At 71.2% G+C, this 57,671-nt stretch carries 49 protein-coding genes and 1 pseudogene (2 of these 50 running past the window's edge); 38 read left to right on the top strand and 12 right to left on the bottom strand.

Annotated features, from left to right (window positions below; genetic code table 11):
* The 4 genes from eboE to ACIRVH_RS10410 form a co-directional block, all read left to right on the top strand.
* A protein-coding gene (gene eboE, locus ACIRVH_RS10395; RefSeq protein WP_403950513.1) for a metabolite traffic protein EboE crosses the window boundary here: on the top strand, positions 1-863 show its 3' portion. Its footprint begins 295 nt before the window's first position; 863 of the gene's 1,158 nt are visible here — the last part of the coding sequence; its start codon lies off the left edge, out of view; its stop codon occupies positions 861-863.
* On the top strand, positions 860-2,248 hold the full coding sequence (locus ACIRVH_RS10400; RefSeq protein WP_403950516.1) for an alkaline phosphatase family protein: 1,389 nt from the start codon (positions 860-862) through the stop codon (positions 2,246-2,248). The genes eboE and ACIRVH_RS10400 overlap by 4 nt, the downstream gene beginning before the upstream one ends.
* A gap of 30 nt (positions 2,249-2,278) precedes the next feature.
* Complete coding sequence (locus ACIRVH_RS10405; RefSeq protein ID WP_403950518.1) at positions 2,279-3,100, top strand: 4'-phosphopantetheinyl transferase family protein; 822 nt, start codon at positions 2,279-2,281, stop codon at positions 3,098-3,100.
* A 146-nt stretch (positions 3,101-3,246) separates the two neighbouring features.
* The gene (locus ACIRVH_RS10410) at positions 3,247-4,050 is read left to right on the top strand and encodes a hypothetical protein (protein WP_403950520.1); all 804 of its coding nucleotides are present in this window, start codon (positions 3,247-3,249) and stop codon (positions 4,048-4,050) included.
* On the opposite strand, the gene ACIRVH_RS10415 is transcribed toward ACIRVH_RS10410, so the two are convergent.
* On the bottom strand, positions 4,003-4,542 hold the full coding sequence (locus ACIRVH_RS10415; protein WP_403950521.1) for a GNAT family N-acetyltransferase: 540 nt from the start codon (positions 4,540-4,542) through the stop codon (positions 4,003-4,005). The genes ACIRVH_RS10410 and ACIRVH_RS10415 overlap by 48 nt on opposite strands.
* Positions 4,539-4,898: pseudogene (locus tag ACIRVH_RS10420) on the bottom strand (XRE family transcriptional regulator); the annotation flags it as partial. The pseudogene ACIRVH_RS10420 and the gene ACIRVH_RS10415, both read right to left, overlap by 4 nt.
* A 176-nt stretch (positions 4,899-5,074) precedes the next feature.
* Here ACIRVH_RS10420 and ACIRVH_RS10425 point away from each other — a divergent pair.
* The gene (locus ACIRVH_RS10425; RefSeq protein WP_145884418.1) at positions 5,075-5,854 is read left to right on the top strand and encodes an ABC transporter ATP-binding protein; all 780 of its coding nucleotides are present in this window, start codon (positions 5,075-5,077) and stop codon (positions 5,852-5,854) included.
* On the top strand, positions 5,854-8,415 hold the full coding sequence (locus ACIRVH_RS10430) for an FtsX-like permease family protein (RefSeq protein WP_403950523.1): 2,562 nt from the start codon (positions 5,854-5,856) through the stop codon (positions 8,413-8,415). The genes ACIRVH_RS10425 and ACIRVH_RS10430 overlap by 1 nt, the downstream gene beginning before the upstream one ends.
* A gap of 67 nt (positions 8,416-8,482) precedes the next feature.
* Here ACIRVH_RS10430 and ACIRVH_RS10435 read toward each other — a convergent pair whose 3' ends face one another.
* On the bottom strand, positions 8,483-9,439 hold the full coding sequence (locus ACIRVH_RS10435; RefSeq protein WP_403950983.1) for a TauD/TfdA family dioxygenase: 957 nt from the start codon (positions 9,437-9,439) through the stop codon (positions 8,483-8,485).
* A gap of 236 nt (positions 9,440-9,675) precedes the next feature.
* Here ACIRVH_RS10435 and ACIRVH_RS10440 point away from each other — a divergent pair, with 236 nt between their 5' ends.
* Together ACIRVH_RS10440 and ACIRVH_RS10445 are read left to right on the top strand one after the other, a co-directional pair.
* Entirely contained in the window at positions 9,676-10,440 is a 765-nt protein-coding gene (locus ACIRVH_RS10440) for a 4'-phosphopantetheinyl transferase family protein (protein WP_403950526.1), read from the top strand.
* 59 nt (positions 10,441-10,499) lie between these two features.
* Positions 10,500-10,988, top strand: coding sequence for a hypothetical protein (locus ACIRVH_RS10445; RefSeq protein WP_403950529.1), 489 nt, complete (start codon positions 10,500-10,502; stop codon positions 10,986-10,988).
* A 661-nt stretch (positions 10,989-11,649) separates the two neighbouring features.
* Here the strand turns inward: ACIRVH_RS10445 and ACIRVH_RS10450 are convergent.
* The gene (locus ACIRVH_RS10450; protein ID WP_403950532.1) at positions 11,650-13,449 is read right to left on the bottom strand and encodes a BTAD domain-containing putative transcriptional regulator; all 1,800 of its coding nucleotides are present in this window, start codon (positions 13,447-13,449) and stop codon (positions 11,650-11,652) included.
* A gap of 190 nt (positions 13,450-13,639) precedes the next feature.
* Here ACIRVH_RS10450 and ACIRVH_RS10455 point away from each other — a divergent pair, with 190 nt between their 5' ends.
* Entirely contained in the window at positions 13,640-14,200 is a 561-nt protein-coding gene (locus tag ACIRVH_RS10455) for a YbaK/EbsC family protein (RefSeq protein WP_403950535.1), read from the top strand.
* On the opposite strand, the gene ACIRVH_RS10460 is transcribed toward ACIRVH_RS10455, so the two are convergent.
* Positions 14,197-15,417, bottom strand: coding sequence for a serpin family protein (locus tag ACIRVH_RS10460; protein WP_403950538.1), 1,221 nt, complete (start codon positions 15,415-15,417; stop codon positions 14,197-14,199). The genes ACIRVH_RS10455 and ACIRVH_RS10460 overlap by 4 nt on opposite strands.
* A 112-nt stretch (positions 15,418-15,529) precedes the next feature.
* Between ACIRVH_RS10460 and ACIRVH_RS10465 the strand changes: the two genes are divergently transcribed.
* The 6 genes from ACIRVH_RS10465 to ACIRVH_RS10490 all read left to right on the top strand — a co-directional run bounded on the left by ACIRVH_RS10465 (position 15,530) and on the right by ACIRVH_RS10490 (position 22,249).
* The gene (locus ACIRVH_RS10465; protein WP_403950541.1) at positions 15,530-16,753 is read left to right on the top strand and encodes a DUF4190 domain-containing protein; all 1,224 of its coding nucleotides are present in this window, start codon (positions 15,530-15,532) and stop codon (positions 16,751-16,753) included.
* A gap of 179 nt (positions 16,754-16,932) precedes the next feature.
* The gene (locus ACIRVH_RS10470; RefSeq protein WP_403950543.1) at positions 16,933-17,685 is read left to right on the top strand and encodes a GntR family transcriptional regulator; all 753 of its coding nucleotides are present in this window, start codon (positions 16,933-16,935) and stop codon (positions 17,683-17,685) included.
* Between the two features lie 408 nt (positions 17,686-18,093).
* Complete coding sequence (locus ACIRVH_RS10475) at positions 18,094-18,285, top strand: SPOR domain-containing protein (protein ID WP_020942024.1); 192 nt, start codon at positions 18,094-18,096, stop codon at positions 18,283-18,285.
* Positions 18,286-18,335: 50 nt separating this feature from the next.
* Positions 18,336-18,785 (top strand): (deoxy)nucleoside triphosphate pyrophosphohydrolase, encoded by a 450-nt coding sequence (locus ACIRVH_RS10480; protein WP_403950546.1) that lies wholly within the window; start codon positions 18,336-18,338, stop codon positions 18,783-18,785.
* Positions 18,786-18,927: 142 nt separating this feature from the next.
* Positions 18,928-19,359, top strand: coding sequence for an ATP-binding protein (locus ACIRVH_RS10485; protein WP_403950548.1), 432 nt, complete (start codon positions 18,928-18,930; stop codon positions 19,357-19,359).
* Positions 19,360-19,609: 250 nt separating this feature from the next.
* Positions 19,610-22,249, top strand: coding sequence for a SpoIIE family protein phosphatase (locus ACIRVH_RS10490; protein WP_403950551.1), 2,640 nt, complete (start codon positions 19,610-19,612; stop codon positions 22,247-22,249).
* A gap of 87 nt (positions 22,250-22,336) precedes the next feature.
* Here ACIRVH_RS10490 and ACIRVH_RS10495 read toward each other — a convergent pair whose 3' ends face one another.
* Positions 22,337-23,887: a hypothetical protein gene (locus ACIRVH_RS10495; protein WP_403950554.1), complete on the bottom strand. Its 1,551-nt coding sequence runs from the start codon at positions 23,885-23,887 to the stop codon at positions 22,337-22,339.
* 81 nt (positions 23,888-23,968) lie between these two features.
* On the opposite strand from ACIRVH_RS10495, the gene ACIRVH_RS10500 reads away from it, so the two are divergent.
* A complete protein-coding gene (locus ACIRVH_RS10500) occupies positions 23,969-25,054 on the top strand; it encodes a hypothetical protein (RefSeq protein WP_403950557.1) in 1,086 nt (361 codons plus the stop codon).
* A gap of 37 nt (positions 25,055-25,091) precedes the next feature.
* Positions 25,092-25,400 (top strand): hypothetical protein, encoded by a 309-nt coding sequence (locus ACIRVH_RS10505; RefSeq protein WP_403950560.1) that lies wholly within the window; start codon positions 25,092-25,094, stop codon positions 25,398-25,400.
* Here the strand turns inward: ACIRVH_RS10505 and ACIRVH_RS10510 are convergent.
* Genes ACIRVH_RS10510 through ACIRVH_RS10525 form a run of 4 tightly spaced genes read right to left on the bottom strand, consistent with a single transcriptional unit; the run spans position 25,381 to position 29,225 of the window.
* Positions 25,381-26,151 carry a succinate dehydrogenase/fumarate reductase iron-sulfur subunit gene (locus tag ACIRVH_RS10510; protein ID WP_403950562.1) on the bottom strand — a complete coding sequence of 257 codons (771 nt, stop codon included), beginning with the start codon at positions 26,149-26,151 and terminating at the stop codon, positions 25,381-25,383. The genes ACIRVH_RS10505 and ACIRVH_RS10510 overlap by 20 nt on opposite strands.
* A complete protein-coding gene (locus tag ACIRVH_RS10515; protein ID WP_403950564.1) occupies positions 26,148-28,076 on the bottom strand; it encodes a fumarate reductase/succinate dehydrogenase flavoprotein subunit in 1,929 nt (642 codons plus the stop codon). Before ACIRVH_RS10515 ends, ACIRVH_RS10510 begins: the two co-directional genes overlap by 4 nt.
* Positions 28,077-28,090: 14 nt before the next feature.
* Positions 28,091-28,912 carry a hypothetical protein gene (locus ACIRVH_RS10520; RefSeq protein WP_403950567.1) on the bottom strand — a complete coding sequence of 274 codons (822 nt, stop codon included), beginning with the start codon at positions 28,910-28,912 and terminating at the stop codon, positions 28,091-28,093.
* A gap of 22 nt (positions 28,913-28,934) precedes the next feature.
* Positions 28,935-29,225 (bottom strand): hypothetical protein, encoded by a 291-nt coding sequence (locus ACIRVH_RS10525; protein ID WP_403950568.1) that lies wholly within the window; start codon positions 29,223-29,225, stop codon positions 28,935-28,937.
* 287 nt (positions 29,226-29,512) lie between these two features.
* On the opposite strand from ACIRVH_RS10525, the gene ACIRVH_RS10530 reads away from it, so the two are divergent.
* The 7 genes from ACIRVH_RS10530 (at position 29,513) to ACIRVH_RS10560 (ending at position 40,350) form a co-directional block, all read left to right on the top strand.
* Positions 29,513-31,717: an ABC transporter family substrate-binding protein gene (locus tag ACIRVH_RS10530; RefSeq protein WP_403950571.1), complete on the top strand. Its 2,205-nt coding sequence runs from the start codon at positions 29,513-29,515 to the stop codon at positions 31,715-31,717.
* Positions 31,718-31,858: 141 nt separating this feature from the next.
* A complete protein-coding gene (typA, locus tag ACIRVH_RS10535; RefSeq protein ID WP_403950574.1) occupies positions 31,859-33,766 on the top strand; it encodes a translational GTPase TypA in 1,908 nt (635 codons plus the stop codon).
* A 361-nt stretch (positions 33,767-34,127) separates the two neighbouring features.
* A complete protein-coding gene (locus ACIRVH_RS10540; protein WP_403950576.1) occupies positions 34,128-35,174 on the top strand; it encodes an ABC transporter permease in 1,047 nt (348 codons plus the stop codon).
* Positions 35,175-35,276: 102 nt separating this feature from the next.
* A complete protein-coding gene (locus ACIRVH_RS10545) occupies positions 35,277-37,073 on the top strand; it encodes an ABC transporter substrate-binding protein (RefSeq protein ID WP_403950579.1) in 1,797 nt (598 codons plus the stop codon).
* 99 nt (positions 37,074-37,172) lie between these two features.
* Positions 37,173-38,150, top strand: coding sequence for an ABC transporter permease (locus tag ACIRVH_RS10550; protein WP_403950581.1), 978 nt, complete (start codon positions 37,173-37,175; stop codon positions 38,148-38,150).
* 15 nt (positions 38,151-38,165) lie between these two features.
* Entirely contained in the window at positions 38,166-39,227 is a 1,062-nt protein-coding gene (locus ACIRVH_RS10555; RefSeq protein ID WP_403950584.1) for an ABC transporter ATP-binding protein, read from the top strand.
* 13 nt (positions 39,228-39,240) lie between these two features.
* Positions 39,241-40,350: an ABC transporter ATP-binding protein gene (locus ACIRVH_RS10560; RefSeq protein WP_403950587.1), complete on the top strand. Its 1,110-nt coding sequence runs from the start codon at positions 39,241-39,243 to the stop codon at positions 40,348-40,350.
* Here ACIRVH_RS10560 and ACIRVH_RS10565 read toward each other — a convergent pair.
* The gene (locus tag ACIRVH_RS10565) at positions 40,281-41,090 is read right to left on the bottom strand and encodes a class I SAM-dependent methyltransferase (protein ID WP_403950590.1); all 810 of its coding nucleotides are present in this window, start codon (positions 41,088-41,090) and stop codon (positions 40,281-40,283) included. The two genes, ACIRVH_RS10560 and ACIRVH_RS10565, sit on opposite strands and share 70 nt — an antisense overlap.
* 206 nt (positions 41,091-41,296) lie before the next feature.
* On the opposite strand from ACIRVH_RS10565, the gene ACIRVH_RS10570 reads away from it, so the two are divergent.
* From ACIRVH_RS10570 to ACIRVH_RS10595, 6 genes are read left to right on the top strand one after another with little or no spacing between them, the layout of a single operon-like run.
* Positions 41,297-42,925 (top strand): ABC transporter substrate-binding protein, encoded by a 1,629-nt coding sequence (locus tag ACIRVH_RS10570; RefSeq protein WP_403950592.1) that lies wholly within the window; start codon positions 41,297-41,299, stop codon positions 42,923-42,925.
* 6 nt (positions 42,926-42,931) lie between these two features.
* Positions 42,932-43,855 carry an ABC transporter permease gene (locus ACIRVH_RS10575; protein WP_403950595.1) on the top strand — a complete coding sequence of 308 codons (924 nt, stop codon included), beginning with the start codon at positions 42,932-42,934 and terminating at the stop codon, positions 43,853-43,855.
* Positions 43,848-44,828, top strand: coding sequence for an ABC transporter permease (locus ACIRVH_RS10580; RefSeq protein ID WP_403950597.1), 981 nt, complete (start codon positions 43,848-43,850; stop codon positions 44,826-44,828). The genes ACIRVH_RS10575 and ACIRVH_RS10580 overlap by 8 nt, the downstream gene beginning before the upstream one ends.
* A 6-nt stretch (positions 44,829-44,834) precedes the next feature.
* On the top strand, positions 44,835-45,008 hold the full coding sequence (locus tag ACIRVH_RS10585) for a hypothetical protein (protein ID WP_403950600.1): 174 nt from the start codon (positions 44,835-44,837) through the stop codon (positions 45,006-45,008).
* A 6-nt stretch (positions 45,009-45,014) separates the two neighbouring features.
* Entirely contained in the window at positions 45,015-45,989 is a 975-nt protein-coding gene (locus tag ACIRVH_RS10590; protein WP_403950602.1) for an ABC transporter ATP-binding protein, read from the top strand.
* Complete coding sequence (locus ACIRVH_RS10595) at positions 45,982-47,040, top strand: ABC transporter ATP-binding protein (protein ID WP_403950604.1); 1,059 nt, start codon at positions 45,982-45,984, stop codon at positions 47,038-47,040. Before ACIRVH_RS10590 ends, ACIRVH_RS10595 begins: the two co-directional genes overlap by 8 nt.
* A 110-nt stretch (positions 47,041-47,150) precedes the next feature.
* Here the strand turns inward: ACIRVH_RS10595 and ACIRVH_RS10600 are convergent, their stop codons facing one another.
* Entirely contained in the window at positions 47,151-49,280 is a 2,130-nt protein-coding gene (locus ACIRVH_RS10600; protein WP_403950606.1) for an alpha/beta fold hydrolase, read from the bottom strand.
* 201 nt (positions 49,281-49,481) lie between these two features.
* Between ACIRVH_RS10600 and ACIRVH_RS10605 the strand changes: the two genes are divergently transcribed.
* From ACIRVH_RS10605 to ACIRVH_RS10640, 8 genes are all read left to right on the top strand, one after another.
* On the top strand, positions 49,482-49,676 hold the full coding sequence (locus tag ACIRVH_RS10605; protein ID WP_392065801.1) for a hypothetical protein: 195 nt from the start codon (positions 49,482-49,484) through the stop codon (positions 49,674-49,676).
* 117 nt (positions 49,677-49,793) lie between these two features.
* Positions 49,794-51,152: an MFS transporter gene (locus ACIRVH_RS10610; RefSeq protein WP_403950609.1), complete on the top strand. Its 1,359-nt coding sequence runs from the start codon at positions 49,794-49,796 to the stop codon at positions 51,150-51,152.
* 60 nt (positions 51,153-51,212) lie between these two features.
* Positions 51,213-52,112, top strand: a complete 900-nt coding sequence (gene mshB / locus ACIRVH_RS10615; protein WP_403950612.1) for an N-acetyl-1-D-myo-inositol-2-amino-2-deoxy-alpha-D-glucopyranoside deacetylase — start codon at positions 51,213-51,215, stop codon at positions 52,110-52,112.
* On the top strand, positions 52,109-52,525 hold the full coding sequence (locus ACIRVH_RS10620; RefSeq protein WP_403950614.1) for a DUF6113 family protein: 417 nt from the start codon (positions 52,109-52,111) through the stop codon (positions 52,523-52,525). The genes mshB and ACIRVH_RS10620 overlap by 4 nt, the downstream gene beginning before the upstream one ends.
* Before the next feature lie 155 nt (positions 52,526-52,680).
* On the top strand, positions 52,681-55,086 hold the full coding sequence (locus ACIRVH_RS10625) for a hypothetical protein (RefSeq protein ID WP_403950616.1): 2,406 nt from the start codon (positions 52,681-52,683) through the stop codon (positions 55,084-55,086).
* A gap of 131 nt (positions 55,087-55,217) precedes the next feature.
* Entirely contained in the window at positions 55,218-56,147 is a 930-nt protein-coding gene (locus ACIRVH_RS10630) for an ABC transporter ATP-binding protein (RefSeq protein WP_403950618.1), read from the top strand.
* Positions 56,144-56,884 (top strand): ABC transporter permease, encoded by a 741-nt coding sequence (locus ACIRVH_RS10635; protein WP_403950623.1) that lies wholly within the window; start codon positions 56,144-56,146, stop codon positions 56,882-56,884. The genes ACIRVH_RS10630 and ACIRVH_RS10635 overlap by 4 nt, the downstream gene beginning before the upstream one ends.
* Positions 56,885-56,889: 5 nt before the next feature.
* Positions 56,890-57,671, top strand: partial view of a sensor histidine kinase gene (locus ACIRVH_RS10640; RefSeq protein ID WP_403950985.1) — the 5' portion only. It continues 388 nt past the right edge of the window; the window shows 782 of its 1,170 coding nt (coding positions 1-782); it begins with the start codon at positions 56,890-56,892; its stop codon lies beyond the right edge, outside the window.

A 57,671-nucleotide genomic window follows, 5' to 3' on the forward strand; every position in this document is an offset into this window, starting at 1 on the left:
TGAAACGGGCCGTGTACTACCCGGACTGGTCGGAACCGGCCCGCCTGGAGTACACGCTGGACCTCGCCCGGGTGCTGGCCGGGCTGCTGCCGGAGGGGGCCCGCGGGTCCATCTCCACTCTGCCGCTGGCCTGGCGCACCGTGTGGACGTCGGCCCAGCGCGCCATGGCCACCCGTCAGCTCGACGTGCTCGCCGAGGGGCTGAAGCAGATCGCCGCCGACACCGGACGTACGATCCGGGTCGGTATCGAGCCGGAGCCCGGCTGTGTCGTGGAGCGCACCGAGCAGGCCGTCGACGCGCTGGCCGGCACCGACTCCGAGTGGATCGGTGTGTGCCTGGACGCCTGCCACCTGGCGGTCGCCCACGAGGACCCGGCCGAGTCGCTGGCCCTGCTGCGCGAGGCGGGCATCCCTGTCGTCAAGCTCCAGGCGGCCACCGCGCTGGAGGTCGCCGACCCCGCGGACCCGGCCGTACGGGAGCTGCTCACCGACTTCGCCGAGCCCCGCTTCCTGCACCAGACCCGGGAGCCGTCCGGCGGCGGCCGGCTGCTGGGCACCGACGACCTCGGCCCCGCGCTCTCCGGCGCGCTGCCCGGCAGCCGGCCCTGGCGCATCCACTACCACGTGCCCCTGCACGAGGACCCGCTTCCGCCGCTGGCGAGCACCCGGCCCGTGCTGCGCGAGACCCTGCGGGCGCTGCTGGCGGGGGAGCGGGCGGTCACCGACCACATCGAGATCGAGACGTACACCTGGTCCGTGCTCCCCGGCCACGGCGACGAGACCCTCGCCCTGGGACTTGCCGCCGAACTGACGTGGCTGCGGAACGAGTTGACGGACCTCGGGCTGCGGCAGGAGACGTCATGAGCGGCGGTCGTACGACGGCGGCGACGGCCGTGCTGTGCACGGTCGGCCTCACCCCGCGGCTGCTGGAGCACATGCCGCACGTGAAGGCGGTCGGCGAGCAGGGCTTCACCGCCCGACTGGACACGGTGTTCCCGGCCGTCACGGCCACCGTGCAGGCCACCCTGACCACCGGGCTGCTGCCGCGCGAGCACGGGGCCGTGGCCAACGGCTGGTACCACCGCGACCACGGCGAGATCATGATGTGGCGCCAGCACAACGCCCTGGTGCGGGGCGAGAAGGTGTGGCAGGCGGCCCGCCGCCGCGACCCGGACCACTCGACCGCCTACCTGTGCTGGTGGTGGGCGATGGGCGCCGACGTGGACACGATCCTCACGCCGCGCCCGGTCTACCACCACGACGGCCGCAAGTCCCCCGACTGCTACACCGTGCCCGCCGGACTGCGCGACGAACTCACCACTGCACAGGGCGAGTTCCCGCTGTTCCAGTACTGGGGCCCGACGGCGTCGATCGCCTCCACCCGGTGGATCGCCGGCGCCGCCCGCTACGTCGTCGACCGCCGCCGCCCCGACCTGACCTTCGTCTACGTGCCGCACCTCGACTACGACCTGCAGCGCTACGGACCCGACAGCCCGCAGGCGGTTCGCGCGGCGCGGGAGACGGACGCGGCGCTCGCGCCGCTGCTCGCGGACCTGCGCGACCGGGGCACGACGGTGGTGGCGCTCAGCGAGTACGGCATCACACCGGTGAGCCGGCCCGTCGACGTCAACCGCGCACTGCGCCACGCCGGACTGCTGGAGGTGTACACCCAGCGCGGCATGGAGTACCTCGACCCGTACACCTCCCGGGCGTTCGCCGTCGCCGACCACCAGGCCGCGCACGTGTACGTCGCCGACCCCGTCGACATCCCGCGGGTGCGGGACGTCCTGAAGGCGGTGGACGGCGTCGACGAGATCTGGGACCGCACCGAACAGGCGGCGTACGGCATCGACCATCCCGACGCCGGCGAACTGGTCCTCGTGTCGGAACCGGACGCCTGGTTCACCTACTACTACTGGCTCGACGACGACCGCGCACCCGACTTCGCGCGCGGCGTCGAGATCCACCGCAAGCCGGGCTACGACCCCGCCGAGCTGTTCTTCGACCCGTCGATCCCGGCGGTGAAGGCCAAGGCGGCGTGGACCGTGCTGCGCAAGAAGGCCGGGATGCGCGCACCGCTGACCGTGGTGCCGCTCGACCCCGGTCTGGTCAGGGGCAGCCACGGACGGCTGCCGTCACAGGACCGGGACGGGCCGCTGCTGCTGTGCTCGGACCCGGCTCAGGAACGGGACCGCTACCACGCCACCGAGGTCAAGGAGCTGCTCCTGCGCCTCAACGGACTGGCCTGAGACCGGCCGTGACGAGAGAGAGGAGGACGGATGACCACGCGACCGGCCACGGCCGCCGCGCACATCGACCACGCGGCGGACGTCGGCGAGGTGTACGTACCCGAGACGGCACGCGCGGTGGTGGCGCGGCTGCGGGAGAGCGGAGCGGCCCACGTGTGGTGGTGGCCGCTCGGCGAGGCGACCGATCCGGCGGACTTCGTGCTGCTGGACGAGCAGGAACGGGCCCGCATGCGGCGCTTCCACGCGCCACGGGACGCGGCGGCGTTCACGACGACCCGCGCGGGGGCGCGGCGCGCGGTGGCCGGGCTGCTGGGCGTACCGGCCCACACTGTGCGCTTCGGCCGACGCATCTGCCCGGGCTGCGGCGACGCGGACCACGGTCCGCCCGCCGTGGTCCGGCCCCCGGTCCCGCTGGCGATCAGTCTCTCCCGCACCGACGGGTGCGGGGTGCTGGCGGTCCGGGCGGGCGACTGGGTGGGCGTGGACGTGGAGGCGTACCGCCCGATGGAGTCGGAGGCCCTGGCCCAGCTCGTCCTGACCCCGGACGAGACCGACCGGATCCTCTCGCTCCCCGAGGGCCCCGGCCGTACGTCCCTGTTCCACCGCGCCTGGACCCGTAAGGAGGCGGTGGTGAAGGCGGTGGGCCTCGGTCTGCTGGGCATGCCCCTGAACACCCTGGACGTGGCGCCGGGGCAGGAGGGCCCGCTGACGGTGACCCACATCCACGAGGGCCGTACGACCACCTGGCACGTGGAGGACCTGAACCTGAACGGCCCGTGGTCGGCCTCCCTGGCCCGCCCCTCGTCGGCCGGCCCGCCGGGCCCGGTCCACCTCCACCCACCGGCCGTCTGACGGCCCTCTCCAGACCTCGGAGCCGATCCCCCCTCGGCGACCGAGAGACGCGGTTCCCGGCCCCCGGCCCTCCCCGGCGGAGGCCGGGAACCGCCCCATTTCCGGCCACACAACCCTCCACAGCCCTCCACAGCCAGGGAGCACACATGAGCCGACCCACGTACGGAACCGTGGCGACCCCCGAAGCCGAAGCCCCCGCCCACGTCACCGGTGAGACAGCCACCGGTGCGACCGCGCCGCCCGTCGCGCCTGCGGTGCGGACCGGGCCGCCGCACACCCCGCCGCCCCGGCCCGTCGCCGTGATCGCCGGGCTCGTCCTGGCCGGGGGCGTACTCGTGGGCGGCGGTCTTGCGGGCGGGGCGCTACGGGGGTTCCTCGACCGGATGGCCGGGGTCGTGGCGCTGGTCGCGCTGTCGCTGGCCGTGATGCTGGGGCTGGCGACCGCGTTGCGCGGTGTGCTGCCGCCCCGTCCGCGGACCGTGCTCCAGCACCTGCACCGGGCCTTCGGTGTGCTCGGCGTCGGGTTCCTGCTGCTGCACATCGGCGTGAAGGTGGCCGGCGGCCGGGTCGCCGCGACGGCCGCGGCGCTCGGCTGGGGCAGCGGTGACGCGCTGGTCGGTCTCGGCACCCTCGCCTGTTATCTGTTCCTGCTCGCCGTGGCCACAGGTGTCTGGCGCGGCGTCTTCGCCACCCGCCGCTGGATCCGCCCGTTCCGCATCCTCCACGGCGCGTCCTACGCAGCCTGGCTGACCGCCGTACTCCACGGCCTCACCGCGGGCCGCGCCCCAGCCGCATGGGTCGTCACCGCCTACGCCCTCTGCCTAACGGCAACCGCCGCAACCCTCGCCATCCGCCACTTCCGAAATCACTCCGAGGGGGCGAGCCGTCACGGTCGCAGCCGGTCAGCGGGTGGCGCGGATCATCACCGTGAGGACCGGCGAGGCCGGTGACGGCTGGCTCTGTCCGATGTCCTCGTACCCCCATGACTGGTAGAGCGCATGGACCTTCCCGTCACCAGCGGCCGGGTTGACCATGAGTGTCACGTACGGCTCGTCGCGCGTGGCGAGGAGGGCGTCATGGATACGGCGAGCGGTTCCCGTGCCGCGCCACGCGGGGCGTACGCCGATCTCCTTCAGGGCCATGGCCGGATGCTCGGTGTACTCATCCTTCGGTTCCGGAGTGGTGCGCTGCCAGTACCGGTCCCCGTGCTCGATGGTGTTGCCGTAGGCGTAGCCGATCGGATGCCCGTCCGTGTACGCGAGGACGGCTGTGAAACCGGGTTCCCCGCTGTGCCGGTCCAGGCGTTCACCGAACGCGGTGACGGCGTAGTTCGGCAGGTGGAGCAGCGGGGCGCGCACGTCGGCGTACACGTCGATCAGGTCACCGCGAACGGCGTCGAGCGCGGTGAACGTGCGGAGTTCGATGGCGGGTGCCGAGGTCATGCGGGAGTCCTCCAGGCGGCGGAGTGCTCGGTCCAGGTCTGCACGGTGGAGCTGCCCGGCGCGGTGACGCGCAGCGCAGCCCCGAACTCTTGCAGCATGCGGGACACTCGGGCGTGTTGGGTAGCGGCGTCGGCGGGGACCTTCATCGCGGTGGCCGTGGCGGCGTCGGCGTCACCCTGCGCGAGCTGGGCGTGCGCGAGCCGGGTCGTGGTGATGGCCTGGGACCGGACCATGTGGGGCCGCAGGGCGGACAGACAGCGATGAGCGTGGAACTCGGCCGTCTGGTAGTCACCCAGCGACAGGTAGGCCGACAGGGCCAAGGAGTCCAGCTCGGCCTGGTCGTAGAACGCGAGCATCCCTCAACCGCCGCGCGGACAGACTGCGGCCGAGAAATATCCGTCAACTCCCAGGTAAATCCGCGATCATAGCCCCGATATAGATCCCCCGGACACGTTCGTCCCGATGCCCCTTCGCAGCCGGCGGAGGTCAGCTGGCGACCCCCACGACGATGGATGGAGAGGACTGGTCACGCATGAGGACCGAGAGGACCAACACACAGCCGCGCAGCGGCACGGGAGCCCGGAGCCACGCCCTGCGTCTGGAGGAGGTCACCAAGGTCTACGGCCGCGGCGGCCGGGGTGTCCGGGCCCTCGACGGTGTTTCCGTGGACATCGCCCGTGGCTCCTTCACCGCCGTCATGGGGCCCTCCGGCTCCGGCAAGTCGACCTTCCTGCACTGCGCGGCCGGTCTGGACAAGCCGACCTCCGGCCGGGCCTTCATCGGCGACACGGAGCTGGGCGGCATGAACGAGACCCAGCTCACCAAGCTCCGCCGCGAACGCATCGGCTTCGTCTTCCAGGCGTTCAACCTGGTACCCGCCCTGTCCGTCCGGCAGAACGTGGAGCTCCCGCTCCGCCTGGCCGGCTCCCGGCTGGACGGCCAGTGGCTGGAGGACATCCTGCTGCGCGTCGGCCTCGGCGGCCGCGCGGCCCACCGCCCGTCCGAACTCTCCGGCGGCCAGCAGCAGCGCGTGGCGATCGCCCGCGCCCTGATCACCCGCCCCGACGTCATCTTCGGCGACGAGCCCACCGGCGCCCTGGACACCGTCACCGCCAAGGAGATCCTCTCGCTGCTGCGCAACTGCGTGGACGAGACCGGCCAGACCGTCGTCATGGTCACCCACGACCCGGTCGCCGCCTCCTACGCGGACACCGTCCTGTTCCTGGCCGACGGCCGCATCGCCGACCGCATGCACGCCCCGACCGCCGAGCGCGTCGCCGACCGTATGACGCACCTGGGAGCGTGGGCCTGATGCTGCGCTACGCCTTCCAGACCCTCAAGGCCCGCAAGGGCGGCTTCATCGGCGCGTTCCTCGCGCTGATGTGCGCCGCCGCCCTGGTCACCGCGTGCGGCATCCTCCTGGAGACCGGTCTGCGCGGCACCATCGGCACCGAGCGGTACGCCGCCGCGCCGGTCATCGTCGGCGGCGACCAGAACGTCCACCAGACCACCGTCAAGCACAAGAAGGGCAAGACCAAGGTCAAGCACAAGGCCAAGCCGCTCGGCGAGCGCGTGTGGCTGTCCGCCGCCACGGTCGACAAGCTGCACTCCGTGCCCGGCGCCCGGTCCGTGGTGCCCGAAGTCACCTTCCCCGCCTACGCGGTGAGCCCCAAGGGACAGGTCGTCCCGGGCGTCGACGGCAAGCCCTCCTACGGGCACGCCTGGACCTCCGCCGCCCTCACCCCGTTCAAGCTCGTCGCCGGCCGCGCCCCCAGCGCCGCCGGTGATGTCGTCGTGGACCGCGAACTCGCCTCCCGCACCGGCCTCAAGCCCGGCGCGAAGCTCACCGTGCAGGCCACCGACGCTCCGCGCAGCTACACCGTGACCGGCATCGCGGCCCCGGCCGACGGCGACCTCAAGCAGCAGACCTCGCTGTTCTTCTCCGCCGACGAGGCACAGCGGCTGTCCGGCCGGGACGGACAGGTGTCCGCGATCGGCGTGCTGCCCAAGCAGGGCGTGTCCACCGGTGAACTCGCCGACCAGGTCCGCAAGGCGCTCTCCGGCACCACCGCCCAGGTGGCCACCGGCGGCGACCGCGGCCCGGTCGAGTTCCTGGACGCGGCCAAGGCCCGGGTGAAGCTGGTCTCCATGGGCGGCGCCATCGGCGGCACCTCGCTGCTCGTGGCGATCCTCGTGGTCGTGGGCACCTTCGCACTGTCGATCCAGCAGCGCTACCGGGAACTGGCGCTGCTGCGCGCCATCGCCGCCACGCCCAAGCAGGTGCGGCAGCTGATCGGCCGGGAGGCGCTGATCGTCGGCCTGCTCGCGGGTCTGACCGGCTCGCTGCTGGGCCTGCCCATCGCGTACTGGCTGCACCGGAAGTTCGTCGACTTCAAGGCGATCCCGGACACGCTGCAGGTGACCTTCAGCGTCTTCCCGTTCTTCGCCGCCGTCGGCGCCGCCCTGCTGGGCGCGTGGGCCGCGGCCCGGATCTCCGCCCGCCGCACCGCCCGGATCCGCCCCGCCGAGGCGCTCGCCGAGTCCGCGGTCGAGCGGCCCGGGTTCGCCTGGGGCCGGACGCTGGCCGGCATCCTCACGCTGGCCGGCGGGATCGTGCTGCTCGTGGTGCTCAGCGTGCTGGACACCGAGCCCGCATCCACGCCGGTGACGTTCCTGTCGGTCGTGGTCCTCGCGGTCGCGGTGTCGCTGCTCGGCCCGCTCATCGCCCGGGTCGCCGTGGCCCTGCTCGGTGTCCCGCTGCGTGCCTCGCGCGTGGCCGGTCACCTCGCCACCGCCAACGTCCGCGCCAACACCAAGCGGATGGCCTCCGCGATCACCCCGCTGGCGCTGCTGATCGGCATGGCCTGCACGGTGTTCTTCGTGCAGACCACGATGGGCGACGCCGCCACCGCCCAGGCCCGCGAGGGCAACAAGGCGGACTGGGTGGTGGCCTCAGCCGGCCCCGGCGTACCGGAGCAGGCGACCGCGGCGCTGCGGCAGACCCCCGGCGTCACGGCCGTCACCGAGGTCGTACGGACCTCCGTGCGGATCGGACTCGACAAGTACCCGGCGCAGGGCCTGTCCACCCAGGGGCTGCGCGAGACCTGGGACCCGGACGTGCAGAAGGGCACGCTGAACGGCTTCGGCGACGGCAGTGTCGCGATGAGCGAGGTCGCCGCCGACCACCTCGGCAAGAAGCCCGGCGACACCCTGAAGGTGACCCTCGGCGACGGCACCGTCGTCCACCTGAAGGTCGCCGCCGTCTACTCCCGCGGCCTCGGCTTCGGCGACCTCACGATGAGCCACGAGCTGGTCTCCCGGCACGTCGACAACCCGCTCGCCTCCTCCGTCCTGGTGCGCACCAGCGGTGACGGCAAGGCGGGACGCGAGCAGCTGCAGAAGGCCGTCGGGCAGTTCCCCGGCATCGGGGTGCTCGACCGCGCCCAGGTCGAGGACCTGCAGGCCGAGGTGCAGCAGAACAACGCCGAGGTCAACTACGTCGCCATGGGCCTGATCATCGCGTTCACGGCGATCGCCGTCGTCAACACGCTCGCCATGTCGGTCTCCGACCGGCTCCGCGAGTTCGCGCTGCTGCGCCTGGTCGGCACCACCCGCCGCCAGGTGATGGGCATGCTGCGCATCGAGGCCGGCATCGTCGTCCTCGTCGCGGCCGCGCTCGGCACCGGCATCGCCTACGCCGTGCTCACCGCGTTCAGCATCGGCATGACCGGCTCGGCGGCGCCCTCCGTGGCACCGGGGACCTATCTCGCCGTCCTCGGCTTCGGCGGACTGCTGGCCCTGCTGGCCACCGTGGTGCCGGGCCGGCTGGCGCTGACCGGACGCCCCGCGGACGTCATCGGTTCCCGGCAGTGACCGGTGACCACGCCTGAAGGGCCGGCCCCTCGTGGGGGCCGGCCCTTCAACCGGTCTGCGGCGCCTCTCAGTTGAGGACGGCGCCGCCGCCCAGCCGGTCCACCCGGCTGCGCCGGTTGTCCAGGTGGGCGTACACCCGCTCCAGCCAGCGGTCCTCGCCGTCGTAGCTCGGGGTGAAGGAGGTACGGCCGTGCACCGCGACCCGGTTGTCCACCACGGCCAGGTCACCGACCCGCAGCCGGTGCGCTGCCATGGTCTCCACGAACGCCTCCCGCAGCTCGGCCATCGCCGCCTTCGCCCGCTCGTCCAGCGGGTGCGTGGCGGCGAAGTCCACCAGGACGTTGGGGTCGTCCAGGTCGCCCTGCAGCACCGGGTGCGCCGGGCGGACCCCGCCCAGCGAACCGAAGGAGGGCGGCGGCTCGGTCAGGAACCGCGGCTCGGCCAGCACCCGCCGGGTCGCTTCGGACAGCAGCGGCAGGGCCCGGCGGATGGACGAGGTGCACAGCTTGGCGTCGCCGGTCGGGTCCTCACGCATGCACAACAGGCCGACATAGTCGGGACGGTTGTCGTGGAAGGCGTTCTCGACATGCAGTTCCAGCAGCACGGAACCGGCGTTGCTCTGGGATTCCTCCCTCCCGGGAACCGGCACCACGTTCTGCACCAGGGCACCGCTCTTCTCGTTCCGGAAGGCGATGACCTCACCGAGTTGCAGCATGACCGAGACGATGACGGCGGCGGCCGTGGTGGGAACACGCTCGACGGAATTCGGCACGCCCGGCGTCGGCGGCAGCGGATCGGCCGCCGTCACCGGCAGGTTGCGCAGCAGCAGCACCCCGTCCGCGCCCGGGTCGTGCCGGAACGCGCGCAGGGTGCCGAGAAGTTGCCGGGGCAGCAGCGAGGTCGCCTCGCGGGCCGCGCCCAGCCAGTCGGGGGAGTCGATGAGCGGGTGCTCCGGACCGGTCAGCCGGCCGGCCAGCGTGATCAGGCCGGTCTTCTCCGCCGCGGTGAGTTCGCGTGCGGTCACCGTGCTCTCCACGGCCGGAGCCAGAATCTCTGTCTGCGTCACAGCGTTTCCCTCTGGTCGACGGCATTGCTCGGAAAAGCTTCCGGGCAGCGCCTATCGCGGCCCTATGGAAAAGGGCCGTAAACGCTGTATAGGGCGGAAATAGCGGGCGGGCGGAACCTGGCCCCGGATAAGTCCGCCAAAAAGTACGGACGTTGTGTGTCCGACGTCTCTGAAGAAACGCGGGAGTGGTGCTGATGCGTCAAGGAGGCGAGGAAAGGGTCTATCCCGAGGTGGACCGGCTCATCGCCCGGGGTGAGGCTCATGTGTGGTGGTGGCGCTCGCCCGGCCGGGTCGACCCGGCCGATCTGCGGCTGCTGGCCACGGCGGAGTTCCGGCGTGCGCTGGGCATGCTGTCCGAGCGGGACGCGGCCGAGTTCGTGCACACCCGGGCCGGTGCCCGGCGCGCGCTCGGTCAGCTCCTCGGCACCACCGCCGCCGATGTCGACCTGGGCCGCCGGTGCTGTCCGGGCTGCGGCTCGGACGGCCATGGGCCGCCGCAGGTGCTGCACCCTGCCGTGCCGCTCGCGATCAGCCTGAGCCGGACCGCCGGCTGGGGTGTCTTCGCGGTCGGCGCGGGCACCGCCATCGGCGTCGACGCCGAGGCGCTGCGGCCGGTGCGGGAGGCACTGCTGTCCGACACCGTGCTCACCGCGGCCGAGCGCGGCCATCTGCGCGACCTGCCGGAGGGTACGGCCCGGCAGCGGGCGTTCCACCGGGTGTGGACCCGCAAGGAGGCCGTCGTCAAGGCGGTCGGCGTGGGCCTGGCCGGCACCGAACTGGGCCGCCTGGAAACCCTGCCCGACCGGAACGGACCGGTCCGCGTCACCCACGACGCCGACGGCCACGCCACCGCCTGGACCGTCGAGGACCTGCAGCTCTCCGGCCGCCTCGCGGTCGCCCTGGCCCGCCCCGCGGGACCGGCGGCCCGGGGACCGGTGTACCTGCACCCGCCCGTCTGAGCGCGCCCCCGGCGGCGTTCTCGCGTCAACTCACCCACCAGGAAAGGAAGCAGCCCACCATGACCGTACAGACCGTCGCCGCGCCCGCCGCGGCACCTCCGCTCACGTCCGGTGACCTGATCGCCTACTTCGACACCCTCACCGAGGCCGTCGACCGCATCGACCCCGGCCCCTCCGCCCCGGGCGACTGGGAGGCCCGCGAACGGCTGCGGCTGGGCACCTGGGTCCGTCAGGCCTACGAACACCCGCTGTCGTCCCAGGTGTTCGCGCACCCCGACGCCCGTGTCGCCCGCGGCGTGCGCGACGCGATGGCGGCCGCGCTCGGCCTGCGCCTGGAGGTCTGCGGCAACGGCGTCCGCCCCGCTCGGCCCACCGTGGACGTACGCGCGACCGCCGCCGTCGCCGCGGTCTGGGCCGTCACCGCCCAGGCCATGGCCCAGTCTCCCCGCCCACCGCGCGAACGCGTCGTCTCCGACGCCTGGGCGGTGGCCCAGGAAATCATCGCCCCGGCCCGCCAGGGCTACGTCCGCGCCCGCGGCTCCTGGTGACCCCACCGACACGGCCTCCTTACGTCCTGCCACGGCTGACAGGTGCCCAGGAGCCGTCAGAGTCGGCGGCGAGCAGCGTGCCGGCTCCGGCACATGCGGCTCACCAGCTTGCGCACAGGGCCCGCAGGCCCCGTCCGTGGAGGTCGTCGGCGAGCAGGATGTCCGCACGGGCACGGCCTTCGCACCTTCTGGCACGGACGCCCGGTGCCCCGGGGCCATCGCAGGCGGCGGCGAGCAGCGTGCCGGCTCCGGCACATGCGGCTCACCAGCTTGCGCACAGGGCCCGCAGGCCCCGTCCGTGGAGGTCGTCGGCGAGCAGGATGTCCGCACGGGCACGGCCTCGGTACGTCCTGGCACGGACTGCCGGTGCCCCGGTGCCGTCACGGACGGCGCCGAGCGGCGTGTCGGTTCGGGCGCATGCGGCTCACCGGCTCGCGCACGGGGCCCGTAGGCCCCGTCCGTGGAGGCCTCCGGCGAGCACGATGTCCGCTCGGGCACGGGTTCCGCACCTCCTGGCACGGGCGTCCGGTGGTCCGGAGTCGTCGCGGGCGGTGGCGAGCAGCGTGTCGGCTCGGGCGCATGCGGCTCACCGGCCCGCGCACGGGGCCCGCAGGCCCCGTCCGTCGCTGGAGAGCGGGAGGTCCGCACCGGCACTCCTCCGTCACCGCCCCGCGCGGACGGTCGCCCGGTCCGAGAGGTCGAGGGTGGCGGCGAGCAGTCGTATCAACTCGTGGCAGTGGTACAGCGGACGGCCCTGGTCGTCGAGGCCGGACAGGTCCAGCAGGGCCGTGTCGACGAGGGCCTCCAGCGCGTTCTCCGCCGCGTCCTCCGTCAGGCCGAGCCGGTCCGCCGCCCCCTGGGCGCAGAACGGCTCGCCGCCCGGACCGGGATCCGCGAGCCCGGCCAGGACGTCGTGCACCGCGGGCGGCAGCGGCTCGACGGAGGAGCGCAGGACCCGGCTCAGGTCGAGGTCGCCGAAGGAGAGTTCGGCGAGCCGCACGGCGGGGTCGGCGAGCCGGGCCGCGAGCCGCGCCGCGGTCCAGTGCGGACGGGCGGCGAGGCGGGCGCCGGCGATGGACAGCGCGAGCGGCAGCCCGCCGCAGTACGCCACCAGGTCGTCGGCCGCGTCCGGGTCGTCGTCCAGCCGCTGCCGGCCCGCCCGGGCGGCGAGCAGCTCCAGCGACGCCTCGTCGTCCAGCAGCGACAGGGCCAGCGTGTCCCCGCCGGCCACCCGCGCCAGCCGGCTCCGGCTGGTGATCAGGACCGCCGAGTCACCGGCCGGCAGCAGCGGCGCGAGCTGCCGGTCGCCGCTGACGTTGTCGAGCACCAGCAGCAGCCGCCGCTCGGCCGTGCGCGCCCGGTACAGCCGCACCAGCTCGTCCAGATCGCCGGCCGGCAGCGCGTGGTCGCTCTCGCCAAGCGCCCGCAGCAGCTGGGCGAGGACCGCGCGCGGAGCCCGCGGGGCGCCGTCGAGACCGCACAGCTCGGCGAAGAGCAGCCCGTCGGGGAAGAGTTCGCCGCTCTCGGCCGCCGCCCGCACCGCGAGCGCCGTCTTGCCGAGGCCGGCCATGCCGGTCACCAGGATCCGCCGCGGCGCGTCGCCGCCCTGGCCGAGACGCCCCCGCAGCGCCTCGAGTTCGCGCTCCCGGCCGACGAGTTCGCCGTCCGTGGCGGGCAGCATGGACGGCACGGGCCGCGCGGCCGGCTGCACGCCGCGCCGCGATCCCAGCCCCAACTCCCCGCCCAGCACGGCCTGGTACGTGGAGCCCAGCGCCTCACCGGGGTCGATGCCGAGCTGTTCGGCCAGCACCTTGCGGCCCTCGTAGTAGGTGTGCAGCGCGTCGGCCTGCCTGCCGCAGCGGTACAGCGCGGTCATCAGCTGGGCCCGCAGCCGCTCCCGTACCGGGAACTCGGCGACCAGGGCGGTCAGTTCGGCCATCACCTGCTCGTGCCGCCCCAGCTCCAGGTCCGCCTCCAGACGCGACTCCAGGGCGAGCATCCGCTCCTCCTCGAGCGGTGCCAGCTCGGCGTCCAGCATGTGCTCGGTGACGTTCGCCAGCGCGGCTCCCCGCCACTGCCCGAGCGCCTCGCGCAGCAGGTCGGCGGCCTCCTCGAAGCGCCGTTCCGCCAGCGCCCGGCGCCCGTCCCGCTCCCGCCTGCGGAACTCCACGAGGTCCACGACGGCACCGGGGGCGCGCAGCACGTACCCGGGGGGCCGCCGTACGATCTCGACCTCCTCGCCGAGCTGCTTGCGCAGCCGCGACATGTACGTATAGATCTGCGCGCTCGCCGTCGCCGGCGGCTCCCACCCCCACAGCAGTGCACTCAGGCGGCTGTCGGACACCACCCGTTCCTGTGCGAGCAGCATCGTCGCCAGCACCGTGTGCATCTTCGAACCGGAGAGGGCAACCCGCTCACCCCCTCGCCACGCCTCCACTGGCCCAAGGACCCGGAACTCCATGGGACACCACCCCCTTCTGGTGCGGCCAGTCATCTCTACGGTTTCCGAAGCTAGAGAGGGGCGTTATTGGCGGGTTATCGCCGGGGAGCCGGCCGCACGGGGAACGCCGTGGTGAGGGTGCGCAGCGGAGAAATATAGGCAGGTCCGGCACGGTGAGAGCGCCGCCCGTCCTTCACAGAGAGGCCTCACCGTGCCCCGCGACCTCGACCTGTTGCCCCCGGACACCTCGCACCGTCTGCTGTCGCTGCTGGACGACGCCCGCGTCCCGTACCGCCTGATACCGCACGCACCCGAAGGCCGTACGGACCTCGCGTCCGAGCTGCGCGGCCATCCGCTGGACCAGGCCGCCAAGTGCCTGGTGGTGCGGGTGAGCACCGGCCGCCGCAGCCGCCGCTACGTCCTGGCTGTCGTACCCGGCGACCGCCGCCTGGACATGACCCGGGTGCGCGAGCTGTACGGCGGCACGGACGCCGCCTTCGCCGCACGCGAGGTGGCCGAAAGACTGTCGGGCTGTGTGAGCGGCTGCGTCGTGCCGTTCACGTTCCACCCGGACCTCGAACTGGTCGTCGACACCGCCCTGCTGGACAACGACTGGATCTACTTCAACGCGGCCCGCCTCGACCTGTCGATCGCCCTGCCGGTGCCCGCGTACGTCACCCTGACCCGCCCCCGCACGGCCCCGCTGACCACCCCGCCGCTGGCGGGCGTCCTCGGAACCGCCGGGGACGCCCCGAGGGAACAGCGCCCCTAACGACCCATGGCCGGATACGGCGCCGGATCGGTCACCCAGCCCGCCATCAGCACCAGCCGGGACTCGCGGTCGACCGCGAGGAAGCCGAAGGGGCGGTCGAAGGCCACCCGCACGACGGTCGTCTCGTAGCGGTACTGCGGGACGCCGGCGCCGTATCTCGGCATGACCGCCGTCACCGCCGCCGCCCGGAAGCCGAGCGCGCCGAACCGGGCGAGGGCGGACTGGCGGGCGTCCTGCACGGCGAGCGGCATGATGCTGATGCCCGGGAAGTGGCCCTGCTCGGCGTCCTGGGCCGTGGTGAGCCCGAACAGGGCGTGCAGCGCCAGCAGATCGTGGTCGGCGCGCACCTCGTACGCCACCGTCCGCACGTCCAGCGTGATCGGCTCCGGCGCGAGCGCGGGCTGCTGCTCCACGTGCAGGCCGGGGCCGACATGCCCGAACGGCAGCTGCCCGCCCCCGGTGACCGTGAGCGTGCGGTCCACGACCCCGACCCCGGCCGTGAGTACCTGACCCGGTGTCATCCGCTCCTCGCCGAGCACCAGATGGACGTCGATGCCGTTGTCGCCGGGCACCGTCAGCGCGGTCACGAAGCCGTCGGGTGTGCTCGTCACGCCGACCCGGTCCGGCCGCACGCTCCTGCGGTGCAGTCCGAGCAGCGAACGGCCCTGCCAGGGGCCGGAGTCCGGGCGCAGCACCGTCTCGGTGAACGGCTGCCGCCAGTCCGTGCGCAGGGTGAGCGCACTGGCCAGCACCATCCGTGCTTCCCGGGTCAGCGTCACCGGCATGCGCTCGACCAGCCCGCCGGTCCGTTCGGCGGCCCAGGCGTCCAGCCGCTCCTGCGCGGTGACGAGGTCCTCCCCGAACACCCCGTACGTCCCGGCCGGCAGCCCGGCCCGCCACTCCTCGCGCAGCTGCAGCCTCTCGTGCGTCCACAGGCCGAGCGCCGCGTCCAGGCCGGACACCGACTGCAGCCCGGCCAGCAATTCCCGTGCGGCGGCGGCCGCCTGGTCCGCGGGCACGCCGAGCGCCTGGGCCAGCTCGGCCCGTGCCGGGCCTGCCGCGCCGTCCGCGAGAAAGGCCAGCAGGGGCCAGACCCCGGCCGCCGAGAACGCCGTACCCTCCGGTGCCGCTGCGGCCGCCCACCGTGCGGTGAGCCCGTTCACCGCGCCCACGGTGGTGTTCCCCACCCGGCTGTCCGCCCGGGCTTCCACCCTCATTCCGCCCCCACTCGTGCCCCGTTTACCATGCGCCCAGTCGTACGTCGGTCCAGTCGTCGGCCCAAGGGCCCGTCTGACCATTCCCACCGCTCGACCCAGGAGCACGGTACCGGTGTCCATACCCCCGCCCCCCGGCCCCCACCAGCCACAAGGGCCGTATCAGCCACCCCAGCAGTACCCGCACGGGCCGTACGGCCCGCCGTCGTACCCGCAGCCGCAGGGCCCGCAGAGCCCCTACGGGCCGTACCAGCCCTGGGCGCAGGGCTACAGCCCCTACAACCAGCCGGCGCCCGTCAACGGACTGGCCATCACCTCGCTCGTGTTCGGTGTGCTGTGCTGTCTGCCGGGTGTGGGGCTGGTGCTCGGGCTGATCGCGCTGCGGCAGATCGGCCGGCGGGGCGAGCGCGGCAAGGGACTGGCGATCGGCGGCTCGGTGCTGTCCGGGCTCGGGCTCGCGGTGTGGGTGCTGATGCTCGCCACGGGCGGTGCGTCCTCCTTCTGGGAGGGCGTCAAGGAGGGCGCACGCCACGGCGCGAGCATCTCGCTGGCCAAGGGCGAGTGCTTCGATGCGCCGGGCGGAAGCCTCGGAGGCGAGACGTACGACGTCGACAAGGTCCCCTGTTCCGGCGAGCACGACGGCGAGGTGTTCGCCTCCTTCCTGCTGAAGGACGGGGGCTATCCCGGCGACGACTCGGTCAGCGGCACCGCCGACAAGCGCTGCTACGGCCTCCAGGACGCCTACGCGATGGACGGCTGGGCCGTGCCCGACGACGTCGACGTCTACTACCTCACGCCCACCGAGGACAGTTGGTCCGCCGGGGACCGGGAGGTCACCTGCGTGTTCGGCAGCGCGACCGAGGGCGGGAACCTCACCGGCTCGCTGCGCAACGACGAGACCGTCCTGGACGCCGACCAGGTCGCCTATCTGAAGGCGGCTCACGTCCTCAACGCGGCCCTCGCCACCGCCCCCGACGCGGAGTACGTCGAGGACGACCTGCCGGGGCACAAGCAGTGGGCGGGCCGGGTGTCGGCGGCGCTGGCCGAACAGGCCAGGATGCTGCGCGGGAACGAGTGGTCCGCCGGCGCCGTGGGGCAGATCACGGCCCTGACGGGCGACCTGGACAAGGCCCGGACGGAGTGGGCGAAGGCCGCCAGGGCGAAGGACCTGGACGCCTTCTACCGGCACTACGACGCCGGGCTCGGGCTGCTCGACCCGAAGGAGGCGGTCCCCGCACGCAAGGCACTGGGACTGGAGACCACCCCGCCCGCCGACGAGAAGGGTGACGGCGGCTCGGGTGGCTCCGGCGGTGGGAGCGGGGGCGCGCTGGCGGTGTGATCGCGCCGGGGCGTGATCGCGGAGAGGTGTGACCGCGGCTATAACGGGGAGAAAGTGCCTGGGTAAAGCCCTCCCCGGCCCTATGTCATCACATCGAGTGATTCTCTGGCCTTTGCTTGCATGGCACAACCCACGGTTGCCAGGCTGTTGCTGTCTGTACAACCTGATGGGAGCGGCCAGTGACTTTCGGTGAGCAGCCGGCGTACTTGCGTGTCGCGGGTGATCTCCGCAAGAAGATCGTCGACGGTTCGCTGCCCCCCCACACCCGGCTCCCCTCCCAGGCCCGCATCCGCGAGGAGTACGGCGTCTCGGACACGGTCGCGCTGGAGGCCCGCAAGGTGCTGATGGCCGAGGGGCTGGTCGAGGGCCGCTCCGGCTCCGGGACGTATGTGCGCGAGCGCCCGGTGCCCCGGCGGGTGGCCCGCTCCGGGTTCCGGCCGCCCTCCGGCGCCACGCCCTTCCGGCAGGAGCAGGCCGACGCCACGGTGCGTGGCACCTGGGAGTCCAGCAGCGAGCAGGCCGAGGCCGGTGCCGCCATCGCCGAGCGGCTCGGCCTCAAGCCCGGCGAGCGGGTCATGCGCACCAGGTACCTGTTCCGGGACGCGGGGGAGCCGATGATGCTCTCCACCTCCTGGGAGCCCCTCGCCGTCACCGGCCGCACGCCCGTGATGCTGCCCGAGGAGGGCCCGCTCGGCGGCATGGGCGTCGTCGAACGCATGCGGGCCATCGACGTCATCGTCGACAACGTCACCGAGGAGGTCGGCGCCCGCCCCGGCCTCGCCGAGGAACTGCACGTTCTCGGCGGCGTCCCCGGGCACGTGGTCCTCGTGGTCCAGCGCACCTACTACGCCTCAGGCCGCCCCGTGGAGACCGCCGACGTCGTGATCCCCGCCGACCGCTACCGGGTCGCGTACCACCTGCCAGTGAAGTAGCGCACACCTCCGCACGCTCCCGAGTGGGCGTCCTCGCCCGGTGATCCGGCTCCCGGCTCCCCGCGGCCCGCTGCAATCCGGCCGTTCTCCCAGGTGATCCAGGGTCCGCCCGATATGCCCCCGACGCACGACAGAGGTGGGTACGGCGGCGCGTTCGCCATCGTGCGCCCCCTGTGTTCTGGCTGGTTGCGTACCTCTTTGTGAAAAGGCGTATTCGCTCCGTGAAGGTAGGGCGTACGCTCGGGCATATGCGGATTGCGGTTTCCTTAGGCGGGGCGCGGCGGGGGCCCGGGATGGCATGGGGGTCCCCTCGCGGTGGGGGTCCCTCCCGCGCGAGCGAATTCGAGCGTGGGGGAGCAGCCGAGAGTGGGGGAGGGTGGGGCGGTGCGAGAAGGAACGGTGGGGGCGATGAGTGAGGGCACGGTCTCCCTGCCCTGGATCGTCATAAGGCAGGACGACAACGGCAATCGCTACCGCGTGGGACGGTACGCGACCCGGGCCGAGGCCCAGAAGATCGCCGACAGTCTCGACGACCGTGGCCACAAGCAGCTCTACTGGGTCGAACGCATCGGCCAGAACGGCGACGGCGCCCACAACTGACCTCTGGCGCGCTCAACTGACCACTGACGCGCTCCCGTAGGCTCCGCTCCATGACCGAACGGATCGTGGTGGTGGGAGCCGCCCTGCTCGACGCCGGCCGGCTGCTCGCCGCGCGGCGCAGCGCGCCTCCCGAGCTGGCCGGGCGCTGGGAGCTGCCCGGCGGCAAGGTCGAGTCCGGTGAGCGGCCCGAGGGCGCCCTGGTGCGCGAACTGCGCGAGGAACTCGGCATCGACACCGAGGCGGTCGCGCGCGTACCGGGGGAGTGGCCCCTGCGATCCCCGTACGTCCTCCAGGTGTGGACCGCGCGCCTGCGCCCCGGCTCCGCGGCACCCCGCCCCCTCCAGGACCACGACGACGTGCGCTGGCTGACTCCGGACGAGATCTGGGACGTGGCGTGGCTGGACCAGGACGTGGCGGCGGTGCGGGAGATCGAGACCCTGGCCGCTCTGCCGGCCGAGTCGGGATGGGGGTCCCCCCGCAGTGGGGGTGGGTGGTCGTAGGGCCGGCGCGTACTCGTGCCCTGCGTTCATGTCCGTTGCGCGGAGCGCCCCGTACGCCGTTCGTGCCACCGTGCGCCCTTCCGCGCGGTAGGGCTCCCGGATACCGGGTATGTCCCCATTAACCCCATGAAACCGGACATGGGTGGGCTCGTTGGCCTGGGAAGTGATCGGCGTGATCGACACCGAAGGCGACTGCACCGAGTGGACCTTTCCCGCGGAACCCGGCGCCGTGCGCACCGCCCGCGTCGCGGTCCGGGGCCAGTTGCACGGCTGGGACCTCGACTGTCTCGCCGATCTGGCCGCGCTGCTGGTCAGCGAGCTGGTGACGAACTCCCTGCGGCATGCGACCGGGCCGATCGGCGTACGGCTGGTACGCCCCGCCGGGCTCGGCGGCGACACGCTGCTGGTCGAGGTCTCCGACCCGCTCCCGGACCCGCCGCGCGAGCGCGTCGCCCACCCCGAGGACGAGAGCGGCCGTGGTCTGCAACTGGTCGCCGACTCCTCGCGCCGCTGGGGTACCCGGCCCGGCGACACCGGAAAGACCGTCTGGTTCGAACTGGCGGTGCCCGGGTGAGCCTGGTGTACAGGCCGCCGTGCGCCGTCCATGCCGCGACGCGCGCCCGATACAGGGGTGGGGATGCGTGATTCGAGGGCGTGTTCCCTGGTTAGAAGACTGGATGTGTCGTCGCAGTCAGGTCCGAAAAAAGCCTGGACCGAGCTGTGATCGTGAACACCGTGTCGTGCGGCGCCGTAGTGCTGGATACTGCGGGCAGCCGCCCCCGGTGACCGGTGCCGGGCGCGGTGAGCTGGAGGGGACGGTTCGCGTGAGCGAGATACCAGCGAAGGCCACGGAGTCCGAGGACCCGTCGGGCGGCGCGAGGAACCAGGCCGCACGCACCGCGGTGCCCGACGACGCCATGTGGCAGAGCAGTCCGCCCGGCTCGATCTACGACTACATCAGGGTCGCGTCCTTCTCCATCAGCCCCGGCGGGGTGGTCGACCAGTGGAGCCTGCGTGCCGAGGAGCTCTTCGGGATCCCCGCCGAACGCGCCGTCGGCATGGACCCCATCGAAGCCTTCATCGATCCCGACCAGCGCGAGCGCGGCCAGCGCAAGATGGCCGAAATCCTCGACGGGCGGGAGTGGACCGGGGTCGTCCCCTTTCGGATGCCGGACCGGCCGGACGGGGCGCGCGGCGAGGAGGGGCTCGCCGAGGTCTACGTCATGCCCACCCGGACCGCCGAGGGTGACAAGGCCGCCGTCTGCATAGTGGTGGACGTCCGGACCCTGCGCAGCATCGAGACCGACCTCGCCGCCTCGCAGGCGATTTTCGGTCAATCCCCGTTCGGCTTCCTGCTGATCGACATAGACCTCAGGGTGCGCCGCGCCAACATGCGCTTCGCCTCCATCTTCGGCGGAACCCCGGACGACCACCGCGGCAAGGGAGTTCACGACTACCTCCCGCGCGGTGAGGCCGATCGGGTTTCGGCCACGCTGCGCCGGGTGCTGGAGACCGGCGACTCCATCACCGACATGCATGTCACGGGCTTCGTCCCGGGCTCCGAGGAGCGCCGGCACTGGTCCGTCAACCTCTACCGCGTGCACAGCGGCAGCGGCCGGCCCATCGGCATCGCCTGGCTCGGCACCGACATCACCGCCCGCCGCGCCGCCGCCCGCGAGGCGGCCGCCGCCCGGCGCAACCTCGCCCTGCTCAACGAGGCCGGCGCCCGCATAGGGAACTCCCTGGACCTGGAGACCACGGCCCGCGAACTCCTCGACGTCGTCGTCCCCGGGTTCTGCGACCTCGCCACCGTCGACCTCTACCAGGGCCTGCTCATGGGCGACGAGACCCCGCCCGGCCTCGCCGACGGCAGCGCGGCGCTGCGCCGTGTCGGCTTCGCCAGCGCCGTCTCGGACGCGCCGTTCAGCGGCTCGGGCGAGCCCGTCGCGGTCGGCGCGGTCCACCACTTCCCGTTCAACTCGCCCGGCGCGGACGCCCTGCGCACCGCCCGCCCCCAGCGCGTCCCCGCCGAGGACGGCGGTCTGGTGCAGTCCATGCTGGTGGTGCCGATGGTCGCCCACGACACCGTCGTGGGTCTCGCCCAGTTCGCCCGCACGAAGGGCAGCGAGCCGTTCGGCGACCGTGACCGGGACCTCGCGGTGGAGCTGGCCGCGCGGGCCGCCGTCTGCATCGACAACGCCCGCCTGTACCGCCGCGAGCACGAACGCGCGCTGATACTGCAGCGATCCCTGCTCCCGCCCGGCGACCCCGAGGCGTCCGGCCTCGACATCGCGTGTCGCTACCTGCCCGGCAACGCGGCGACGGAGGTCGGCGGCGACTGGTTCGACGTGATCGAACTCCCGGGCCACCGCACGGCCCTGGTGGTCGGGGACGTCATGGGCCGCGGTCTGCGCGCCGCGGTCGCGATGGGCGAACTCCGCACGGCGGTCCGCACGCTGGCCCTGCTCGACCTCGAACCGGCCGAGGTCCTCTCGGCGTTGGACGAGATCGCCCGCGGCCTCGGCACCCCCGGCGGCGTCCAGCAGGCCACCCGCGCCGCCCGCCAGCCCCGCGACGCCGACCTCTCCGAGGTCTACCTCGCCACCTGCGTGTACGCGGTCTACGACTCGGTGACCAGACGCTGCACGTTCGCCAACGCCGGCCACCTGCCCCCGGTGCTGGTGGAACCCGGCGAGGCGGCCCTGATGCTCGACGTGCCGCCGGGCATGCCGCTGGGCGTGGGCGGCGAGCCCTTCGAGGAGGTGGAGGTCGAACTGCCGGAGGGCGCCCTGCTCGCCCTCTACACGGACGGTCTGGTCGAATCCCGCGACCACCCCCTGGACGAGGGCCTCCAGGCCTTCGTCGGCGCGCTGACCGACCCCGCCCACCCGTCACCCGACCACCACCCCTCAACGACGGCGCTGCGCGCCGACACCCACCGGAACCTGGAGGACGTCTGCGACCACGTCCTCAACACCCTCGACACCCACCACGGCGAGGACGACATCGCCCTGCTGATGGCCCGGGTCCAGGGCCTGCCCGCCGACTCCGTCGGCGACTGGACGCTGCCGCGCGAGCCCCGCAGTGTGGGGCGGGCCCGTGAGTACGCCCGCGCGCAGCTGCTCAGCTGGGACATGGAGCCCCTGGTCGACACCACGGAACTCCTGGTCAGCGAGCTGGTCACCAACGCGCTGCGCTACGGCGAGGGCGAGATCAGGCTGCGACTGCTGCTGGACCGCACCCTGGTCTGCGAGGTCTGGGACTCCGGTCTGGTCCAGCCCCGCCGGCGTCGCGCCCGCGACACCGACGAGGGGGGCCGGGGCCTGCAACTGGTCGGCCTGCTCAGCGCGGCGTGGGGCTCACGCCGTACCCCGCGCGGCAAGACCGTCTGGTTCGAACTCCCGCTCCCCGGAGGCGAGAGCAGCCTCACGGACCCGGCGGAGGCGCTGCTCAGCCTCTTCTGACGCAGGTGCTCTCCGCCCGGCCGTCCCGGGCGGCTGCCGGGGGCCGTCGGCGCTGCGAGGCGACGGCGTACCGGGTGGGGGTCGCGGCTACCGGAGATGTCGGCGGCCCCGGGTCTCCGGGCCGCCGAAGGAGGCCGGGGGACCGCCGTCCGGCTCCTCCGCCAGCAGGACTCCGCCGAGGACGGCGCCGGCGAGACCGGTGGCGTGGCCGTCGGCGTACGGGTTCCCGTGGGCCCGCACATCGCGTTCGGCCAGATCGCGGGCCTCTCGGGCGAGTACGTCCGCGTCGGCACCCGAGCCGAGCGCCCGCTCCGCCTCCGCCAGCCGTGCCCGCGCCTCCGTGCCCACCGCCCCCCGGTGCACCGCGATGAAGTCCTCGGCCCCGCCGAGCGCGCTGCTCGACACGAGCCGCGCGGCCGCCTCCACCACCCCGGACCGCCCCACCTCCAACCGCTCCACCGCCCGGGCGATGCGGCGCAGCGCGTCCAGCGGGTCGTACGGGCCGGCGGTCAGCTCCGCGCGTACGGCGGCCAGCACCCCGTCCGCGTGGACGATCCGCGCGTGCAGCTCGCCGGGGGCCAGCAGGGCCCGCCCGCCGTTCCGCCGCGCCTCGGCGATCTCCGCCTCCCCGCCGGTCAGCGCGGCCGGCACCAGCGCGGCCGCCTCCCGCAGCTGTGCCGCGAGCCGCTCGACCCCGCCGACGAGAACACCGGCCTGGGCGACACCCCCTTCGGCCGCGCGCAGCCGGCGCGCCGCCCGCTGCCCGTCCCCCGAATCGGCCGCCTGACGCGACTCGTTGAGCTGCGACGTGGCGAACACCAGCCGGTCCTTGGCCTGTTCGACATACCCGGTGACGGGAGCCCCGGCCGAGGGCGCGTACCGCCGGTGCAGCTCCGCCGCCGTGGCCTGGGCCGCCGCCGTCCGCGCCGTCAGCTCCCGGAACCGCCCCTCGGCGACCTCCAGCGCCGCGCCCACCCCCTGCTCCAGCCCCCGCAGCCGGTCCAGCCCCTCCGCCTCGGCATCCAGCCGCCGCCCCGCCTCCGCGCACCGCCCGACCACCCCCACCAGCGCCTGCCGCCGGGCACTCGCGTCCCCCGGAACCCCCTCCTCGTACCGCCGCCATATCGCGAACGCGGCCGACAGCTCGGTCTCCGCGGCCCGCAGGGCGTGCACGTACGGCTTGACCGCCTCGCTCCCGAACAGCTCCTCGACGAAGGGAAGTTCCTCCCTGCTGCCGCGTACGCAGTCGTCGGCCAGCACCAGCGAGGCGCGGGCCTGCCGCTCGTTCTCGACCGCGGTGGGCACGGGCGGCGCCGCCGACACCACGCCCGGCGTCGTCCGGGTCCGGGCCCGCCGGGTGCGCCGCAGATAGCCGTATCCGGCCAGTGCCCCGGCCGCACCGACGGCGACCAGCGGCATGAGGAGATCGGTGACGGACGTCCCGTCCTGCTGCGTCGAGGCGGCGCTCGCGACCGGCCCGGCCGGGGAGACGGGAACCGGATCATGCTCACCGGCCGTCATCACCGGCAACACCAGCCACCCGGCCCCCACGAGCACACCCAGCACGGCATGCGTCACCCGCACCCGTATGTGCGCCTTGGCGCGCCGGGGCCGGCCCCGGATCAGGAAGGACGTCACATTTTGGAGCGTATGGGCAGGTAGGCGGCTTCGCGAGTGGGGCGGATACGGCTGGGGGACGAGGAAGACCAGGGGGCAGGATTGAACGAGGAGAAGACCGGCGAACCGACGGGCCCGCAGGCCGCCGACGGCGAAAACCTCCCACAGGTGCCACGGTCGCGCCGCTGGCGCCGCCGCATCGTCATCGCTGTCACCACCGCACTGCTCCTCCTGCTCCTCCCCGTCCTCACCGCGGAGACGGCCCTCCGCGTCAACTACACCGGCGACCCCGCCGAGGGCACCCGGACCCGGAACCGCGACGCCCTCTGGCTCGGCCACGCCTGGGTCGACGGCCGCAAGACCGACAAGGACGTCAAGGCCCTCGCCCACCGCCTGCAGGGCACCGGCATCCGCGACCTGTACGTCCACTCGGGCCCGCTGGAACACGACGGCACCCTGCCCGAGTCGGCCTACCCGAAGGCGGGTTGGCTGATCAGAGCCGTACACCGGGAGATGCCCGGCATCCGTGTCCAGGCCTGGCTGGGCGACAAGCTGGCCGGTGAGACCCCCTACGGCCTGCACCTGGAGCGCGCCGCCACCCGCACCGCCGTCGTCGCCTCGACCCGCCGGATCCTGGCCGCAGGCTTCGAGGGCGCCCACTTCGACCTGGAGCCCCTGCACTCCGGCGACAGCGACTACCTCTCCCTCCTGGACGACCTCCGCGCGCTCACCCACGCCCACCACGCACTGCTCTCCGTCGCGGCCCACCAGATAGACCCGCTGCCCGCGTTCCACTCCCTCGCGGGTCTGACCACCGGCCACCCCAAGTGGTGGTCCCAGGCCTACTTCGGGCAGGTCGCCCGCCGGGTGGACCAGATCGCCGTCATGTCGTACGACACTGCGCAGCCGCTGCAGAGCCTGTACGGCGGCTACGTGGCCCAGCAGACCAGCCTCGCCCTGGAGGTCGCCCCGGACACCACCGACCTCCTGATGGGCCTGCCCTTCTACCACACCGACAACATGGGCCACTGGGCCGCGGCGGAGACCGTCCCGGCCGCCGTACGCGGTGTGCGCCTGGGCCTGTCCCGCACCGACGCCGACCGCGCCCGCTTCGGCGTCGCCCTGTACGTCGACTTCGCGGCGACGGAGGAGGACTGGCGGGCCTACCGGAACGACTGGGTCGGATGACTACCGAGGCGGGCGCTCCGGTGGGACGCTGATCGTCATGCACATGTACTTCGTGGTGGCGGCATGGCTGGCCGTTGCGCTGCTCGCGGCGGGCGGCATCGTGTCCATCGTGGCGGACTGGGTGCCGTGGCCCGCCCGCCGCCGGGTGGTACGGCCGCGGCTGTGGGGGTACGGCACCCTGGTCATGGCGCTCGGGCTGAGTCTGCTCCTGTTCCTCGGGCCGTTCGACGACGCCGGGTTCGGCGGCGTCGGGTTCTTCGGGTATCTCGCGCTCTTCCTGGCCGGATTCATCATCCAGGCCCTCGCCCAGCGCCCCGGCCGGGACGCTACGAAGACCTCCTCCTGATCTTCGACCCCAGCCAGACCAGCGGGTCGTACTTGCGGTCCACCGCGCGCTCCTTCAGCGGGATCAGCGCGTTGTCCGTGATCTTGATGTCCTCGGGGCAGACCTCCGTGCAGCACTTGGTGATGTTGCAGTAGCCGAGGCCGTGCTCGTCCTGGGCGGTGCCCTTGCGGTCCAGGCCGGTCTCCTCCGCCGCGTCCAGCGGGTGCATGTCCAGCTCCGCGACCCGCATCAGAAAGCGCGGCCCGGCGAACGCCTTCTTGTTCTCCTCGTGGTCGCGGACGACATGGCAGGTGTTCTGGCACAGGAAGCACTCGATGCACTTGCGGAACTCCTGCGAGCGGTCCACGTCCTCCTGGAACATGCGGTACTCGCCCGGGCCCACTCCGGCGGGCGGTACGAAGGCCGGAACCTCCCTGGCCTTCTGGTAGTTGAAGCCGACGTCGGTCACCAGGTCCCGGATCACCGGGAAGGTGCGCAGCGGGGTGACGGTGATCGTCTCGTCCCGGGTGAACACCGACATGCGCGTCATGCACATCAGCCGCGGCCGCCCGTTGATCTCCGCCGAGCACGAACCGCACTTGCCCGCCTTGCAGTTCCAGCGCACGGCGAGGTCGGGTGCCTGGGTCGCCTGGAGCCGGTGGATGATGTCCAGCACCACCTCCCCGTCGTGGACCTCGACCCCGAAGTCCTCCAGGCCGCCGCCCTCCACGTCACCCCGCCACACCTTGAAGCGGGCCTCGTAGCTGCTCACTCGTACAGCTCCTCTTCGGCGAGGTACTTGACCAGCTCCTCCTTCTCGAAGAGGGCGAGCAGGTCCGGGCGGATGGATGGGGTGGTCTCCCGGGTCAGCCGGATCTGGCCGCGGGCGGGATCGGTCGCCGCGAGGCCTCCGGTGGGGTCGGCGAGCGAGCACAGCAGGTTCGCGTTGCGCCAGGCGCGGTCCATCGTCGGATGGTCCTCGCGGGTGTGGCCGCCGCGCGACTCGGTGCGCTCCAGCGCGGCCCGGGCCACGCACTCGCTGACCAGCAGCATGTTCCGCAGGTCGAGGGCGAGATGCCAGCCCGGGTTGAACTGGCGGTGCCCCTCGACACCGGCCCGCCGGGCGCGTACGCGCAGCTCGGCCAGCTTCTGCAGGGCCTGCTCCATCTCGCCCTCGCGGCGGATGATGCCGACCAGGTCGTTCATGGTCTGCTGGAGTTCCTGGTGCAGGGTGTACGGGTTCTCCGGCGGGCCCGCCTCCGCCTCCGGCTGGGCGGAGAAGGGCCGCAGGGCCTCCGCGGCCGCCGTGTCGACCTGCGCGTCGGCGACCCGGGGGCGCTCGGCCGCGCCCGCCGCGTACGCGGCCGCGTGCCAGCCGGCCCGGCGCCCGAACACCAGAAGGTCGGAGAGCGAGTTGCCGCCCAGCCGGTTGGAGCCGTGCATGCCGCCCGCGACCTCACCGGCCGCGAACAGCCCCGGCACCCCGCGCGCCGCCGCGGTCTCGGAGTCGACCGCGATACCGCCCATCACGTAGTGGCAGGTCGGCCCGACCTCCATCGCCTCCGCCGTGATGTCGACGTCCGCCAGCTCCTTGAACTGGTGGTACATGGAGGGCAGTCGGCGCTTGATCACCTCGGCGGGCATACGTGTCGACACGTCCAGGAAGACCCCGCCGTGCGGGGAGCCGCGGCCCGCCTTCACCTCGGAGTTGATCGCCCGGGCCACCTCGTCGCGGGGGAGCAGCTCCGGGGGACGCCGGTTGTGGTCCGGGTCGTCGTACCAGCGGTCGCCCTCCTCCTCCGACTCGGCGTACTTCTCCTTGAAGACGTCGGGGATGTAGTCGAACATGAACCGCTTGCCCTCGGAGTTGCGCAGCACCCCGCCGTCGCCGCGCACCGACTCGGTGACGAGGATGCCCTTCACCGACGGCGGCCAGACCATGCCGGTCGGATGGAACTGCACGAACTCCATGTTCAGCAGCGGCGCCCCGGCGAGCAGCGCCAGCGCGTGCCCGTCGCCCGTGTACTCCCACGAGTTGGACGTCACCTTGAAGGACTTGCCGATCCCGCCGGTCGCCACGACCACCGCGGGCGCCTCGAGGACGAAGAACCGGCCGGACTCACGGTCGTACGCGAAGACCCCGGAGGCGCGGTCACCGTCCTTGAGGACCCTGGTGACCGTGCACTCCTGGAAGACCTTCAGCCGGGACTCGTAGTCCCCGGTCTCTCTCTTGTCCTCCTGCTGCAGCGCGACGATCTTCTGCTGCAGGGTGCGGATCAGCTCCAGACCCGTGCGGTCGCCGACGTGCGCGAGCCGCGGGTACTCGTGGCCGCCGAAGTTGCGCTGCGAGATCTTCCCGTCCTTCGTACGGTCGAACAGCGCACCCCAGGTCTCCAGCTCCCACACCCGGTCCGGGGCCTCCTGCGCGTGCAGTTCGGCCATCCGCCACTGGTTCAGGAACTTGCCGCCGCGCAGGGTGTCACGGAAGTGGACCTGCCAGTTGTCGTGCTCGTTGACATTGGCCATGGCCGCCGCGATGCCGCCCTCGGCCATCACCGTGTGCGCCTTGCCGAACAGCGACTTGCAGATCACCGCCGTACGGGCGCCCCGCTCGCGCGCCTCGATCGCGGCCCGCAGCCCGGCGCCGCCGGCACCGACCACGACGACGTCCCACTCCTGCCGGTCCACCACGGACATCAGTCAGTCCCTCACTAGAAGAAGCGCGGATCGTCGAAGACTCCGGACGCGACGAGATAGACGTAGAAGTCGGCGAGCGCCACGCTCAGCAGCGACGCCCAGGCGAGCTGCATGTGCCGGGCGTTGAGCCTTCCGACGAACTGCCACGCCTTGTAGCGCACGGGATGCTTCGAGAAGTGCTTGAGCTTGCCGCCGACGATGTGCCGACAGGAGTGGCAGGAGATCGTGTACGCCCAGATCAGCACGATGTTGACCAGGAAGACCAGGGTGCCCAGGCCCATGTGGCCCCAGCGGTAGTGCTCGTCACGGAAGGACAGCACGGTGTCGTAGGTCAGCACGCCGGCGACCAGCAGGGCGGCGAAGAAGAAGTACCGGTGGACGTTCTGCAGGATGAGCGGGAAGCGGCTCTCGCCGGTGTACGTACGGTGCGGCTCGGCCACGGCACAGGCGGGCGGGGACGCCCAGAAGCTGCGGTAGTAGGCCTTGCGGTAGTAGTAGCAGGTCAGCCGGAAGCCGAGCGGGAAGATCAGGATGATGACGGCGGGGGAGATGGCCCACCAGCTCCCGAAGAGGTCGGCGTTCGGCCCCGCGTGCATGGTCGCGCAGTTCTGCGCCAGGCACGGCGAGTAGAACGGGGAGACGTACGGCGCCGCGTAGTAGTCCGCGTTCGCGAAGGCCCGCCAGGTCGAGTAGACGACGAAGGCGAACAGACCGGCCGCGGTGACGGCGGGCGCCAGCCACCAGCGGTCGGTCCGCAGATGCGGTGCGTCGATCGCGGCGCGCGTACGCGAACGTACGCCGCCGCTGTTCTGTTGGGGTTCCGTACCAGTCGCCAAGGGAGACTCCGGTCGGTTCGGTTCAGGGAGCGTGCCGGTCGCGGGCGCCCAGGCCTTCGTCGTCAGAGTCCGTCCACAGGCTGATGTCGTACGGCGTGTCGGAGATGGTGACGAGGTCGGGCCGGTTCGGGGCGGCCGGGCTGTGCGCCGCGTCCCGCAGCAGCGCCAGGCTCTCGCGCAGATGGTCGGCGTCCATCCGGACCCGGCGCATCTCCAGGCCACCGCTGCCCAGCTGCTTCTCCAGGCGCCCGAGCGACCGGTACAGATCGTCGAGGCTGCGCTGGACGGTTGTCAGTTCGTCGTGCACGGACATGACTTGCCCTCACTTCCACGGGTCCTGCGGGCCCTGGGCGGCAACGTTCATGCGCCTTGGAGTGTTGCGCGTCACACCTGTCGCTGTGAAGACATGTGCATCGATTGGCGGAGTCGCGTGGGTGCATCTCCGGGTGTGTTGCGCCGCACGGGTGGCTTACTTTGCGTCGCCGTCGTGTCGCCCGCTGTTGCCGGATCCTTTCCTCTTCACTGGGCGCATAGATCTGATCAGCTCCATATACGGCCAAAAGTGATCATAACGCCCGCGGCTTCCCGGAGGTAGCAGAGATGTCCCACGACGGCGTCGGAATGCGTGCGGTCCTACGTTCGGCCGCGTTCCTCACCGCGGGGGCCCTCGCGGCGTCCCTGCTCGCCGGCTGTGGCTCCGACGAGGAGCCGAGCCGACCCCTGGCCGGGCAGGACATCGACCTCGTCGCCCGCGACCAGGTGGCCGAGGGCGGCACCCTGAAGTGGGCCGTGGACGCCGTACCGGAGACCTTGAACACGTTCCAGGCGGACGCCGACGCGGGCACCACCCGGGTCGCCCAGGCCGTGCTGCCGTCGATGTTCCGCCTCGACGCGTCCGGGCGTCCGGTGGCCAACCCCGCCTATCTGGAGTCCGCCAAGGTCATCGAGACCGAGCCGCGCCAGGTCGTGCTGTACAAGCTGAACCAGCAGGCCGTCTGGAGCGACGGCCGGGAGATCGGCGCCGCCGACTTCGTCGCCCAGTGGCGCGCCCTGTCCGGAAAGGACAGCGCCTACTGGACCGCCCGCAACGCCGGCTACGACCGCATCGAGAAGATCGAGCGCGGCGCGAACGACCTCCAGGTCCGGGTCACCTTCTCCCGCCCCTTCGCCGACTGGAAGTCGCTGTTCTCCCCGCTGTACCCGAAGGACGTCATGGGCACCCCGGACGCCTTCAACGACGGCGCCCGCCGCAAGCTGAACGTCACCGCGGGCCCCTTCAAGGTCGAGAAGGTCGACACCGCCGCCAAGGACATCGTCCTCACCCGCAACCCGCGCTGGTGGGGCAAGCCCGCCAAGCTGAACGAGATCGTGCTGCACGCCGTGGACCGCGACAAACGGGCGGCGGCGCTCGCCGACGGAACCGTGGACCTCGCGGACGTCGACCCGGCCGAGGCCGAGCGGATCAACCTCGCCTCCCGCCAGGGGGGCACCGGCACCCCGCTGCAGGGCGCCGGCAAGACCTCCGCCAAGAAGCTGCGCTCCTGGGCGCTCGCGCACGGCTTCGACTCCGACGAGGTCAAGGCCGGCAAGAAGAAGCTCAGCCGGGCCATCACCCGGTACCTGGAGCAGCAGGAGAAGCTGCACGCCTTCGACGTCCGCAAGTCGCTGGAGCCCGCCTACACCCAGCTCGCCCTCAACGGCGCCGAGGGCCCCCTCGCCGACGAGCGGGTCCGCCGGGCCGTCGCCCGCGCGATCGACCGCGAGGAACTGGCCAAGCTCGTGCTGACCCCGCTCGGCCTGCCCGCCGTCCCGGTCGGCAGCCACCTCGCCCTGTCCGGGCAGGCCGACTACGTCGACAACAGCGGCGCCCTGGGCGGAGTGGACACCAAGGAGGCCGCGGCGCTGCTCGCGGACGCCGGCTGGGTGCTCGGCGGACCGGTCAAGGAGCAGAAGAAGGCCGAGAAGGCGGCCGGTGCCGAGAGCACGAAGAAGCAGAAGAAGGAGGAGGACGAGTCCGACGGCGGCGACGACGGCCAGTACATCGTCGGCGAGGACGACAAGGGCAGCGACGACAAGGGCAAGCACCACGAGTCGGCCGAGGAGAAGCGGGAGAAGGGCGACGAGGGCGGCAAGCACCTCTCGCAGGACGGCAAGCAGTACAACGGCGGGCAGGGCGGCGCGCCCGGCGCCTACGCCCCGAAGGGCACCGCGGCCCCGGCCGGTGCCGTGACCGGTCCGCTGGCCAAGGACGGCAAGGCGCTCGCCCTGCGCTTCGTGCTCCCCTCCGGGCCCGGCTCCGAGACCCTGAACTCCGTCGCCGAGCGGATCGCGGCGATGCTCGACAAGGTCGGCATCCGCACCACGATCACCAAGGTCTCGGACGAGAGCTACTTCAAGGACCACGTCGCCGCGGGCGACTACGACCTCGCTCTGTACTCCTGGCCGTCCTCCGCCTTCCCCGCGACCGACGCCCGGCCGATCTACGCAAAGCCGGTTCCGGCCGCCGACGGCTCGGTGAACGTCGAGCAGAACTTCACCCGGGTCGGCACCGACCAGGTCGACCAGCTCTTCGACCAGGCCGCCTCGGCGCTGGACGAGGACGAGGCGCGGGACCTGATTCGCAAGGCGGACTCCCGGATCTGGGCGGCGGCCGGCTCCATCCCGCTCTACCAGCGCCCGCAGCTGGTCGGAGCCAGGAAGGACCTGGTCAACGCGGGTGCGTTCGGGTTCCAGACACCCGTCTACGAGGACATGGGATTCCTGAAGAAGGGCGCCAAGGTCTCGCCGAGCCCGTCCGGCAGCTGAGACCTCCGTGGCCCTGGGGAGGCCGACCCCTTCAGAGCCACGTAACATGGGGTGAGGCCGTGGCATGTCAAGCCCGGCAGGGCCCGCGTCACACGGACGTACGCAGAGGGCCTTCCTCACACTCCGGGAGTACGTCGCAATATGGCCACGCGCCACGACATCCGCAACGTCGCCATCGTCGCCCACGTCGACCACGGCAAGACGACCATCGTCGACGGCATGCTGAAGCAGGCCGGTGCCTTCGCCGCCCACCAGCTCGAGCAGGTCGACGACCGAGTCATGGACTCGAACGACCTGGAGCGTGAGAAGGGCATCACGATCCTCGCCAAGAACACGGCGGTGAAGTACCACCCCAAGTCCGGCGGCGAGCCGATCACCATCAACATCATCGACACCCCCGGCCACGCCGACTTCGGCGGCGAGGTCGAGCGCGGTCTGTCGATGGTCGACGGTGTGGTCCTGCTCGTGGACGCCTCCGAGGGCCCGCTGCCGCAGACCCGCTTCGTGCTGCGCAAGGCGCTGCAGCAGCGCCTGCCCGTCATCCTGTGCATCAACAAGACGGACCGTCCGGACTCCCGCATCGACGAGGTCGTCAACGAGACCTACGACCTCTTCCTGGACCTGGACGCGGACGAGGACCAGATCGAGTTCCCGATCGTCTATGCCTGTGGCCGTGACGGCGTCGCCTCGCTGACCAAGCCGGACAACGGCACGGTTCCGGCCGACAGTGACAGCCTGGAGCCGTTCTTCTCCACGATCCTGGAGCACATCCCGGCCCCGACCTACGACGAGGCCGCCCCGCTCCAGGCCCACGTCACCAACCTGGACGCCGACAACTTCCTCGGCCGTATCGCGCTGCTCCGCGTCGAGCAGGGCGAGCTGCGCAAGGGCCAGACGGTCGCCTGGATCAAGCGTGACGGGTCCATCAGCAACGTCCGCATCACCGAGCTGATGATGACCGAGGCGCTCACCCGCAAGCCCGCCGAGAAGGCCGGACCGGGTGACATCTGCGCCGTCGCCGGTATCCCGGAGATCATGATCGGTGAGACCCTCGCCGACACCGAGAACCCGATCCCGCTCCCGCTGATCACGGTCGACGAGCCGGCCATCTCCATGGTCATCGGCACCAACACCTCCCCGCTGGTCGGCCGCGGCGGCACCGGCAAGGGCGCCGACGCGAAGGCGGCCGTCAAGGACCGCAAGGTCACCGCCCGCCAGGTCAAGGACCGCCTGGACCGCGAGCTGATCGGTAACGTCTCGCTCCGCGTGCTCGACACCGAGCGCCCGGACGCCTGGGAGGTCCAGGGCCGAGGTGAGCTGGCGCTCGCCATCCTGGTCGAGCAGATGCGCCGCGAGGGCTTCGAGCTGACGATCGGCAAGCCCCAGGTCGTCACCAAGCAGGTCGACGGCAAGACCTACGAGCCCGTCGAGCGCATGACGATCGACGTGCCCGAGGAGCACATGGGTGCCGTCACGCAGCTCATGGGCGTCCGCAAGGGCCGGATGGACAACATGTCCAACCACGGCTCGGGCTGGGTCCGCATGGAGTTCGTCGTACCGTCCCGCGGTCTGATCGGTTTCCGTACCGAGTTCCTGACCCAGACCCGCGGCACCGGGATCGGCCACTCCATCCACGAGGGCTTCGAGCCGTGGTTCGGCACCCTGCAGACCCGTAACAACGGCTCGCTGGTCGCCGACCGCGCCGGTGCCGTCACCGCGTTCGCGATGACGAACCTCCAGGAGCGCGGCGTGCTGTTCACCGACCCGGGCACCGAGGTGTACGAGGGCATGATCGTCGGCGAGAACTCGCGCTCCGACGACATGGACGTGAACATCACCAAGGAGAAGAAGCTCACGAACATGCGGTCGTCCTCGGCCGACTCGTTCGAGGCCATCGTCCCGCCGCGCAAGCTCTCCCTGGAGCAGTCGCTGGAATTCTGCCGCGACGACGAGTGCGTGGAGGTCACCCCGGAGGCGGTCCGCATCCGCAAGGTGAACCTGGACGCCCGCGAGCGCGCCCGCGCCGCGAGCCGCGCGAAGCACGGCTGACGCGTCCTGAGACCCCGTGAGACCCGGTCCTCCGCCGACAGGAGGGCCGGGCCTTCGGCATGCGCACGGGCCCTGGAGAGGGCGAGTGTTCGGATACCGGAGCAGCACGCTTCACGTTTCGGACATGTGAAACAAAAAAATACGATGGAGTGTCCGTTTTGCCGGTCTGTTGTCGCTAGTGTCAAGCGCGCACAGGTGTCGATCTTTGCAATTTTTGCTCAAAATATTGAACATAGGGACATCCCTATGTCGTCCGCCCTTGACGCGCGTTGAACACATTGGCGAAAGTTCCCCCAAACCGCAGAACTCTCCGGTATCTGCGCTGCGCTCGACTCTCCAACCCCCCGGGGGAAGAACACACATGACCAGTCCAGCCAAGGCTGAAGGCTCCGGGCCGTCGGTTGCCTTGGAGCCCGAACTCGAGACGAAGCCCGCTCCTGCGAAGGACGAGAAGAAGCTCGAGGGTCGCTCTCCCGGCCAGTTGATGTGGCAGCGCTTCAAGCGTGACCGTACCGGTGTCATCTGCGCCGCGATAGTGATTTTCTACTTCGTCGTCGCGCTGGCCGCGCCGCTGCTGACCAAGCTCAGCGGGACGGACCCGTACGCGCTGTACGGGCAGGACCCCACCTACCAGGACACCCCCGTCCTCGACGACTTCGGTCTCCCGCTCGGTTACTTCGGTGGTCTGTCCGGAACGCACTGGTTCGGCGTCGAGCCGCAGTACGGCCGCGACGTGTTCGCGATGCTGGTGTACGGCATGCGCACCTCGCTGTTCATGGCGCTCGGTGTGACCGTCCTGATGATGGTCACGGGCATCATCCTCGGACTGATCGGCGGCTACTTCGGTGGCAGGACCGACTACTGGATCGGCCGGGTCACCGACTTCTTCCTCGCCTTCCCGCAGCAGCTCTTCTTCATCGCCTTCATGCCCGTGGTGACCGCGTTCTTCGTGGACCCGCGGGAGGCGACACCGACCTACTTCCGGGCGATCGCGATGCTGATCGTGCTGTGGGTGCTCGGCTGGATGGGGATGGCCCGACTGGTCCGCTCGACCGTGCTGTCCCTGCGTGAGCGGGAGTTCGTGGAGGCCGCCAAGGTCTCCGGTGCCTCGCCCTGGCGGATCGTCCGCAAGGAGATCCTGCCGAACGTGGTGACGCCGATCCTGGTGCAGTTCACGTACAACCTGCCCAGCACCATCCTCACCATTGCCTTCCTCTCCTTCGCAGGTGTCGGCTTCGTCGAGCCGACCCCGGACTGGGGACGACTGTTCGCCAACGGCGCCAAGTACGCCGAGCAGGACCCGTCGTTCATCTTCTTCCCGGGTGTGGCACTGGTGATCTTCGTCCTGGCCTTCAATCTCCTCGGAGACTCGGTGCGGGACGCGTTCGACCCCAAGTCCGGGCGGTAGTTCGTCCGCTGGAGGGGGGATGACTGCCACCCCCGAGTCGGCCTACCAGCCGCGTCAGGCAGTACTCATGGATAACAACCGACAGGTAGGTGCATTCGCCTCATGAAGTCGTTCAGCTCGCGCAGAGCGCAGGCCATCGTGGTCGCCATCGCGGCCGGCTCCCTCGCGCTCACCGGGTGCTCCGAGAACAAGGGCACCAACACCGGCCAGAACTCCAAGAAGGACCAGAAGGAAGCCCAGGTCCAGTCGAAGGCGGTCACGTACGCCGACGCTGCCGGCTCCACCGGTCCGGCCGAGGAGATCACCGGTGCCCAGAGCGGCGGCACGATCACGGTCTACCAGGAGGCGGGCCTCTCGCACCTGGACCCGGGCCAGACCTACGTCTCCGACGCCGGTCAGGTCGCCAACCTGCTCTTCCGTCGTCTGACCCAGTTCAACGAGGACGACAAGGGCAACGTCTCGGTCGTGGGTGACATGGCGACCGACTCCGGCAAGTCGTCGGACGGCGGCAAGACCTGGACGTTCACCCTCAAGGACGGCATCAAGGACGCCAAGGGCAACGTCATCACGTCCGCCGACGTCCGCCACTCCGTCGAGCGCCTGTACGCGAAGTTCATCTTCGACGGCCCGACCTACCTGCAGACCTGGCTGAGCGGCGCCGACTACCGCAAGGCGCTGCCGGACGGCGGCTTCGGCAAGAAGCACCTGCCGAAGTCGGTCCTGGACACGCCGGACGACAAGACGGTCGTCTTCCACTTCGACCAGCCGCGTCCGGACCTGCCGCAGACGCTGGCCATGGCCGGCTACGCCATCGTCCCGACGAAGGACGACACCAAGGAGAAGTACGACAAGGCCCCGGTCGCCACCGGCCCGTACAAGGTCCAGTCGTACAAGAACGGCAAGTCCCTGGTGCTCGTCAAGAACGCCAACTGGGACCCGAAGTCCGACTCCGTGCGCCACCAGTACGTGGACGGCTTCAACTTCCAGTTCGGCGTCACCGAGTCGACCCAGACCAAGCGTCTGATCGCCGACCAGGGCGACGACAAGAACGCCATCCAGCTCACCGGCGGCGTCGAGGCCACGCAGATCCAGGACGTCATCAAGGACCCGGCCGCCAACAAGCGCACGGTCAAGGGCTACCAGCCCTACGTGATGCAGCTGTCCTTCAACCTGGACCGCGTCAAGAACCTCAAGGTCCGTCAGGCCATCGCCTACGCGGTGAACTCCAAGTCGCTCATCGCCGGTGAGGGTGGTGTCTACGGCGGTGACGTGGCCCCGAACTACTTCGCGCCGACGCTGCCGGGCTACGAGGCCAAGTACGACCCGTACGGCCGTCTGGCGACGCCGCAGGGCAACATCGCCAAGGCCAAGGAGCTCCTGAAGAGCGTCCCGGCGGCCGAGAAGAAGGTCGTCTTCGCCTACGGCAACAGCGAGAACGGTCAGAAGCGCAAGGTCGCCATCGAGGACGCGCTGACCAAGGTCGGCTTCAACGTCGTCTCCAAGGAGGTCGACGCCGCGAGCTACTACGAGCAGATCGGCAAGCTGGACAACCCGTACGACATGTACATCACGGGTTGGGGCCAGGACTGGCCGTCCGCGTCCACCGTGGTCACGCCGGTCTACGACGGTACCCAGGTCACCGACGGTTCGCCGAACTACTCGCACGTCAAGGACCCGAAGGTCGACGCCCTGATCAAGAAGGCGCTGACCCAGCAGCCGACCGCGGCCGCGAAGACCTGGAAGGAAGCCCAGCACTACCTGATGGAGAAGGTCCTGCCGGCCGCTCCGCTGTGGTACACCAAGCAGTTCCAGCTCTCCGGGTCCAACGTGGGCGGCGCCCGCTACGGGTCGGTGTCGAGCCTCATCGACATCAACCACCTGTTCCTGAAGAAGTCGTAACTCTCTACGGCTGATCGCGGGGACGCGCACCAGGCGGAGCGCGTCCCCGCACCTCCGTGAAACCTCCCACTCGTCTCCGCAGAGAGCAGCCCTCCCGCCATGCTTCAGTTCATCCTCCGGCGCACGGTCGGTGCCCTGGTCACCCTGTTCCTCATCTCCGCCGCGACGTTCTTCCTGTTCGTCGCCGCGCCTTCCGATTACGCCTCCCTGGCCTGTGGCAAGGACTGCTCTCCCCAGAGACTGGAGGACATCCGCCAGGCCCTCGGTCTCAACCTGCCCATCGTCCAGCAGTTCTGGGACTTCATGACCGGCATCGTGATGGGCCGTGACTTCCCGACCGGACACTGCAGCGCCCCGTGCCTCGGGCAGTCGTTCTACTCGGGCGACATGGTCTGGGGCACGATCATGGACCGCTTCCCGACGACGCTGACCCTCACCCTCGGTGGCGCGGTCGTCTTCCTCGTGGTCGGTGTGGGCGCCGGTATGGTCGCCGCCTTCCGGCGAGGTTCCATGGTGGACAAGATCGCCACGGGCGCGTCGATGGTGCTCAGCTCGTTCCAGATCTACTTCCTGGGTCCGATCGTCCTGATCATCTTCGTCTACAGCACGGGCTGGATGGAGAACCCCCAGTACGTGCCGATCACCCAGAACCCGTGGGGCTGGTTCACCGGCATGCTGCTGCCCACGCTGGTGATGGCCACCATCTTCACCGCGCAGTACACCCGTATGGCACGTTCCTCGATGATCGAGCAGCTCGCCGAGGAGCACGTCCGCACCGCCCGCGCGAAGGGCATGTCGCGCAAGTACGTCTTCTTCCGTTACGCCTGGCGCGGCTCGATGATCCCGATCGTCACCGTGCTCGGTATCGACCTCAGCAGCATGCTCGGCGGTGCCGTCGTCACCGAGCTCACCTTCTCCCTCCAGGGAATCGGTCGGCTCGCCGTGGACGGCGCGGTCCACAAGGACCTCCCGCTGACCATGGGCGTCATGTTGTTCGGTGCCTTCTTCATCCTGCTCTTCAACATCCTCACCGACATCGCGTACGCCTGGATCGACCCGCGCGTCCGGCTCTCCTAGGAAGAACGAACCACCGTGACCACACTGACCAAGACCGAGGGCACTCCGGCCCCGACCGGTGCGGAGAGCTTCCTGTCGGTCCGCGATCTGAAGGTGCAGTTCTCCACCGAGGACGGCATCGTCAGGGCCGTCGACGGCCTCTCCTTCGACGTCGAGCGCGGCAAGACCCTGGGCATCGTGGGCGAGTCCGGCTCCGGAAAGTCCGTCACCAACCTGACGATCCTGGGCCTGCACAACCCCCGCACCTCGACCGTCGACGGCGAGATCGTCCTCGACGGCAAGGAACTCGTCACCGCCAAAGAGAAGGAGCTGGAGCAGCTCCGCGGCAACAAGATGGCGATGATCTTCCAGGACCCGCTGACCGCGCTGTCGCCGTTCTACACGGTGGGCCGCCAGCTGTCCGAGCCGTACATGAAGCACCGCGGCGCCTCCAAGAAGGAGGCGAAGGACCGGGCCATCCAGATGCTGGAGAAGGTCGGCATCCCGCAGCCCAAGGTGCGCTTCGACGACTACCCGCACCAGTTCTCCGGCGGTATGCGCCAGCGCGCCATGATCGCCATGGCCCTGATGTGCGACCCCGACCTCTTGATCGCCGACGAGCCGACCACCGCGCTCGACGTGACCGTGCAGGCGCAGATCCTGGACCTGCTCAAGGACCTGCAGCAGGAGTTCGGCTCCGCGATCATCTTCATCACCCACGACCTGGGCGTCATCTCCCACATGGCCGACGACCTGCTGGTGATGTACGCGGGCCGGGCCGTGGAGCGCGGCAGCGTCCGCGAGGTGCTGCACGAGCCGAAGCACCCCTACACCTGGGGCCTGCTCAGCTCGATGCCGCGCCTGGACGGCGACCTGCACGAGAAGCTGTCGCCGATCCCCGGCAGCCCGCCCTCGCTGCTCAACCCGCCCTCGGGCTGCCGCTTCCACCCGCGCTGCGCGTTCAAGGACCAGGTGCCGGGCAGCCTCTGCTCGGACACGCGTCCGGCGCTGGGCGAGGGACGCGCCTCCGCGTGCCACCTCACGCCCGAGCAGAAGCAGACCATCTTCATCGACCAGATCCAGCCCCGGCTGCGCTAGGGAGCACCGAGACATGAGCGACAACCTCACCCTCCCCGAACAGCAGGGCTCCACCGCGACCTCGTCGGAGACCCTCCTCGAGGTCAAGGGCCTGACCAAGCACTTCCCGATCTACGGCGGCTTTCCGATCAAGCGGAAGGTCGGCGCGGTGCAGGCCGTCGACGGCATCGACCTGACGGTCGGCGTCGGCGAGAGCGTCGGTCTGGTCGGCGAGTCCGGCTGCGGCAAGTCGACCACGGGCCGGCTCATCACCCGCCTGCTGGAGCCGACCGGCGGCAGCATCACCTACGCCGGGCAGGACATCACCCGGGCCTCGCGCCGCCAGCTGGCGCCCGTGCGGTCCGAGATCCAGATGATCTTCCAGGACCCGTACTCCTCGCTGAACCCGCGCCAGACCGTCGGCACGATCATCAAGTCGCCGATGGAGGTCAACGGGATCGAGCCGGAGGGCGGCCGGGAGAAGAAGGTCCGGGAGCTGCTGGAGCTCGTCGGCCTGAACCCGGAGCACTACAACCGCTTCCCGCACGAGTTCTCCGGCGGTCAGCGTCAGCGCATCGGCGTCGCCCGCGCCCTGGCGCTGAACCCGAAGCTGATCGTGGCGGACGAGCCGGTCTCCGCGCTCGACGTGTCCATCCAGGCGCAGGTGGTGAACCTGCTCCAGGAGGTCCAGAAGGAACTGGGCATCGCGTTCCTGTTCATCGCCCACGACCTCGCCATCGTGCGGCACTTCTCGCAGCGCGTCGCGGTGATGTACCTCGGCAAGGTGGTCGAGGTCGGCGACCGGGAGGCGATCTACAACCGGCCCCGCCACCCGTACACGCACGCCCTGCTGTCGGCCGTCCCCGAGGTCGGGATCGAGGACGAGGACCGCGAGCGGATCCGGCTCTCCGGTGACGTCCCCTCGCCGATCTCCCCGCCGTCCGGCTGCCGCTTCCGCACCCGCTGCTGGAAGGCCCAGGACAAGTGCGCGAGCGAGGAGCCGCCGCTGGTCCAGATCTCCGGGAACCGGGACGGCCACCTGACGGCCTGCCACTTCCCGGAGGAGCCGACCACTCAGCGCGACGAGGACGTCGTCCTCGACCCGGCGCTGAGGTCGCTGGAGGAGCACGCCTCCGAGGACTGATCCGCGGCCGTGGCCACGGTGATGATCTCGGGACTGGGGGCGGGGGCCATCGGCCTCCGCCCCCAGTCCCCGTAGCGCTCGGCGACGGCCAGTCCGGCCTCGCCGAGGAAGCCGTCCAGCGCGTCGGCGTCCAGGAACCGCAGCGTGCTCCGGCACACCTGCGGCTGCTCCCAGCGCGTCCCGGCATAGGTCTCGGTGAACGTCATCCGGTCCCCGACGAGGTCCGGCTCGGCCTCGTGCCACACCCGTACGGGGGCGCCGTCCCCGTCGGTGAACTCATGCACCCGGTCCGGGGTCCAGCGCTCCCAGGCCCGCGCGGCCGGATTCCGGGTCTCGAAGACGAACCGGCCGCCGTCGGCCAGCGCCCGGCACGCCCCGCGCAGCGTGCCGCGCACCTGCCCGTCCCCGAGGAGTTCCTGGAAGGCGTGACCGGTCATCACGACCAGGTCGAACGCCCCCTCCCACCGGTGCGTCGCGAAGTCCCCGAGCACCCATTCGATGTCCGGCTCCGCCCGCCGCGCCTGCACGAGCATGGCGGCCGCCGGATCCATGCCGGTGAGCCGTCCCCGGTGCCCGGCCGCCCGGGCGGCGCGCAGCAGCCGGCCCGTTCCGCAGCCGAGGTCGAGGACCGATCCGGCCGCCGTCACGAGTTCCAGGTAGAAGTCGTCACCGGGGCCCCATGGGTTCAACCTCTCGTACAGCGCGGCGAGTTCGACGTCACGGAAAACACGATCGACCATGCCGGGAGTCTGCCCGCTGGTCCGGGTGGCGGGTAAGCGATTTCGCGATTCCGTGTACTCCGTCTGCCACACCTTTCCTCGAAGGAGAGGGAACGTGTGCGTGGTGCACCTTTTGATGTGATATTAGCCGATAACGTATCAGCGTCCTTTCTGTCGAGGGCGTCGGCGGCACAGCGCACGCGGCGCGACCACGAGGAGGTACCCCCATGCGCGGAGCCAGGCACGCCGGACGGGCCGCCGGCGCGGTGGCGGTGGCGCTCGCCGCGGCGGCCTGCGGGGGCGGCGCGGACACGAGCGGCGGGACCGCCGCCGGGGTGCTCAGCTCCTCCTGGGGCGACCCGCAGAACCCGCTGGAGCCCTCCAACACCAACGAGGTGCAGGGCGGCAAGGTCCTCGACATGGTCTTCCGCGGTCTGAAGCGGTACGACCCGAAGACCGGCCAGGCCAAGGACATGCTCGCCCAGAGCATCGACACCACGGACTCGCAGAACTTCACCATCAAGGTGAAGGACGGCTGGACCTTCTCCAACGGCGAGAAGGTGACCGCCAAGTCCTTCGTGGACGCCTGGAACTACGGCGCGAGCCTGAAGAACAACCAGAAGAACGCCTACTTCTTCGGCTACATCGAGGGCTACGACAAGGTCCACCCCGACAGCGGGTCGCAGAGCGCGGACACCCTGTCGGGCCTGAAGGTCGTGGACGACCACACCTTCACCGTCAAGCTCAGCCAGAAGTTCTCCAGCTTCCCGGACACCCTCGGCTACGTGGCCTTCGCCCCGCTGCCGCAGTCGTTCTTCACCGACCACTCGGCCTGGCTGAGCAAACCGGTCGGCAACGGGCCCTACGCCATCGAGTCCTACACGAAGGGCTCGCAGATGGCCCTGAAGAAGTGGGACGGCTACCCGGGCCCGGACAAGGCCCGGAACAGCGGTGTGACCCTGAAGGTCTACACCGACAACAACACCGCCTACACCGACCTCATGGCCGGCAACCTCGACCTGGTCGACGACATCCCCGCCGCACAGCTGAAGAACGTCAAGAGCGATCTGGGCGGCCGGTACATCAACACACCCGCCGGCATCATCCAGACCCTCGCCTTCCCCTACTACGACCCGGCCTGGAACAAGGCGGGCTCGGAGAAGGTCCGCACCGGTCTGTCCATGGCGATCGACCGCAAGCAGATCACCGACACGATCTTCCAGAAGACCCGCACTCCCGCCACCGACTGGACCTCCCCGGTCCTCGGCACGGCCGGCGGCTTCCAGGACGGCCTGTGCGGCAAGGCCTGCGAGTACGACCCCGCCGGGGCCAAGAAGCTGATCCAGGAGGGCGGCGGGCTCCCCGGCGGCCAGGTCAAGATCACGTACAACGCGGACACGGGCTCCCACAAGGAGTGGATCGACGCCGTGTGCAACTCCATCAACAACGCGCTCGGCAACGACAAGGCGTGCGTGGGCAACCCCGTCGGCACCTTCGCCGACTTCCGCAACCAGATCGGGCAGCACAAGATGAGCGGCCCGTTCCGGGCGGGCTGGCAGATGGACTACCCGCTCATCCAGAACTTCCTCCAGCCGCTCTACTACACCAACGCCTCCTCCAACGACGGCAAGTGGTCCAACAAGGACTTCGACCAGCTCGTCGACCAGGCCAACGCCCAGACGGACACCGCCCAGGCCGTCTCCACCTTCCAGAAGGCCGAGGCGGTCGTCCGGGACAACATGGCCGCCATCCCGCTCTGGTACCAGAACGGCAGCGCGGGCTACTCCCCGCGGCTGTCCGACGTGGCGCTCAACCCGTTCAGCGTTCCCGTCTACAACGAGATCAAGGTCGGCTGAGCCGCCATGGGGCGCTATGTCGTCCGGCGGCTGCTCCAGATGATCCCGGTCTTCGTCGGGGCCACCCTGCTGATCTTCCTGATGGTGAACGTGATGGGCGACCCCATCGCCGGGCTGTGCGGCGAGCGGGCCTGCGACCCGGCGACGGCCGCCCAGCTGAAGAAGGAGTTCGGCCTCGATAAGCCGCTGTGGCAGCAGTACCTGACCTACATGGGCAACCTCTTCACCGGCGACTTCGGCACCGCCTTCAACGGCCAGCCCGTCACCGAGCTGATGGCGACGGCGTTCCCGCCGACCATCCGGCTGACGATCGTCGCGATCCTCTTCGAGATCGTCATCGGGATCACCCTGGGCGTGTTCGCGGGCCTGCGCCGCGGGCGGCCCCTCGACACGGGCGTGCTCCTCGGCACCCTGGTCGTGATCTCCGTGCCCGTCTTCGTCACCGGCCTGCTGCTCCAGCTCCTCCTCGGCGTCCAGTGGGGCTGGATCCAGCCGTCCGTCTCCCCGGAGGCCCCCTTCAGCGAGCTGATCGTGCCCGGCCTCGTCCTCGCGTCCGTCTCCCTCGCCTACGTCGCCCGGCTGACCCGCACCTCCGTCGCGGAGAACAAGCGGTCCGACTACGTCCGTACGGCGATCGCCAAAGGCCTGCCCAGACACCGCGTCGTCACCCGGCACCTGCTGCGCAACTCGCTCATCCCCGTCGTCACCTTCATCGGTGCCGACATCGGCGCGCTGATGGGCGGCGCGATCCTCACCGAGCGGATCTTCAACATCCACGGCGTCGGCTACCAGCTCTACCAGGGCATCGTCCGGCAGAACACGCAGACCGTGGTCGGCTTCGTGACGATCCTCGTCCTGGTCTTCCTCATCGCCAACCTGCTCGTCGACCTGCTCTACGCCGTGCTCGACCCGAGGATCCGCTATGCCTGAGCAGCCGTACGACCCCGATCGCGCGATCGCGCCCACCGGCGCGGGCGGCGGGATGGACCTGGCGGCGAGCGAGGCGGAGACGCTGGAGAAGACACCAGGGGGACCGGAAGGGACCGGCCCGGCGGGCAAACCCCGCAGCCTCTGGTCCGACGCCTGGCGCGACCTGCGCCGCAACCCCGTCTTCATCGTCTCGGGGCTGGTGATCCTCTTCCTGGTCTTCATCTCCCTGTGGCCCTCGGCGATCGCCTCCGGCAGCCCCCTCACGTGCAACCTGTCCAAGGCCCAGCAGGGCTCACAGCCGGGAGCCCCCTTCGGGTACGACGGCCAGGGCTGCAACGTCTACACGCGGACCGTCTACGGCGCCCGTACGTCCGTCACGGTGGGCGTGTGCGCCACGCTCGGCGTCGCCGTCCTCGGGTCGGTGCTCGGCTCACTCGCGGGCTTCTTCGGCGGCCTCGGGGACTCGGTGCTGTCCCGCGTCACCGACATCTTCTTCGCCATCCCGGTCGTCCTCGGCGGTCTCGTCCTGCTCTCCGTGGTGACCAGCAACACGGTCTGGCCGGTCATCGGGTTCATGGTGCTGCTCGGCTGGCCGCAGATCGCCCGCATCGCGCGCGGCTCGGTCATCACCGCCAAGCAGAACGACTACGTCCAGGCCGCCCGCTCCCTCGGCGCCTCCAACTCCCGCATCCTGATGCGGCACATCGCGCCCAACGCGGTCGCGCCGGTGATCGTCGTGGCGACCATCGCGCTCGGCACGTACATCACGCTGGAGGCGACCCTGTCGTACCTCGGCGTCGGACTGAAGCCGCCGAACGTGTCCTGGGGCATCGACATCTCCGCCGCCTCCCCCTACATCCGCAACGCCCCGCACGCCCTGCTGTGGCCCTCGGGAGCCCTCGCCCTCACGGTCCTGGCCTTCATCATGCTCGGCGACGCGGTGCGCGACGCCCTCGATCCGAAGCTGAGGTGAGCCGCCGTGCCGGTCGAAGTGTGTGAGGTGCGCGTGGGGTTGGGGCCGGGGGCGGGGTGGGGGAGTCGTGTGCCGGCGCAGGCCCGCCGGCGGCCCTCCGGTGCCGCGGCGAGCACGGTGCCGGCCTTCATCGCGCTCGGCGACGCGGTGCGCTTCGCCCTCGATCCGAAGCTGAGGTGAGTCGTCGTGTTGCTCGAAGTCCGTGATCTGCACGTGGAGTTCGGGACCCGGGACGGGGTCGCCAAGGCCGTCAACGGTGTCAGCTACGGCGTGGACGCGGGTGAGACGCTCGCCGTGCTCGGCGAGTCCGGATCGGGCAAGTCGGTCACCGCGCAGGCCGTCATGGGCATCCTCGACATGCCACCGGGGCGGATCACCGGGGGCGAGATCCTCTTCCAGGGCAAGGACGTGCTGAAACTGAAGGAGGAGGAGCGGCGGAAGATCCGGGGCGCCGGAATGGCGATGATCTTCCAGGACGCGCTGTCGGCCCTCAACCCCGTGCTGTCCGTGGGCGACCAGCTCGGCGAGATGTTCGTCGTGCACCGGGGCATGTCGAAGAAGGACGCGCGGGCCAAGGCCGTCGAGCTGATGGACCGGGTGCGCATCCCGGCCGCCGGGGAGCGGGTCGGGGACTACCCGCACCAGTTCTCCGGCGGTATGCGCCAGCGCATCATGATCGCGATGGCCCTCGCGCTGCAGCCGGCCCTCATCATCGCCGACGAGCCCACCACCGCCCTCGACGTCACCGTCCAGGCCCAGGTCATGGACCTGCTCGCGGAGCTGCAGCGCGAGTACCACATGGGCCTGATCCTGATCACGCACGACCTGGGCGTCGTCGCGGACGTGGCCGACCGGATCGCCGTCATGTACGCGGGGAAGATCGTCGAGTCGGCCCCCGTCCACGACATCTACAAGGCGCCCGCCCACCCCTACACCCGCGGTCTGCTGGACTCCATCCCGCGCCTGGACCAGAAGGGGCAGGAGCTGTACGCCATCAAGGGCCTGCCGCCGAACCTCATGAACATCCCGCCCGGATGCGCCTTCCACCCCCGCTGCCCGATGGCACAGGACGTCTGCCGCACCGACGTACCTCCGCTCTACGAGGTCTCCGAGGAGCGCGGCAGCGCCTGTCACTTCTGGAGGGAGTGCCTGCATGGCTGAGCCGATCCTGGAGGTCAGCGGCCTCGTCAAGCACTACCCGCTGACGCGGGGAATCGTGTTCAAGAAGCAGGTCGGCGCGGTGAAGGCGGTCGACGGCGTCGACTTCGCCCTCGCGAAGGGCGAGACCCTCGGCATCGTCGGGGAGTCGGGCTGCGGCAAGTCGACGGTGGCGAAGATGCTGTGCAGCCTGGAGCGTCCGACGGCGGGCTCGATCAGGTTCAAGGGCGAGGACATCACCCGGCTGTCCGGCCGGGCCCTGAAGGCGGTGCGCCGCAACATCCAGATGGTCTTCCAGGACCCGTACACCTCCCTCAACCCCCGGATGACGGTCGGGGACATCATCGGGGAGCCGTACGAGATCCACCCGGAAGCCGCCCCCAAGGGCGACCGCCGCCGCAGGGTGCAGGAGCTGCTGGACGTGGTCGGCCTCAACCCGGAGTACATCAACCGCTACCCGCACCAGTTCTCCGGCGGCCAGCGCCAACGCATCGGGATCGCCCGGGGGTTGGCCCTGCGCCCCGAGGTGATCGTCGCCGACGAGCCGGTCTCCGCCCTGGACGTCTCGGTCCAGGCCCAGGTGATCAACCTGCTGGACCGCCTCCAGTCGGAGTTCGACCTCTCCTACGTGTTCATCGCGCACGACCTGTCGATCGTCCGGCACATCTCGGACCGGGTCGGGGTCATGTACCTGGGCCGCATCGTGGAGATCGGCAGGGACGCCGAGATCTACGACCACCCGACCCACCCCTACACCCAGGCGCTCCTGTCCGCCGTCCCGGTCCCCGACCCCGAGGCCCGCGACCACCGTGAGCGGATCATCCTCGCCGGCGACGTCCCGTCCCCGACGAAGATCCCCTCGGGCTGCCGCTTCCGCACCCGCTGCTGGAAGGCCCGGGAGCGCTGCACCCTGGAGGTCCCGCTCCTGGCGGTCCCCGAGGCGTTCCGCGGCACGACCGGCCCCGCCGCCCACGACTCGGCGTGTCACTTCGCAGAGGAGAAGTCGGTGGTCCCGCCGGAAGAGAGCGGAGTGAACGGCAACGGGCCGGGGTGACATGCGCATCCCCGGCCCGCTTACGGCACCCGCACGGCCGTACGCTGTTCAGACTCGCGCGTCCGTATATCGGTACCGCTTCCGTGAAGTTGCCTGTGTGTAAACGCAGTTCATGCGTGTTTGCGCGGTTGTGCCAGCGAACGCCGGAGGAAGTCCACCTGGAGCAGGAGCAGGTTCTCCGCGACCTGTTCCTGGGGGGTCATGTGCGTGACGCCGGACAGGGGGAGCACCTCGTGGGGGCGGCCCGCGGCGAGCAGGGCCGAGGAGAGGCGCAGGGTGTGGGCGGCCACCACGTTGTCGTCGGCCAGGCCGTGGATGATCATCAGGGGGCGGTGCGGTTCGGCGGGGGAGGAGAGGCCCTCGTCGGTGACCAGGGAGTTGTGCGTGTACGTCGCCGGGTCCTCGACCGGGTTGCCGAGGTAGCGCTCGGTGTAGTGGGTGTCGTAGAGGCGCCAGTCCGTGACCGGGGCGCCCGCGATGCCCGCGTGGATGACGTCGGGGCGGCGCAGGACGGCGAGGGCGGCCAGGTAGCCGCCGTAGGACCAGCCGCGGACGGCCACCCGGGAGAGGTCGAGGGGGTAGCGCTCGGCCAGGTCCTGGAGGGCCTCGATCTGGTCGTCCAGGGTGAGCGTGAAGTCGCGGTGGACCGCCTTCTCCCAGGCCGGCGAGCGACCCGGTGTGCCCCGGCCGTCGGCGACGATCACCGCGAAGCCCTGGTCCGCGAACCACTGCGAGGTCAGATGCGCGTTGTGCGCGGCCACCACGCGCGGGCCGTGCGGGCCACCGTAGGGGTCCAGGAGCACGGGCAGGGGAGTGTCACCGGGGTAGTCCGTAGGCATAAGTACGGCGCACGGAATTCTGCGTGCGCCCCCCTCGGTGAGCGTCACCCGCGGCGACAAACCGGGAACTTCGGCGCAGGACCGGACAGTTGCCGTTCGTTTTCCGTCACGCAGCACCTGGACACGGCTGCCCGGGCTGTCGAGCGTCGCGGAGGCCAGGACCGTCACGCCGCCGGCGCGCACCGCCGAGTGCACCCCGGGCTCCTGCGACACGCGTTCCACGCCGAGTTCGTTCACCCGGTAGACATGAACCTCGCCGGTCTCCGGGGACTCCGCCTCCTCGCCCGCCGACGCCGAGACCAGCACGTCGTCGGCCGTCACGTCGAGTACCGCACGGATGTGCAACTGCGGTCCGGTCAACGGCCGTTCGCCCACCGCCAGGACCCGAGCGCCGCCCTCGTCCGCGATGCGGACAAGCTGTCCGGACGGGCTCCAACAGGGCACTCCGGCGAAAAGTTCCAGCCATGTTGGATCTTCATCTGCATGCACCATCCGGGTCGAACCCGAGTCCGGATCCACCGCCAGGAACACCTGGCTGCGCTGGTCCCGGGCCTGGACCAGGAGCAGTGGAGCACCCGCCTCTGACCAGTGCACATGCGCCAGATACGGATAACGCGCACGATCCCAGACGACCTCCGTGCGGCTGCCGTCGAGGTCGATCACGAACAGGCGTACGTCCGCGTTCTCCGTCCCCGCCGCAGGGTATCCGACGTGTTGTGGCTCACGCTCCGGGTGGGCCGGGTCGGCGATCCACCACCGCCGCACCGGCGTGTCGTCCACGCGCGCCACCAGCAGCCGGTCCGACTCCGGCGCCCACCAGAATCCGCGCGAACGCCCCATTTCCTCGGCCGCGATGAACTCGGCGAGCCCGTAGGTGACCTGATCGGCCTCCGGTTCGGCCAGCGCCCGGTCGTCCGCGCCCTCGGCGCCCGTCACCCGCAGCGCGCCCTGCGCCACGTACGCGATGTGCCGCCCGTCCGGCGCCGGACGCGGGTCGATCACCGGTGCGGGGACCCGGAGTTCGCGCGCCGTACCGGCCCGCAGCTCGGCTGTGAAAAGCCGCCCTGACAAGGCGAATGACGCCAACTCCACGGCTGCGTCGGTGGCATAGCCGACGATGCCGGCCCCGCCCTCCCGACTGCGCTCCCGGCGCGCTCGCTCCTCGGGCGAGAGCTGTTCCGAGGCGCCCTCCAGGAGGGCGTGCGGATCGGCCGCCAGGCGCTCGGCGCCGTCCGCCGGATCAAGGATCCACAGGGAGTTGGCCCGGTCCGTGCCGGAGCTCGAACGCAGGAACGCTACACGCGAACCGTCGGGTGCCACGGTGAACGCACGCGGCGCGCCGAGCGTGAACCGCTGCGTGCGGGCGTGCCGACGGGGAAAGGAGTCAGCCTCGGTCGTCATACCCCGACCATATTGGCCATGCGCCCCCTTGTGCGGCCGTGCGCCGAGCGATGCGCGAGCACGGATAGTTATGATCACTACCGCTGAGTGGGTATGAACCTGCTGGCGTGTGCATGAAATTGCTCTACTGATCTACACCTGAGTGACAACCCCCATAGTCCGAACCCCCCGCGTCCCTGGGATCTTTGGAGGTGAGCCGCCGTGGCACTCTCGATTTCGGCGGTGGTGCTGCTGGCGATCATCGTCTTCTTGTTGATCAAGAAGTCAGGTCTGAAGGGCGGTCATGCGGTCGTCTGCATGCTGCTCGGCTTCTACCTCGCCTCCTCGACCATCGCGCCCACGATCAGCGAGCTGACGACGAACGTCGCCAGCATGATCGGCAGCATCAAGTTCTGAGGCGACCTCGCGTCCGGTTGGATAGTTGCACTACCTTTCAGCCGTGGATCAGTTGACGCCGGGTGACCCGGGCCGTATCGGCCCGTACCGACTGATCGCCCGGCTGGGCGAGGGGGCATGGGGCTGGTCTACCTGGGGCGGTCCGAGGCCGGTCGCACCGTGGCCGTGAAGGTCGTGCAGACCGAGTACGCCGGGCATCCCGAGTTCCGCAGGCGCTTCGCCCGTGAGGTGGCCTCCGCCCGTCGGGTGGGCGGCAGTTGGACGGCCGACGTGCTCGACGCCGACCCCGAGGCCGCCGTCCCCTGGGTGGCGACCCAGTACATTCCGGGACCCGACCTGCACAGCGTGGTCGCCGAGGACTTCGGGCCGTTGCCCGAGCACTCGGTCCATGTGCTCGCGGGCCGTCTCGCCCTCGCCCTGCGGGCCGTGCACGAGGCGGGCCTGATCCATCGTGAACGCCGCAGGGCCTTCGGGATCTATGTCGCGGTCAGTGGCGGCGGCTCGGCACTCGCGATGCTCACGGCGGGATTCCTGCTGCAGGCCGTCGACTGGCGTGTGGGCCTGTACGCGTCCGTCCCCCTGGCCGGGCTCGCCCTGATCGTCGTGCTCACCCTGGTGCACGACCGGCCGGGCCGCACCGGCGCCCGCCTCGACGTGCTCGGCGTGCTGCTCGGCTCCGGTGGACTCGTCCTCCTCACGTACGGCCTCAACGAGATCGCCGGGGTCCTCGTGGGCGCCTCGCTCGGCTGGACCGAGCCGCGGTTCCTGGTCGTCCTGGCGGTCGGCGCCCTGCTGCTCGGGGCCTTCCTGTGGTGGCAGACCAGGACGTCGAGCCCGCTCGTCGCGCCGTACGTCCTGAAGGACCGCAGCCGCGTCGGCGGCTACCTCGTCATGCTCCTGTCCGGCACCGGTGTCGTCGGCCTCTTCGGCGCCCTGGGCTACTACCTGGTGGGCGTCCAGGGCTACCCCCCGATCAGGGTCGGCGGGGCGTTCGTGCCCCTGGCCGCCGCGATCGTCATCGGCGCCACCCAGGTCTCCGCCCGCCTGCTGCACCGCACCCCGCCCCGCGTCCTGATCGTGGCGGGTCTGGTGACGACGGTCCTCGGGCTGGTGCTCCTGACCGGCCTGAAGACCGACAGCGGCTACGCGACCCAGGTGCTGCCCGGCACGCTCCTCGTCGGTCTCGGCACCGGCATCGCGCTCATGCCGGTCTTCGCCCTCGCGGCCGACGCCGTGGCCCCGCAGCACTCCGGCGGGGCGTCGGCCGCCGTCACCGCGACCCAGCACCTGGGCGAGGCGTTCGGCTCGGCGGTGGTCGCCGGTGTCCTCTTCGCTCACCTCGGCGGATCCGAATGGACCGGCGCGGCGATGCTGCGCGGCTGCACCGCCGCCTTCTGGTGGGCGGCCGGCGGCGCCCTGCTCGCGGCTCTCCTCGCCGGCCTGCTGGTCACGGCCGGGCGGCCCGAGGAGGAGTAGCCGACGGCGACCCGTAAGGAGGTGGCCGAGGGAAGCGCCGCCGCCTCGTAGGGTGGTCCCATGACGGAACTGCCCTCCCCCGACCTTCGGCCGGGTGGACCCCCATCGCGCTGCGCGCGCCGTCTGCTGCTGGTGCACGCGCACCCGGACGACGAGTCGATCAACAACGGCGCGACCATGGCCAGGTATGCGGCTGAGGGTGTCCATGTGACCCTGGTCACCTGCACCCTGGGGGAGCGCGGCGAGGTCATCCCGCCCGAGCTGCGGCATCTGACCGGCGCCGCGCTGGGCGCGCACCGGCGCGGCGAGCTGAGCGCCGCCCTGCGTGAGCTGGGCGTCGCCGACCTGCGGCTGCTCGGCGGAGCGGGGCGCTACGGCGACTCCGGCATGATGGGCATTCCCGACAACGAGGACCCCGCCTGCTTCTGGCAGGCCGACCCGGACGAGGCCGCCCGGTCGCTCGGCGAGGTGATCCTGGAGGTCCGCCCGCAGGTCCTCGTCGCGTACGACGACAACGGCGGGTACGGCCACCCGGACCACATCCAGGCCCACCGCGTGGCCATGCGAGCCGTCGACCTCGCGGCCGAACAGGGCCACCGGATCGAGAAGGTCTACTGGAACCGCGTCCCGCGCTCCGTGGCCGAGGCCGCCTTCGCCCGGCTCCAGGACGAGCTGCCGAGCCTCCCGTTCGCGAAGAGCGCCTCCCTGGCCGACGTGCCCGGCGTGGTCGACGACGAGCGGATCACCACCGCGGTCGACGGCAGCGCCCACGCCGCCGCCAAGGCCGCCGCGATGCGTGCCCACGCCACCCAGATCGACGTGGCCGAGCCGTACTTCGCGCTCTCCAACGAACTCGCCCAGCCGCTGTTCACCACCGAGTACTACGAGTTGGTGCGCGGGCGGGCGGAGCCCGGGGAGACCGACCTGTTCGCCGGCATCGCCACCGGGGAGGCGTCATGAGCACCGCCGGACGCGGTTCGATGCTGGCCCAGCCGATGCGGCGGCCCTCGGCCGGGCGGATGGCCGCCTACCTCGGGCTGTTCCTGCTCGGCGCGATCGTCGGGATCGCCGGGGCCCTGGTCCAGGCCGCCTGGTTCCCGGGCGGGCTGCTGCTCGCTCTCGCGGGCGCCGGCGGGCTGTTCCTCGGCGGGGCGTACGCGCTCGGCGGCCGGGCCGGGGCGGTCGCGCCGGTGGCCGGCTGGATCGTCACCGTCGTCCTGCTCACCTCCACCCGCCCCGAGGGCGACTTCCTGTTCGGCGCGGGAGTCGGCTCCTACCTCTTTCTGCTCGGCGGCATGGCCCTGGCTGTGATCTGCGCCACGCTTGCGCCCGGACGGCAACCCGTCGACGGTCCCGTCCGACTTGGCAAGTGACGTACCACTTCGCCGTGCGGCGCACGTGCGAGTCCGGTGTGGGTTTCCTCGGCGGTCATGGGATACGCGCCAGACGTGGCCAGTATGGTGGTGCGCGCCGCCGAGCTGCCCGCTGAGGTCGTAACGGGCGGCGGAGCCAACCGGGAGAACCTGCCTTGAGTCGTGAAACTGACACTCCGTCCTCCGGGCCCAACGGGTCCGGTGGAGCCGCATACCCCTCGGGGACGCCGCCGTACGGAACCCCCATGGCTTCCGACGCCGGAGCGGACGCGGGCCGTTCGGCCACCCCGCCCGAGGAACGCAAGACCGAGACCACGCTGACGACGCGGATCCGGATCAACATCCCCGGATCCCGGCCCATCCCGCCGGTCGTCGTGCGCAAGCCCGTCGGCGACGGCGAGGCCGTCGCGGACGACTCCGGCGCCGACACGCGGCCGGCCCCCGCCGCCGCGATGTCCACCGGCACCGTCGAATCCCCCGCCGAGCCCGCCCCGCAGGCCGAGGAGAAGCGCAGCGACTGGTTCGCGCCCCGCAAGTCCGGCGCCCCCAAGGGCGGTCCGGGCTCCGGCGGCACGAACGGCGCCGGGACGCCCGGCGGTTCCGCCGCCGCGCAGAGCAAGCCGAGCGCCCAGCCGAGCGGTCCGAGCGGCTCGGGTGCCGGCGGCACCCGACCCGGCGGCACCCGCCCCGGTGGAGTGGTCGGCTCCATGAGCATGCCCGGCGGCTCCCGCCCCGGCGGTACGAACGGCTCGGGCCTGCCCAGCGCCACCGGCGGCCCCGTGGCTCCGGGGCACGGCGGCGGCACCGGCTCCTTCGACGTGACCGAGGCGCTGGCCGCGGGCCCGCGCGGCGGCTCCCGCCCCGGCGCGACCGGCGGCGGCGAACCGAGCCGCGACGACCTGCCGTACTTCGCGGAGAGCGGCGGCACGAGCGGAATCGGCGGCGGCACCCCCGGCGCGAGCGCGTCCGGCGGCCCCGGCGGTCCCAGCGGCTTCAACGGGCCGAACGGCCAGAGCGGCCGCGGCCCGCAGGGCCCCGCGGGCCCGACCGGCGGACCGGTCACCGGCGACGGACCGTTCGTCCCGCCGGCCCCTCCGCGGAGCTCGCTCAGCGACCTGGACCGGGACCTCGTCGGCGAGTCCTTCGACTCTCCGGGCGGCTACGACACCGGCAGTCACCAGGTGCCCGGTGGCTATGACACCGGTAGCCACCATCTGCCCGGCGGCTATGACACCGGCAGTCATCAGCGGCCCGGCGGCTACGACACCGGCAGTCACCCCCTGCCCGGCGGCGCGAACGGCCCCGCAGGCCAGGGCGGTCCGCTCGCCACCGGCGCCTTCTCCGGCCCCGGCACGGCACCCGGCGGCGGCCTCAGCGACGACACCGCGATCCTCACCCCGCAGAAGCCGGCCCCCGAACCGGGCACGCCCGGCTACCGCGCCCCGGACAACGTCTCCGGACACACCGTCACCAGCGGTATCCCGGTCGTCCCGTCCGCCGGGAACGCCCCGTTCGGTGTCGGCGCGCACCCGGACGGCCCGGTGCCGCACACGGCACCCAAGCTGCCCGAACCGGCCCCGCAGCCCAAGGCCGCGGCCAAGCCGAAGAAGAAGGGCCGCAGCAAGGTCGTACTGCTCGGCGTCGGCGTGTTCGTCCTCGCGGGCGGTGCCTACGGCGCCGGCCTGCTGATGAACCACACCGATGTGCCCAAGGGCACCACCGTGCTCGGCGTCGACATCGGCGGCGGCACCCGCGACGAGGCCGTCAAGAAGCTCGACGACGCCTTCGGCAGCCGCGTCAACAAGCCGCTGCAGCTCTCCGTGGGCGGCCGGACGGTGTCCCTGACGCCTCAGAACGCGGGCCTGCAGTTCGACTTCCAGAGCACCGTGAGCGAGGCCGCGAAGAGCGACTACAACCCGCTCTCCGTGATCGGCTCCCTCTTCGGCCAGAAGCGCGAGGTCGAGCCGGTCATGCCGGTCGACGACGAGAAGCTCCAGGCCGCGCTCGAACAGGCCGGCGGCGGCTCGGGCTCCGGCGCGGTCGCCGACGGCGGCATCACGTTCAAGGCCGGCAAGGCCGTGGCCGTCTACGGCAAGGCGGGCAAGGCCATCGACGCGGCCCGGTCGACCCAGGCGGTCGAACAGGCGTACCGCACGCTGGTGGAGACGGACAAGGCGACCCCGGTGGCCGTGCCGACTACCACCAAGCAGCCCACGGTCTCGAACGCCGAGGTCGACCGCGAGATGAAGGCCTTCGCCGAACCGGCGATGTCGGCCCGCGTCACGGTCCAGACGGACGCGGCGCACTCGGTCCCGCTGAGCCCCCAGAACTCGCTGTGGAAGTTCCTCAGGGTCGAGGCCACTCCCGACGGCAAGCTGACCGACAAGCCCGACCTGGTGGCCCTGAAGCAGCTGTACGGCCAGGCCTTCGACGGCGTGCTCATCACCCGGGCCAACGGCAAGAAGACGGCCGTCACACCGCAGGACGTCTACGTCGCCCTGCGCCAGGCGCTGATGAGCAAGACCAACCGGGTCGCGGTCATTCCCACGAACCCGAGCTAGCGCGACCGGCAGGGGGCGTCCGCCGGGCACCCCCCGCACGCGTGTCACCCGCACCGCATGACATCTGTCATCCGGCAGTCGGGACCGCCGACACTGCCGCCTCCGGGGCCTGCACGGCCAGCATGGTGGGCATGACAACGACAGCGGCACCGGCCACCACCACCCCGGTGGTCGGGTTCGACCAGGTGACCAAGACGTACGGGAGCGTACGAGCCGTCGACGGGCTCTCGCTCCAGCTGTACCCGGGCGAGACCGTCGCCCTCCTCGGCCCGAACGGGGCCGGCAAGTCCACCACCCTCGACCTGCTCCTCGGCCTCAAGCAGGCCGACGGCGGCACGGTGAGCGTGTTCGGGACCAGCCCGCGCGAGGCGATCGTCGCCGGACGGGTCGGGGCCATGCTGCAGAGCGGCGGGCTGATGGACGAGGTCACCGTCGCCGAGCTGGTGAAGCTGGCCTGCTCGCTGCACCCGAAGCCGTACAAGCCCGCGGACGTCCTCGCCCGCGCGAGCCTCACGCAGATCGCCGACCGCAAGGTCAACAAGCTCTCCGGCGGCCAGGCCCAGCGCGTCCGCTTCGCGCTCGCCACCGCGGGCGACAGCGATCTGATCGTCCTGGACGAGCCGACCACCGGCATGGACGTCTCCGCCCGCCAGGCCTTCTGGGCCACCATGCGCGAGCAGGCCGACCAGGGCCGCACGGTCCTCTTCGCCACCCACTACCTCGAAGAGGCCGACGCCATCGCCGACCGCGTGCTCGTGCTGCACCGCGGCCGCCTCCTCGCCGACGGCACCGCCGCCGAGATCAAGGCCAAGGCGGGCGCCCGCCGGGTCTCCTTCGACCTGGAGGGGACCATCGACGAGGCGGCCCTGCGCGGCCTGCCCTTCCTCACCTCCCTCGATGTGTCGGGCCAGACCGTCCGCATCCAGTCCTCGGACGCCGACGCGACCGTCCACGCCCTGTACGGCCTCGGCGTCTACCCCCGCAACCTCGAAGTCGCCGGTCTCGGCCTGGAGCAGGCCTTCGTCGCCATCACGGAGGCCGAGGAGGCCAAGCAGTCATGAGCAGCCTGATCAAGCTCGAACTCGCCCGCGCCCTGCGCAACCGCAAGTTCCTGTTCTTCTCGGTGATCTACCCCTCGGCCCTGTTCCTGCTCATCGCGGGCAACGCCGACTCCAAGACGAAGATCGACGGCTCCGGCCTCACCCTGCCGACCTACATGATGGTCTCCATGGCCTCCTTCGGTGCGCTGACCGCCGTCCTGATGGGCAACAGCGAGCGCATCGCCAAGGAGCGCGAGAGCGGCTGGGTACGGCAGCTCCGGCTGACCACCCTCCCGGGGCGCGGCTACGTCCTCGCCAAGACCGCCAGCGCGGCCGTCGTCAGCCTTCCGTCGATCGTCATCGTCTTCGTCGTCGCCGCGGCCGTGAAGGACGTACGACTCGACGCCTGGCAGTGGCTCGCCCTCACCGGCGCCATCTGGGCCGGCAGCCTCGTCTTCGCCGCGCTCGGCGTCGCCATCGGCTACCTCGCCACCGGGGACGCGGTCCGCCCGATCACGATGATCACTTACTTCGGCATGTCGATGCTGGGCGGCCTGTGGATGCCGACCACCACCTTCCCGCAGTGGCTCCAGGACATCGCCAAGTGGCTCCCCACGCACGCGTACGCTGCTCTGGGGCGGGCGATCGAACAGAGCCAGGCCCCGGAAGCCCAGGACATCGCCATCCTCGTCGTCTCCTTCGTCCTCTTCGCGGGCGGCGCGGCCTGGCTGTACCGGAAGGACACGCTGAAGGCGTGAGCACGATGACGGAAGACCGGACGGCCTACGCCCCCGAGCACACGCCCGTGGGCTGGCCGGCCCGCAACCGGCGCGAGCTGCTGGTCAGGGTGCTGTGGATCGGCGTCTGGCTGGTCTTTCTCCGAGGGCCGGTCGACGACCTGATCAACGGCGGGCACACCACCGCCGCCGTTGTGGCCGGCTCGCTCGGTCTCGCCGCCTTCGTCGGGGTCTATCTGACGCTGGTCTTCCGCAACATCGGCCGGCCGTTCGCCGCGAGAGTCGTGCTCACCCTGGGCGGCATCCTCGGCATCCTCGCCCCCGTACTGGCCTACACCCTCGGCAGCGCCTGGCTGGGCCTCTTCGTCTACCTGTCGGTCGCCTGGGGCGCCACCCTGCCACTGCGGGCCGCCTACTGGGCCATCCCGGCCTCGGCCGTGGTGATGTACTTGATCGGCCTGCACTCCGGCGAGAGCGATGCACAGGACCTGTTCCTGCTGGTCCTGCTCATCGGGTTCGCGATGACCGGCGTCGGCCAACTGGTGCGGACCACCATCGAGTTGCGCAAGGCCCGGGCCACCGTCGCCCAGCTCGCCGCCAACGAGGAGCGGCTGCGCCTCGCCCGCGACCTGCACGACCTGCTGGGCCACTCGCTCTCGCTGATCACGCTGAAGAGCGAGCTGGCCGGCCGGATGCTGCCCGGTCACCCGGACAAGGCCGCCCAGCAGGTCGCCGACATCGAACAGGTCAGCCGCCAGGCCCTGGTCGACGTCCGCGAGGCCGTCACCGGCTACCGCCGCCCCCGCCT

The organism is Streptomyces sp. NPDC101165, assembly GCF_044768135.1.
GTDB lineage: Bacteria > Actinomycetota > Actinomycetes > Streptomycetales > Streptomycetaceae > Streptomyces.

Excerpts from the sequence above, each read along its gene's own strand:
- ACIRVH_RS10545 (WP_403950579.1), top strand. The coding sequence starts at position 35,277 with ATGAAGTCGTTCAGCTCGCGCAGAGCGCAGGCCATCGTGGTCGCCATC.
- ACIRVH_RS10525 (WP_403950568.1), bottom strand. The coding sequence starts at position 29,225 with ATGTCCGTGCACGACGAACTGACAACCGTCCAGCGCAGCCTCGACGAT.
- ACIRVH_RS10575 (WP_403950595.1), top strand. The coding sequence starts at position 42,932 with ATGGGGCGCTATGTCGTCCGGCGGCTGCTCCAGATGATCCCGGTCTTC.
- ACIRVH_RS10430 (WP_403950523.1), top strand. The coding sequence starts at position 5,854 with ATGCTGCGCTACGCCTTCCAGACCCTCAAGGCCCGCAAGGGCGGCTTC.
- typA (WP_403950574.1), top strand. The coding sequence starts at position 31,859 with ATGGCCACGCGCCACGACATCCGCAACGTCGCCATCGTCGCCCACGTC.
- ACIRVH_RS10565 (WP_403950590.1), bottom strand. The coding sequence starts at position 41,090 with ATGGTCGATCGTGTTTTCCGTGACGTCGAACTCGCCGCGCTGTACGAG.
- ACIRVH_RS10630 (WP_403950618.1), top strand. The coding sequence starts at position 55,218 with ATGACAACGACAGCGGCACCGGCCACCACCACCCCGGTGGTCGGGTTC.
- ACIRVH_RS10415 (WP_403950521.1), bottom strand. The coding sequence starts at position 4,542 with ATGACCTCGGCACCCGCCATCGAACTCCGCACGTTCACCGCGCTCGAC.
- ACIRVH_RS10580 (WP_403950597.1), top strand. The coding sequence starts at position 43,848 with ATGCCTGAGCAGCCGTACGACCCCGATCGCGCGATCGCGCCCACCGGC.
- ACIRVH_RS10425 (WP_145884418.1), top strand. The coding sequence starts at position 5,075 with ATGAGGACCGAGAGGACCAACACACAGCCGCGCAGCGGCACGGGAGCC.
- ACIRVH_RS10445 (WP_403950529.1), top strand. The coding sequence starts at position 10,500 with ATGACCGTACAGACCGTCGCCGCGCCCGCCGCGGCACCTCCGCTCACG.
- ACIRVH_RS10450 (WP_403950532.1), bottom strand. The coding sequence starts at position 13,449 with ATGGAGTTCCGGGTCCTTGGGCCAGTGGAGGCGTGGCGAGGGGGTGAG.
- ACIRVH_RS10505 (WP_403950560.1), top strand. The coding sequence starts at position 25,092 with ATGCACATGTACTTCGTGGTGGCGGCATGGCTGGCCGTTGCGCTGCTC.
- ACIRVH_RS10440 (WP_403950526.1), top strand. The coding sequence starts at position 9,676 with ATGCGTCAAGGAGGCGAGGAAAGGGTCTATCCCGAGGTGGACCGGCTC.
- ACIRVH_RS10620 (WP_403950614.1), top strand. The coding sequence starts at position 52,109 with ATGAGCACCGCCGGACGCGGTTCGATGCTGGCCCAGCCGATGCGGCGG.
- ACIRVH_RS10405 (WP_403950518.1), top strand. The coding sequence starts at position 2,279 with ATGACCACGCGACCGGCCACGGCCGCCGCGCACATCGACCACGCGGCG.
- ACIRVH_RS10480 (WP_403950546.1), top strand. The coding sequence starts at position 18,336 with ATGACCGAACGGATCGTGGTGGTGGGAGCCGCCCTGCTCGACGCCGGC.
- ACIRVH_RS10635 (WP_403950623.1), top strand. The coding sequence starts at position 56,144 with ATGAGCAGCCTGATCAAGCTCGAACTCGCCCGCGCCCTGCGCAACCGC.
- ACIRVH_RS10515 (WP_403950564.1), bottom strand. The coding sequence starts at position 28,076 with ATGTCCGTGGTGGACCGGCAGGAGTGGGACGTCGTCGTGGTCGGTGCC.
- ACIRVH_RS10600 (WP_403950606.1), bottom strand. The coding sequence starts at position 49,280 with ATGACGACCGAGGCTGACTCCTTTCCCCGTCGGCACGCCCGCACGCAG.
- ACIRVH_RS10560 (WP_403950587.1), top strand. The coding sequence starts at position 39,241 with ATGAGCGACAACCTCACCCTCCCCGAACAGCAGGGCTCCACCGCGACC.
- mshB (WP_403950612.1), top strand. The coding sequence starts at position 51,213 with ATGACGGAACTGCCCTCCCCCGACCTTCGGCCGGGTGGACCCCCATCG.
- ACIRVH_RS10550 (WP_403950581.1), top strand. The coding sequence starts at position 37,173 with ATGCTTCAGTTCATCCTCCGGCGCACGGTCGGTGCCCTGGTCACCCTG.
- ACIRVH_RS10570 (WP_403950592.1), top strand. The coding sequence starts at position 41,297 with ATGCGCGGAGCCAGGCACGCCGGACGGGCCGCCGGCGCGGTGGCGGTG.
- ACIRVH_RS10460 (WP_403950538.1), bottom strand. The coding sequence starts at position 15,417 with ATGAGGGTGGAAGCCCGGGCGGACAGCCGGGTGGGGAACACCACCGTG.
- ACIRVH_RS10530 (WP_403950571.1), top strand. The coding sequence starts at position 29,513 with ATGTCCCACGACGGCGTCGGAATGCGTGCGGTCCTACGTTCGGCCGCG.
- ACIRVH_RS10540 (WP_403950576.1), top strand. The coding sequence starts at position 34,128 with ATGACCAGTCCAGCCAAGGCTGAAGGCTCCGGGCCGTCGGTTGCCTTG.
- ACIRVH_RS10595 (WP_403950604.1), top strand. The coding sequence starts at position 45,982 with ATGGCTGAGCCGATCCTGGAGGTCAGCGGCCTCGTCAAGCACTACCCG.
- ACIRVH_RS10400 (WP_403950516.1), top strand. The coding sequence starts at position 860 with ATGAGCGGCGGTCGTACGACGGCGGCGACGGCCGTGCTGTGCACGGTC.
- ACIRVH_RS10475 (WP_020942024.1), top strand. The coding sequence starts at position 18,094 with ATGAGTGAGGGCACGGTCTCCCTGCCCTGGATCGTCATAAGGCAGGAC.
- ACIRVH_RS10410 (WP_403950520.1), top strand. The coding sequence starts at position 3,247 with ATGAGCCGACCCACGTACGGAACCGTGGCGACCCCCGAAGCCGAAGCC.
- ACIRVH_RS10610 (WP_403950609.1), top strand. The coding sequence starts at position 49,794 with ATGGGGCTGGTCTACCTGGGGCGGTCCGAGGCCGGTCGCACCGTGGCC.